Annotated in this window: 51 protein-coding genes (2 of these 51 only partly in view); 21 read left to right on the top strand and 30 right to left on the bottom strand. The window is 68.9% G+C overall.

The genetic code is table 11. The features are described from left to right. Together exaC and FV560_RS04895 are read left to right on the top strand one after the other, a co-directional pair. Positions 1–1,420, top strand: partial view of an acetaldehyde dehydrogenase ExaC gene (gene exaC / locus FV560_RS04900; RefSeq protein ID WP_159619980.1) — the 3' portion only. It extends 104 nt beyond the left edge of the window; only the last 1,420 of its 1,524 coding nucleotides appear in the window; its start codon lies off the left edge, out of view; it ends in the stop codon at positions 1,418–1,420. Positions 1,421–1,487: 67 nt separating this feature from the next. After that, positions 1,488–1,934, top strand: coding sequence for a DUF779 domain-containing protein (locus FV560_RS04895; RefSeq protein ID WP_159619978.1), 447 nt, complete (start codon positions 1,488–1,490; stop codon positions 1,932–1,934). A gap of 40 nt (positions 1,935–1,974) precedes the next feature. Here FV560_RS04895 and FV560_RS04890 read toward each other — a convergent pair whose 3' ends face one another. The 9 genes from FV560_RS04890 to FV560_RS04850 form a co-directional block, all read right to left on the bottom strand. Then, positions 1,975–2,346 (bottom strand): Fic family protein, encoded by a 372-nt coding sequence (locus tag FV560_RS04890; protein WP_159619976.1) that lies wholly within the window; start codon positions 2,344–2,346, stop codon positions 1,975–1,977. 192 nt (positions 2,347–2,538) lie between these two features. Further along, positions 2,539–3,786, bottom strand: a complete 1,248-nt coding sequence (gene lhgO, locus FV560_RS04885; RefSeq protein ID WP_159619974.1) for an L-2-hydroxyglutarate oxidase — start codon at positions 3,784–3,786, stop codon at positions 2,539–2,541. Next, positions 3,783–4,694 carry a carbohydrate ABC transporter permease gene (locus FV560_RS04880; protein ID WP_159619972.1) on the bottom strand — a complete coding sequence of 304 codons (912 nt, stop codon included), beginning with the start codon at positions 4,692–4,694 and terminating at the stop codon, positions 3,783–3,785. Before FV560_RS04880 ends, lhgO begins: the two co-directional genes overlap by 4 nt. 1 nt (position 4,695) lies before the next feature. Further along, entirely contained in the window at positions 4,696–5,607 is a 912-nt protein-coding gene (locus tag FV560_RS04875; RefSeq protein WP_159619970.1) for a carbohydrate ABC transporter permease, read from the bottom strand. A 67-nt stretch (positions 5,608–5,674) separates the two neighbouring features. Further along, complete coding sequence (locus FV560_RS04870; protein WP_159619968.1) at positions 5,675–6,976, bottom strand: ABC transporter substrate-binding protein; 1,302 nt, start codon at positions 6,974–6,976, stop codon at positions 5,675–5,677. 153 nt (positions 6,977–7,129) lie between these two features. Further along, positions 7,130–8,548 carry an FGGY-family carbohydrate kinase gene (locus FV560_RS04865; protein ID WP_159619966.1) on the bottom strand — a complete coding sequence of 473 codons (1,419 nt, stop codon included), beginning with the start codon at positions 8,546–8,548 and terminating at the stop codon, positions 7,130–7,132. Further along, the gene (locus tag FV560_RS04860) at positions 8,545–9,456 is read right to left on the bottom strand and encodes a 2-deoxy-5-keto-D-gluconate 6-phosphate aldolase domain-containing protein (RefSeq protein ID WP_159619964.1); all 912 of its coding nucleotides are present in this window, start codon (positions 9,454–9,456) and stop codon (positions 8,545–8,547) included. The genes FV560_RS04865 and FV560_RS04860 overlap by 4 nt, the downstream gene beginning before the upstream one ends. 22 nt (positions 9,457–9,478) lie before the next feature. Next, complete coding sequence (locus FV560_RS04855; RefSeq protein WP_159619962.1) at positions 9,479–10,945, bottom strand: aldehyde dehydrogenase family protein; 1,467 nt, start codon at positions 10,943–10,945, stop codon at positions 9,479–9,481. After that, positions 10,942–12,090 (bottom strand): mandelate racemase/muconate lactonizing enzyme family protein, encoded by a 1,149-nt coding sequence (locus tag FV560_RS04850; RefSeq protein ID WP_159619960.1) that lies wholly within the window; start codon positions 12,088–12,090, stop codon positions 10,942–10,944. Before FV560_RS04850 ends, FV560_RS04855 begins: the two co-directional genes overlap by 4 nt. A gap of 152 nt (positions 12,091–12,242) precedes the next feature. On the opposite strand from FV560_RS04850, the gene FV560_RS04845 reads away from it, so the two are divergent. Next, positions 12,243–13,190, top strand: a complete 948-nt coding sequence (locus FV560_RS04845; protein WP_159619958.1) for a LysR family transcriptional regulator — start codon at positions 12,243–12,245, stop codon at positions 13,188–13,190. A gap of 175 nt (positions 13,191–13,365) precedes the next feature. Then, positions 13,366–14,616: an ATP-binding protein gene (locus FV560_RS04840; RefSeq protein ID WP_159619956.1), complete on the top strand. Its 1,251-nt coding sequence runs from the start codon at positions 13,366–13,368 to the stop codon at positions 14,614–14,616. 202 nt (positions 14,617–14,818) lie between these two features. On the opposite strand, the gene FV560_RS04835 is transcribed toward FV560_RS04840, so the two are convergent. From FV560_RS04835 to FV560_RS04785, 11 genes are all read right to left on the bottom strand, one after another. After that, positions 14,819–15,721 (bottom strand): hypothetical protein, encoded by a 903-nt coding sequence (locus FV560_RS04835; RefSeq protein WP_159619954.1) that lies wholly within the window; start codon positions 15,719–15,721, stop codon positions 14,819–14,821. After that, positions 15,711–16,658, bottom strand: coding sequence for a 2,3,4,5-tetrahydropyridine-2,6-dicarboxylate N-succinyltransferase (dapD, locus tag FV560_RS04830; protein WP_159619952.1), 948 nt, complete (start codon positions 16,656–16,658; stop codon positions 15,711–15,713). Before dapD ends, FV560_RS04835 begins: the two co-directional genes overlap by 11 nt. Before the next feature lie 46 nt (positions 16,659–16,704). Then, a complete protein-coding gene (locus FV560_RS04825; RefSeq protein ID WP_159619950.1) occupies positions 16,705–17,619 on the bottom strand; it encodes an NUDIX hydrolase in 915 nt (304 codons plus the stop codon). A 111-nt stretch (positions 17,620–17,730) separates the two neighbouring features. Beyond that, a complete protein-coding gene (locus FV560_RS04820; RefSeq protein ID WP_159619948.1) occupies positions 17,731–19,566 on the bottom strand; it encodes an acetyl/propionyl/methylcrotonyl-CoA carboxylase subunit alpha in 1,836 nt (611 codons plus the stop codon). A 323-nt stretch (positions 19,567–19,889) separates the two neighbouring features. Continuing rightward, the gene (locus tag FV560_RS04815; RefSeq protein ID WP_159619946.1) at positions 19,890–20,582 is read right to left on the bottom strand and encodes a Maf family protein; all 693 of its coding nucleotides are present in this window, start codon (positions 20,580–20,582) and stop codon (positions 19,890–19,892) included. 92 nt (positions 20,583–20,674) lie between these two features. Beyond that, a complete protein-coding gene (locus FV560_RS04810) occupies positions 20,675–23,095 on the bottom strand; it encodes a DUF4127 family protein (protein ID WP_159619944.1) in 2,421 nt (806 codons plus the stop codon). Between the two features lie 60 nt (positions 23,096–23,155). Further along, entirely contained in the window at positions 23,156–24,097 is a 942-nt protein-coding gene (locus tag FV560_RS04805) for a carbohydrate ABC transporter permease (RefSeq protein WP_159619942.1), read from the bottom strand. Further along, positions 24,087–25,004, bottom strand: coding sequence for a carbohydrate ABC transporter permease (locus FV560_RS04800; protein ID WP_159619940.1), 918 nt, complete (start codon positions 25,002–25,004; stop codon positions 24,087–24,089). The genes FV560_RS04805 and FV560_RS04800 overlap by 11 nt, the downstream gene beginning before the upstream one ends. 6 nt (positions 25,005–25,010) lie before the next feature. Further along, complete coding sequence (locus tag FV560_RS04795) at positions 25,011–26,303, bottom strand: ABC transporter substrate-binding protein (RefSeq protein WP_159619938.1); 1,293 nt, start codon at positions 26,301–26,303, stop codon at positions 25,011–25,013. A 62-nt stretch (positions 26,304–26,365) separates the two neighbouring features. Then, positions 26,366–27,979, bottom strand: a complete 1,614-nt coding sequence (locus tag FV560_RS04790) for an FAD-dependent oxidoreductase (RefSeq protein WP_159619936.1) — start codon at positions 27,977–27,979, stop codon at positions 26,366–26,368. A 34-nt stretch (positions 27,980–28,013) separates the two neighbouring features. After that, positions 28,014–29,081, bottom strand: coding sequence for a LacI family DNA-binding transcriptional regulator (locus FV560_RS04785; RefSeq protein ID WP_159619934.1), 1,068 nt, complete (start codon positions 29,079–29,081; stop codon positions 28,014–28,016). Positions 29,082–29,371: 290 nt separating this feature from the next. Here FV560_RS04785 and FV560_RS04780 point away from each other — a divergent pair, with 290 nt between their 5' ends. Both FV560_RS04780 and FV560_RS04775 read left to right on the top strand, forming a co-directional pair. Further along, complete coding sequence (locus tag FV560_RS04780) at positions 29,372–31,123, top strand: DUF4127 family protein (RefSeq protein ID WP_159619932.1); 1,752 nt, start codon at positions 29,372–29,374, stop codon at positions 31,121–31,123. Continuing rightward, positions 31,120–32,877 (top strand): hypothetical protein, encoded by a 1,758-nt coding sequence (locus FV560_RS04775; protein WP_159619930.1) that lies wholly within the window; start codon positions 31,120–31,122, stop codon positions 32,875–32,877. The genes FV560_RS04780 and FV560_RS04775 overlap by 4 nt, the downstream gene beginning before the upstream one ends. Before the next feature lie 86 nt (positions 32,878–32,963). Here the strand turns inward: FV560_RS04775 and FV560_RS04770 are convergent, their stop codons facing one another. Beyond that, positions 32,964–34,691 carry a DUF885 domain-containing protein gene (locus FV560_RS04770; RefSeq protein WP_159619928.1) on the bottom strand — a complete coding sequence of 576 codons (1,728 nt, stop codon included), beginning with the start codon at positions 34,689–34,691 and terminating at the stop codon, positions 32,964–32,966. A 213-nt stretch (positions 34,692–34,904) separates the two neighbouring features. Here FV560_RS04770 and FV560_RS04765 point away from each other — a divergent pair, with 213 nt between their 5' ends. After that, on the top strand, positions 34,905–35,777 hold the full coding sequence (locus FV560_RS04765; RefSeq protein WP_159619926.1) for a sugar phosphate isomerase/epimerase family protein: 873 nt from the start codon (positions 34,905–34,907) through the stop codon (positions 35,775–35,777). A 170-nt stretch (positions 35,778–35,947) separates the two neighbouring features. On the opposite strand, the gene FV560_RS04760 is transcribed toward FV560_RS04765, so the two are convergent. The 3 genes from FV560_RS04760 to FV560_RS04750 form a co-directional block, all read right to left on the bottom strand. After that, entirely contained in the window at positions 35,948–36,223 is a 276-nt protein-coding gene (locus tag FV560_RS04760; protein WP_159619924.1) for an acyl-CoA carboxylase subunit epsilon, read from the bottom strand. Next, on the bottom strand, positions 36,220–37,818 hold the full coding sequence (locus FV560_RS04755; protein ID WP_159619922.1) for an acyl-CoA carboxylase subunit beta: 1,599 nt from the start codon (positions 37,816–37,818) through the stop codon (positions 36,220–36,222). Before FV560_RS04755 ends, FV560_RS04760 begins: the two co-directional genes overlap by 4 nt. A gap of 94 nt (positions 37,819–37,912) precedes the next feature. Continuing rightward, entirely contained in the window at positions 37,913–38,476 is a 564-nt protein-coding gene (locus FV560_RS04750; RefSeq protein ID WP_159619920.1) for a TetR/AcrR family transcriptional regulator, read from the bottom strand. An 86-nt stretch (positions 38,477–38,562) separates the two neighbouring features. Between FV560_RS04750 and FV560_RS04745 the strand changes: the two genes are divergently transcribed. Both FV560_RS04745 and FV560_RS04740 read left to right on the top strand, forming a co-directional pair. Then, positions 38,563–39,189, top strand: a complete 627-nt coding sequence (locus FV560_RS04745) for an NAD(P)-dependent oxidoreductase (protein ID WP_159619918.1) — start codon at positions 38,563–38,565, stop codon at positions 39,187–39,189. A gap of 160 nt (positions 39,190–39,349) precedes the next feature. Continuing rightward, positions 39,350–40,135: a biotin--[acetyl-CoA-carboxylase] ligase gene (locus FV560_RS04740; RefSeq protein ID WP_159619916.1), complete on the top strand. Its 786-nt coding sequence runs from the start codon at positions 39,350–39,352 to the stop codon at positions 40,133–40,135. A gap of 177 nt (positions 40,136–40,312) precedes the next feature. On the opposite strand, the gene FV560_RS04735 is transcribed toward FV560_RS04740, so the two are convergent. Next, on the bottom strand, positions 40,313–40,861 hold the full coding sequence (locus FV560_RS04735; protein WP_159619914.1) for a type 1 glutamine amidotransferase domain-containing protein: 549 nt from the start codon (positions 40,859–40,861) through the stop codon (positions 40,313–40,315). A gap of 102 nt (positions 40,862–40,963) precedes the next feature. Then, positions 40,964–42,412 carry an NAD-dependent succinate-semialdehyde dehydrogenase gene (locus tag FV560_RS04730; protein ID WP_159619912.1) on the bottom strand — a complete coding sequence of 483 codons (1,449 nt, stop codon included), beginning with the start codon at positions 42,410–42,412 and terminating at the stop codon, positions 40,964–40,966. A gap of 130 nt (positions 42,413–42,542) precedes the next feature. Here FV560_RS04730 and FV560_RS04725 point away from each other — a divergent pair, with 130 nt between their 5' ends. Next, positions 42,543–43,790 (top strand): aspartate aminotransferase family protein, encoded by a 1,248-nt coding sequence (locus FV560_RS04725; protein WP_159619910.1) that lies wholly within the window; start codon positions 42,543–42,545, stop codon positions 43,788–43,790. Positions 43,791–43,907: 117 nt separating this feature from the next. Then, positions 43,908–44,402, top strand: a complete 495-nt coding sequence (locus tag FV560_RS04720) for a DUF3830 family protein (RefSeq protein ID WP_159619908.1) — start codon at positions 43,908–43,910, stop codon at positions 44,400–44,402. A 117-nt stretch (positions 44,403–44,519) separates the two neighbouring features. Here the strand turns inward: FV560_RS04720 and FV560_RS04715 are convergent, their stop codons facing one another. After that, positions 44,520–45,890 (bottom strand): amidase, encoded by a 1,371-nt coding sequence (locus tag FV560_RS04715; RefSeq protein ID WP_159619906.1) that lies wholly within the window; start codon positions 45,888–45,890, stop codon positions 44,520–44,522. Beyond that, the gene (locus tag FV560_RS04710; protein ID WP_200837531.1) at positions 45,887–46,867 is read right to left on the bottom strand and encodes a D-2-hydroxyacid dehydrogenase; all 981 of its coding nucleotides are present in this window, start codon (positions 46,865–46,867) and stop codon (positions 45,887–45,889) included. The genes FV560_RS04715 and FV560_RS04710 overlap by 4 nt, the downstream gene beginning before the upstream one ends. Positions 46,868–46,945: 78 nt before the next feature. On the opposite strand from FV560_RS04710, the gene FV560_RS04705 reads away from it, so the two are divergent. The 6 genes from FV560_RS04705 to FV560_RS04680 all read left to right on the top strand — a co-directional run bounded on the left by FV560_RS04705 (position 46,946) and on the right by FV560_RS04680 (position 52,438). Next, on the top strand, positions 46,946–47,785 hold the full coding sequence (locus tag FV560_RS04705; protein ID WP_159619904.1) for a maleate cis-trans isomerase family protein: 840 nt from the start codon (positions 46,946–46,948) through the stop codon (positions 47,783–47,785). Continuing rightward, the gene (locus FV560_RS04700; RefSeq protein WP_159619902.1) at positions 47,782–48,501 is read left to right on the top strand and encodes a maleate cis-trans isomerase family protein; all 720 of its coding nucleotides are present in this window, start codon (positions 47,782–47,784) and stop codon (positions 48,499–48,501) included. Before FV560_RS04705 ends, FV560_RS04700 begins: the two co-directional genes overlap by 4 nt. Continuing rightward, positions 48,498–49,220, top strand: coding sequence for a GntR family transcriptional regulator (locus FV560_RS04695; RefSeq protein ID WP_235019931.1), 723 nt, complete (start codon positions 48,498–48,500; stop codon positions 49,218–49,220). The genes FV560_RS04700 and FV560_RS04695 overlap by 4 nt, the downstream gene beginning before the upstream one ends. A 57-nt stretch (positions 49,221–49,277) precedes the next feature. After that, positions 49,278–50,306: an adenylate/guanylate cyclase domain-containing protein gene (locus tag FV560_RS04690; protein ID WP_159619900.1), complete on the top strand. Its 1,029-nt coding sequence runs from the start codon at positions 49,278–49,280 to the stop codon at positions 50,304–50,306. A gap of 112 nt (positions 50,307–50,418) precedes the next feature. Further along, entirely contained in the window at positions 50,419–51,102 is a 684-nt protein-coding gene (locus FV560_RS04685; protein ID WP_159619898.1) for a response regulator transcription factor, read from the top strand. A 28-nt stretch (positions 51,103–51,130) separates the two neighbouring features. Next, complete coding sequence (locus tag FV560_RS04680) at positions 51,131–52,438, top strand: ATP-binding protein (protein ID WP_338049691.1); 1,308 nt, start codon at positions 51,131–51,133, stop codon at positions 52,436–52,438. 165 nt (positions 52,439–52,603) lie between these two features. Here the strand turns inward: FV560_RS04680 and FV560_RS04675 are convergent, their stop codons facing one another. Then, positions 52,604–53,164 carry a GtrA family protein gene (locus FV560_RS04675; RefSeq protein WP_235019930.1) on the bottom strand — a complete coding sequence of 187 codons (561 nt, stop codon included), beginning with the start codon at positions 53,162–53,164 and terminating at the stop codon, positions 52,604–52,606. Between the two features lie 233 nt (positions 53,165–53,397). On the opposite strand from FV560_RS04675, the gene FV560_RS04670 reads away from it, so the two are divergent. Both FV560_RS04670 and purE read left to right on the top strand, forming a co-directional pair. After that, complete coding sequence (locus tag FV560_RS04670) at positions 53,398–54,531, top strand: 5-(carboxyamino)imidazole ribonucleotide synthase (protein ID WP_159619896.1); 1,134 nt, start codon at positions 53,398–53,400, stop codon at positions 54,529–54,531. A gap of 1 nt (position 54,532) precedes the next feature. Continuing rightward, complete coding sequence (purE, locus tag FV560_RS04665; RefSeq protein WP_159619894.1) at positions 54,533–55,060, top strand: 5-(carboxyamino)imidazole ribonucleotide mutase; 528 nt, start codon at positions 54,533–54,535, stop codon at positions 55,058–55,060. Positions 55,061–55,237: 177 nt separating this feature from the next. On the opposite strand, the gene FV560_RS04660 is transcribed toward purE, so the two are convergent. After that, entirely contained in the window at positions 55,238–55,657 is a 420-nt protein-coding gene (locus tag FV560_RS04660) for a hypothetical protein (RefSeq protein WP_159619892.1), read from the bottom strand. 49 nt (positions 55,658–55,706) lie between these two features. Here FV560_RS04660 and FV560_RS04655 point away from each other — a divergent pair, with 49 nt between their 5' ends. Both FV560_RS04655 and FV560_RS04650 read left to right on the top strand, forming a co-directional pair. Next, positions 55,707–56,807, top strand: coding sequence for an acyltransferase family protein (locus FV560_RS04655; protein ID WP_159619890.1), 1,101 nt, complete (start codon positions 55,707–55,709; stop codon positions 56,805–56,807). Positions 56,808–57,017: 210 nt separating this feature from the next. Continuing rightward, on the top strand, positions 57,018–57,671 hold the 5' portion of the coding sequence (locus tag FV560_RS04650; protein WP_159619888.1) for a TIGR00266 family protein. The gene runs 366 nt beyond the window's last position; only the first 654 of its 1,020 coding nucleotides appear in the window; its start codon is at positions 57,018–57,020; its stop codon lies off the right edge, out of view.

The following is a 57,671-nucleotide window of genomic DNA, read 5'->3' as shown; positions in this document are numbered from 1 at the left end:
GTACTTCGAGAATCCCAGCCCCGTCACAGGGCAGACCTTCACCGAGGTGGCCCGTGGCACCGCCGAGGACATCGAGGCTGCACTCGATGCCGCCCACGGTGCCGCACCTGCGTGGGCCCGAACCAGCGTGACCGAGCGGGCGAACATCTTGAACAAGATCGCCGACCGGATGGAGGCGAACCTCGAGAAGATCGCGGTGGCCGAGGCATGGGAGAACGGCAAGCCGGTGCGCGAGACCCTCGCTGCCGACATCCCGCTGGCGATCGATCACTTCCGCTATTTCGCCGGCGCCATCCGTGCCCAGGAGGGCTCGATCTCCGAGATCGACGGCGACACCATCGCGTACCACTTCCACGAGCCACTCGGCGTGGTCGGGCAGATCATCCCGTGGAACTTCCCGATCCTGATGGCCACGTGGAAGCTCGCTCCGGCGCTCGCGGCCGGGAACGCGGTGGTGCTCAAACCGGCCGAGCAGACACCGGCCTCGATCCTGCTGCTGATGGACCTCATCGGTGACCTGCTGCCACCCGGGGTGGTGAACGTCGTCAACGGGTTCGGAGTGGAGGCTGGCAAGCCGCTCGCGAGCTCGCCGCGGATCGCGAAGATCGCGTTCACGGGGGAGACCACCACAGGCCGGCTGATCATGCAGTACGCCAGCCAGAACATCATCCCGGTTACCCTCGAGCTCGGTGGGAAGAGCCCGAACATCTTCTTCTCCGACGTGGCGTCCGCGCAGGACGACTTCTATGACAAGGCGCTCGAGGGCTTCACCATGTTCGCCCTCAACCAGGGCGAGGTGTGCACCTGCCCCTCCCGGGCACTGATCCAGGCCGACATCTATGACCAGTTCCTCGGTGACGCCGTGGAGCGGACCAAGGCCGTGAAGCAGGGCAACCCGCTGGACACCGAGACCATGATCGGCGCCCAGGCCTCCAACGACCAGCTCGAGAAGATCCTCTCCTATATCGACATCGGCAAGCAGGAGGGGGCGCGCGTACTCACCGGCGGCGAGCGTGCCGAGCTCGGCGGTGAGCTCGCCGGCGGCTACTACGTGACCCCGACCATCTTCGAGGGCAACAACGCGATGCGGATCTTCCAGGAGGAGATCTTCGGCCCGGTCGTCTCGGTCACCTCCTTCGACGAGTTCGACGACGCCATGAAGATCGCCAACGACACCCTCTACGGTCTCGGTGCCGGCGTGTGGTCGCGTGAGGCGGGCACGGCCTACCGGGCGGGACGCACCATCCAGGCCGGACGGGTGTGGACGAACTGTTACCACGCCTACCCCGCGGCCGCCGCGTTCGGTGGCTACAAGGGTTCAGGCGTGGGCAGGGAGAACCACAAGATGATGCTCGACCACTACCAGCAGACGAAGAACCTGCTGGTCTCCTACGCCCCGCAGAAGCTGGGCTTCTTCTGATCTGCCGGGTGCGCAGGCGGCCGGGCATGACCCTCGCCTGCGCACCGGTTTCCACGAGAGGCACGCGATGAATCACGACGGCGCAGGTCACCTCCCGCAGGTCGAGGCCCATCGGGTGGATCTCACCCAGGCCGCCGCCGACCTGCTGGTGCGGTTGCGAGAGCGGCATGGGGAGCTGATGTTCCACCAGTCCGGTGGGTGCTGTGACGGGTCGTCGCCCATGTGCTACCCGCAGGGCGACTTCCTCACCTCCGAGGCGGATGTGCACCTGGGTGATCTGGTGGTGCAGGCCGGGGCGGGTGTGGAGTCCGGGGGTGAGCCCACGTTCACCGTGCCAGTGTGGATGAGCCGCACGCAGTTCGAGTACTGGCGGCACACCCATCTGACCATCGACGTGGTGCCCGGCAGGGGTGCCGGGTTCAGCGTCGAAGCACCCGAGGGGGTGCGGTTCCTGATCCGGTCGCGGCTGCTGAGCGATGAGGAGAGTGAGGCGCTCAGTAGTTCGGGACGCTGAGAACCTCGGCGCTGAGCGTCACTCACTCACCGAGCCGGCTTCAGCGGCGGATCAACCTCTGTGCGTACTGGTCGAGGACCGTGATGGCCCGTCCAGTCCGCCCATTGCCGTTGACGAACGGATGGATGTTCTCGAACTGTGCGTGGGCGATTGCCACCTGGACGAGGATGGGGAGATGGTTCCGACGGGTGAACTGCGCCAGGTCGTCCATCGCGGCCGGCACGAGCGGAGCCTGAGGTGCCACATGGCTTGCTCCACGTGGGCCGACGCTGGAGGTACCGATCCATACGAGCTGATCCCTCCACTGTCCGGCGTGGATCTCGGCCCCTGCCTGACCGATCAGCAATGTCCGGTGCATCTGGAGGATCGCGTCAATGTCGAATCGATCGGCGAGTCGGAGCGCGACCTCCATGGTCCGGACGTTGGATACGTGCGGGAACAGTGGAACGATAGGGGCCCGAGGCGGCCGCCATCGCGGATCGACTCCTCATGCCATCAGACTCGGCGACCCAGTGGTCCTCGACGTGATCGAACGGCGGATCGGGAGCATGCACCCGATCTTGCTCAAGCTTTCTCAGAAAACTTGAGCAAGGAGAGGTCCTACTCAAGGTTCGGTCGGCCAGAACCTGTCCGCGATCATCGAGGCGATCGGCATCGCAGCGGTTGCAGCGGGGGAGGGGGCATTGCACACGTGCAGCTGCCGCTCGCTGGAGCGCCACAGGAAGTCGTCGACGAGGGTGCCGTCGGAGCGGACGGCCTGCGCACGGATCCCCGCCGTCGCAGGCTGTAGGTCACGCACCCCAAGATCCGGCAGATACCTGCGGCACTCGCGCAGGTATCCGCGCCGGAAGGTCGAGTTGCGCATCTCCCGTAGACCGGTGCGCACTTTCCCCCTGGCCATTCGCCAACTCCCTGGGAACCCGGCGATGTCCCGCAGGTCGGCCGGCGACAGGGAGTACTTGCGGTACCCCTCGCGCGCCGCACCCAGCACGGCGTTCGGGCCGACAGTCACGAGCCCATCGATCGTCGGGCTGAGGTGGACGCCGAGGAACGGGAGCCCAGGATCGGGCACCGGGTAGATCAGCGAGGACACCACATCGGACCGCTCGGGAGGCAGGTGGAAGTACTCGCCCCGGAAGGGGATGATCGAGAACCCGCCCCCGAGTCCGCCGAGTGCAGCGAGCCGGTCCGACTGCAGTCCCGCGCACACGACCAGGCGATCGGCCACGATGATCTCCTCGTCGTCGGTGACGGCACCCTGGACCCGGAGCCGGACCTCCCTCGGCTTCTCCTCGATCCCGGTCACTCGAGTATTCAGGCGCAGTGACCCGCCCTCGCGCAGGATGTCCTCTGCCAGCGCCTCCGCCACCCGGGAGTAGGAGACGATGCCCGAATCGGGGACCCACAGGGCGCCCAGCCCCCGGACCATCGGTTCCCGCTCCGCCAGCTCCGCCGACCCGAGGCGCTCGACGGTGAGTCCGTTTGCCCGGGAACGCTGCTCCAGGCCGTCCGGACCGTCCAGGCGCGCCAGTTCACGCTCGTTCGTCGCCACGACCAGCTTGCCGGTGGTGCGCAGCGGGATCCGGTGCTCAGCGCAGAACTCCTTCGTCGCCCGCGCCCCGGCCCGGCACAGGCGTGCCTTCAGGGACCCCGGTGCGTAGTACACCCCGGCGTGGATCACGCCCGAGTTGTGACTGGTCTGGTGAGCTGCGATCCGGTCTTCCTTCTCGACCACTAGCACCCGGCCGGCCGGGCGGCGGGCGAGGAGCTCCCGGGCCGTGGCCAGGCCGACGATGCCGGCCCCGACGACTACCGCGTCGTACCGGGTGCTGCTCGCCCCGCCAGCACTCACTTCAGCGCTCCTCCCATCAGGCCGCTGACGATCTTCTTCTCGAACCGGAGGTAGATCAGCAGCACCGGCAGGATCGACATCAGCGAGAACGCCTGGATCACCGGCCAGTCCGGGACCCCGAGCGTGTCCTGGAGCAGGAACAGCTGGTAGGACATGGTGCGCATGCCCTGCTCGCTGGTGAACGCCAGGACGAACGGGAACTCGTTCCATGCCTCGCGGAAGCCGAGTACGGCCACTGTGACGATCGCGGGGATCGAGAGCGGCAGGATGATGCGGACGAACCGGGTGACGATCCCCGCACCGTCGATCGAGGCAGCCTCCTCCAGCTCGACCGGGACGGCCCTGATGAAACCGGCCATGATCCAGGTGGCCAGCGGAACGGCCGTGGCCGTGTAGATCACGATGAGGGCGGTGTAGGTGTTCAGCATCCCGACCCGCTCCAAGATCTGGTAGAGCGGGATGACGAGGCTGACCCGGGGGACCAGGCGGGGCACGAGCACGAGCGCGAGAAGCAGGTGCCGCATCCGGAAGGCGTAGCGGGCGAAGGCGTAGCCGGCCATCGCGGCAACGATCACCGAGAAGAAGGTCGAGGTGACGGCCAGGATCGCGCTGTTGAGGAGGTAGCGCCAGAATCCGTCGAACTCGATCACCGTGCGAAACGCCTCGATGGTCGGGTTGGCCGGGATGAGACCCGGATCGGTGAAGATCTCCAGGCGTGGGGTGAACGCTGCCGAGACGGACCACAGAAATGGTGCCAGGGTCCACACCATCAGCACCACGATGGCGGCGGTGGCGAGCCAGTTGCGCCGGACGGCCACTGCCCAGCGCGGGCGGGCGGCGCGGTGCGTCACCACTGGCGACTGGCGTCGTGGTCCTGACCGGGTGGGTGGCGTCGAGAGAGTCGTCATGTCAGTCGTCCTTCGGGAAGATCTTCAGGTAGAGACCGCTGAGTGCCGTATTGATCACGAGCAGGCACACCATCACCACTGAGGCCTTCGAGTAGTTCAGCTCGGTGAATCCGAGGCTGTACATGTAGATCGCGAGCACATCGGTGGCCCGGTTGGGTCCGCCGCCGGTCAACGGCATGATCAGGTCGAAGATGTTGAAGCTCGCGAAGGTCAGCCACACCAGCGTCAGGGCCACCTGGGGTGCCAGGGACGGCAGGACCACGGCAGTGAAGCTCTGCCAGGAGTTGGCCCCGTCGATCCGCGCGGCCTCGAGCATCTCCTTGTTCATCATCTGCAGCCCGCCGAGCACGATCAGGGTGGCGAACGGTGTGATGTGCCAGATGTTGGCGATGATCACGATGATCATGGCCTGGGCGGGTGAGGCGAGCGAGAGGCTGCTCTCGATCCCGAACACGTCCATCACGTAGGGGACCAGCCCGCCCTCACTGGTGAACAGGAAGCGGAACATCACACCGGAGGCCACACCGGAGACGAGGTAGGGCACGAGCGAGACGGCCCTGAAGGCCCGGGTCCCGAACCCGATGTGATGCAGGGCGAGGGCGAACGCCATCGACATCGCGGTGCCGACAACCACGGTGGCCACCACGAAGACGACCGAGCGCGTGAGGGAGTTGAGGAAGATCGGGTCCCGCAGGACCTCGATGTAGTTCTCCAGCCCGATGAATGGTTCACCGATCTGGTACAGGTCGATCCGGAAGAACGTGTCCCGGATGCCCTTCAGCACGGGATAGGCCAGCACCGCGACGATCAGCACGATCGCCGGCGCCAGGAACAGGTAGGGGTAGAAGCGCTCACCGCGCTCCCGCCGCGATCTGCGGCGGGGAACGGTCTGCCTCGCGTCGATCTGTGTCATGACTTGTCCGTCCGTTGTCGCAGCCGGTGCTGCCGCGGGCATGTCCCGCGGCAGCACCGGCGTCAGGTCACTCGTTGAGCGCGTCGAGCTGCGCCTGATAGGTGGCGGCGACCGCAGCGGCGTCGGCGTCGGGGTTCTGCAGCACTTCCTGGGTGGCGTCGAAGAGGATCTCGTGCACCTCCGGTTGACGCTGGTGCACCGGCAGAGCCTCCATCTCCTCCACAGCGGGCAACAGCTCCTCGAGCCACGGCTGCTGCTCCAGGAAGGCCGGGTCGTGCAGGACCGCAGCCGACGACGGCGACTGGTAACGCAGCCCGATCTCGGACTGGACCTCGGCGCTCGCGAGGTACTGCAGCACAAGCCCCACCTCGTAGGGGTGCTCGGTGGCAGCACTGACGTAGTACGGCCATGCCCGTACGGTTGCCCGGTGCTCGTCCTCGGCGCCGGGCCGGTACGGCATCGGCGCTACGTCCCACTGTTCGCCGTACTCCAGCGCCTGGTCGATCTCCGGCATGATGTTCATGCCGTTGTGGAACATCGCCGAGCTGCTGCCGATGAAGGAGCCACGCTCGTCGGCGTGCCCCCAGGCGAGGGTCTCCGAGCTGACGGCGCCAGATCGCACGAGCTCCTGCAGGAACTCCAGGGCGTAGACCCCGGCCTCGGAGTCCAGCTGCGGAGTGCCGGCGTCGTCGACCTGTCCACCCATCGCGAGGAACGGGCGCATGAAGCGGTCCATGGGCGTGCCGTCCCGCGACCCGGGGTAGGCGAAGCCGTAGCGGCCGTCCTCGGTGAGTTCAGCGGCGGCCGCCAGCACGTCGTCATAGGTCTCAGGGACGTCAAGTCCGGCCTCATCGAGCCAGTCGGAGCGGTAGGTGAGCCAGATCGAACCGATCGACGTTGCGACCCCATGCGGGACGCCGTCCCACTCGGCCACGTCCCACGCCACGTCCAGGAGGGCGTCGTAGTTCTCGGGGTTCTCCTCGGCCCACGCCTCCTTGATCGGGGTGATATCCATCAGCACATCCTGCGCGTAGAGGACTGTGGCCGACTCGAACGGAGCCTGGAGGATGTCGGGGGCGTCGTCGGCGCGATACTGGCGGATGAAGTCGGTCGGCGCCTGCTCCAGCGGGATAACGTCCGCCGTGACGTTGATGTTCGGGTGCTCGGCGTTGAAGGATTCGAAACCGTCGGCCGGCTGGAAGTCTTCCCGGCCGAACCAGATCGTGATGTCGACGGTCTCGTCCTCACCGGCGGGAGTCACCTCGGCGGGTGCGCCGCCGTCGTTGCCTTCGCCGGAGCCGGAGCCACAGGCAGTGAGTCCGAGCCCGACGGCGGTCAGGCCCGCTGCGAGTGCGGTGCCCCTTCTCATGTGTGTCCTCATCGACGTATCCACCTTTCGTTGCGTCGTTGCACAGGTGTGCGTGGTTGGGGTTGGGTGTGGGGATCGGGGTCAGTATTCGGTTGAGGCCGTGTGGCCCGATCCCCGGAGGGCGTCGGGCAGTCGGGAGGCCATCTGGATGCGTCAGTGTGGGGCGGAGAACACGGCGTCGTCCGATTCGGTGCCTGCTTCGACTCCGACCTCGGCACCGGGTGCGGCCCCTGGCGATGGCCGGGGGTTGAGCTCGAACGCAGGCCGCAGGCCCGCTGCCACGGCTGCGAGCTCCGCAGCGCCGCGACTGGTCGCCTCATCCACCTCAGGGATGTGATATGGACCCATGTGGTCCGCGCGCACCTTGCGCATCGTCCGGGTCCGGAGCCCGCCGCCGGTGAGTACCAGCTGGGTCCGCGGGCCGGCCAGAGCGTCCAGTCGGTCGGCGAGCTCGGCCGCGCGGCGCCCGATGCACTCCACGGCAGCTCGCCACACCATCGCAGGGCGAGGTTCGTAGCCGATGTTGGTCAAGGTCGCGCGTTCGAGCCAGATCTCGTCGACGTGCGGGTCGTCCGGGCCGAGCACGAGGTCGAATGCCTCCTCGTCCAGGTGGTCCAGGTCGGACTCGCCCAGGCCGAGCAGCTTCATGAAGCGCCACAGCCCGATCCCCGATCGCAGGCTGCACATCCCCTGTAGGGAGTCCGGGAGGACGTCGCGGCCGATGGCGATCTCCGCGTCCACGGCATCGGCCACCTGCTCACGGGTCAGGTTCCCCGCGCCGAGGCGGCGGATGATGGATTCACCGGTTCCGCACGAATCGATCATGTCACCGGCCCCGGTGGCACCGAGGCCGACGCTGGCGGCGAGGTGGTCCATCCCGGCGATGGTCACCGCGGCGCGATCCAAGGAGGGGTGTGCGCCGGTGACGGTACCCACCCGCTCGCCGGCGTGGACGAGTGGAGCGAGCAGTCCTCGCGGCAGATCCAGGCTGTCGAGCACGTCCTCGGCCTCAGTGGCCTTGAGTACGTCGAACAACCCGGTCCGGCTGGCCAGCGACATCTCGGTCGCCTGCTCACCGGTCAGTGCGTAGGCGATCCACTCCTCGACGCTCAGCCATCGAGCCCAGCGCCGAGGTTCGGCGCAGTTGCGGGCGAACCAGCGGAACTTCATGATGCTGGGCTTGTGGTTGACCGCCAGCCCGGTGACGCCGCTGAATGTACGGTGCCCGATGCCGCCGGCGAGATCGGCGATGATGTCGTCGCCATTGAGGTCGTACCACGGCAGCACGGGCGTGAGCGCGGTTCCGGCGGCGTCGATCATGACCCCGGACTCGGCGAATCCGGTGAGTCCGATCCCGGCGATCCGCCCGCCACCGGCCTGGTCCTTGGCCATCCGCATCTGCCGGAGCACGATCCCGAGCAGAGCGTCCGCCTCGGCATGGCGGGCACCGGCCGGCCCAGTCCACGGGGTGGGTGCAGAGACGAGGGAGCGGCGTACGCCGCCGGCGTCGACGGCCTGCACCTTGATCGAGGTGCTGCCCACATCGACACCCAGCAGGAGCTCACCTCTCATCGCTGCTCCCGGAAGACGGTGACGTACTCGGCGAAGTTGCGTCCGATCTGCTGTGCCGCGCCGGTCCTGTCGAGGTGGCCGTCCATGAACGCGGTCACCGCGTCGCTCCAGGTGGAACGACCGATCGCGAACCCGTCCAACCCCGGGACTGCAGCTCCCATACGCAGCCAGCCGCGTACGGTCTCCTCAGGCGCCCCACGCCCGAGGATGATGGTCTGCGCGTGGGTGCGGCCGCCGTCAGTGGCTTGGGTGACCACCTCACGGTAGGCGGCCTCGGAGTGCAGGCCCTCGACCTTCCAGACATCGGCCTCCACGCCGCCGGCCTGCAACTCGGCGATCGCCTCGCACATCAGCCGCGGCCGGATCTCCTCCTCGAACCGTTCGGTGGACCCGCCCACGGACTCCAGGTGCTCGGCCGTGGGGGTCACGAGAATCTCGACCATGAACTTCTGACGGCGTGGGGCCAGCCAGTCCGAGAGCTCGGCCAGCCGAGTGCGGCTCAGGCGCGCGTCCTCCTCCGGCTGCGAGGTGTCCTTGAACGCCAGGATCTTGACCTGGTCCGGGTCGAACTCCTCGATGTGACTGGCGAACTCGTCGCCGTACTCGAGCTCGAAGATCTTGGCCATGCTCTTCTCCGCCGGCATGGCCAGCAGGACGCCGTCCTGGCGGGCGCGGCGGGCCACGCCGGCGCCGAACTCCTCGTCCACCAGGATTCCCACGTCCGAGGTGGACAGGGATAGGGCCGGGAGGGCGGTGAGGAGGCCGTCGTAGATGATCTCCTTCAGCAGGCTGTAGTCGACGGTGGTGGAGCCGTTCGCACCTGCGTAGGTGCTGCCGTGCGGGCCGAACATCTTGTTCAGGGAGACGCGGTGGTCGAAGGCGAGGATGTACAGGGGCGGGTTGGTCATGGGGGTGGTCCGTTCTGGATCGTCAGTGAGCGATGTTCATGGCGGCGGTCTTGATCCGGCGATAGAAGGCCAGTCCGTCGAGGCCGTGCTCCTTGAACGGTGAGCCGGATTCCTTGAACCCGCCGAACGGTTGGTGCACGTCCCAGCCGCTGGGTGGCAGGTTGATCACCACCTGGCCGGCGTCGACCCGCTCGACGAAGCGGTGGGCGGTGGCGAGGTCCTTCGTGAAGATGCCTGCCGCGAGCCCGTATTCGGTGTCGTTGACCATCTCGATCGCCTGATCGAGCTCGTCGAAGGCGACCACCGCGACGACCGGACCGAAGACCTCCTCGGACCAGATGCGCATCTGAGTGGTCACCGAGGTGAGCACTGTGGGGGTGACGTAGCAACCCATGCCGAGGTCGCCGTCAATGGGACGGTCACCGCCGACGGCTATCGTGGCACCTTCCTGCTCGGCCGTGCCGATCATGCCAAGCACCTTCTGCAGTTGCCGGTCGTTGACCACCGGACCGATCGTGGTGCCCTCGCCCTGATGACCCAGCCCGATGGCGCGGGCGCGCTCGGCCAGCTGAGCCTCGACCTCCGCCACGCGGGAGGAGTGCACCAGCAGCCGGCTGACGGCGGTACACCGTTGCCCGGTCTGGCCGAAGATGGCAGGGATGAGGGCCTCCAGCGAGGCCGTCACATCCGCGTCGGACATGATGACGGCGGAGTTCTTGCCACCCATCTCGGTCTGCAGCCGGGTCGGTCGCCCCGCCACGGCGTGGCTGAGATGGTGACCGGTCGCGGTGGACCCGGTGAACGTGATCCCGGCGATGCGGAGGTCGTTCACGAGGGCGTCCCCCACCTCGGTGACGTCTCCCGTGACGACGTTCACCACGCCGTCGGGAAGGCCCGCGGCGGCGAAGATCTCGGCGAGAACGAGCGCCACGGCCGGTGTGTCCGGGGACGGCTTGAGCACAGCCGTGTTCCCGAGCACCAGGGCGGGCCCGAGCTTGCGGCAGGGCACCATCAGCGGGTCGTTCCACGGCGTGATCGCCAGGACCACGCCGATCGGCTCGTGGGTGGTCCACGCCGACACCTCTGGCCGGCGGTCCGGGATCACGTCACCGTAGGGCAGGCGTGCCAGTCCCGCGTTGAACTCGAGCATCTCCGCGCTGCGCTCGACCTCGATCGTTGCCTCGGCAGGCGACTTGCCCATCTCGCGGACGATCAGATCGCGCAGCTCACCGGCGCGGTCACGGATCCCGGCGGCCGCCGCGAAGAGCACCTTGCCGCGGTCGATGCTGCTCGTGGCCCGCCAGCTGGGCAGGGCGCGGGCTGCTGCGGTCACTGCGGCCGTGGCCTGGGCGGCGCTCAGCGCGGGAACTCGTGCGACGACGTCACGTGCGTCTGCCGGGTTGACCGAGTCGAGGGTGCCGAGATCGCCTGCGACCCAGGTGCCGTCGATCAGGGTCCGGAGTGGGTCCGGGGCGGTGGTGATGCTCATGCGATCAGTGCTCCTTCGCGGGTGAGGCTGTGCCAGCCGTCGACGAGGTACTCGCGCAGTGCCTCGTCGGTGAAGTCGAAGCCGAGGCCGGGCGTCTCGTGCAAGAGGAGTTCGCCACCATCGACCCGGAGCTGGTTGTCGATGAGCCGGGAGAAATTGTGCACCGCATCGCCGGCGAAGTACTCGACGAACCGGGCGCTGCTGTAGGCGCCGACGAGGGGTGCGTGCAGGTCGTGGAACCAGTGCGGCGCCAGGGTCACCCCGGAGGCATCGGCGAGGTGGGCGATCCGGGTGAGCTCGGTGATCCCGCCGCACACGGCCGCATCCTGCTGGAGGATGAGGGCCCCGCCGGCGTCGATGAGCTCCTTGGTGCGCCACCGGCCGGCCTCGATCTCGCCGGTCGCGACGGTGATCGGAGTGCGCTCGGCGAGGCGGGCGTGGTTGGCGATGTCGTCCGGGCCGAATGGTTCCTCGATCCAGTACGGGTCGTAGGTCTCCCAGCGGCGCAGTGCCTGCAGGGCGGTCGGGACGTCACGCCAGGCGTTGTTGGCGTCGAGCATCAGCAACCCGTCCGGCCCGAGCACGTCGCGGGCGGCGGCGAGCCGGTCGGCATCCTCGGCGGGGGAGTGGCGACCGACCTTGATCTTCGCGGCGGTGAACCCGAGGGCGGTGTAGCCGCGGATCTCCTCGGCGAGCCCGTCCGGGCCCTTCCCCTCGACGTAGTAGCCCCCGCTCGCGTAGGCGGGGACGCGGTCGCTGTGGCCACCGAGGTACTTGTGCAGTGGGAGACCCGCGGCGCGGGCGTTGCGGTCCCAGATGGCGATGTCGAGAGCGGAGAGGGCCCGCATCACCGAACCGGTGCGCCCGTGCAGCAGCGACTCCTGGTACATCCGGTCCCACAGGCCGGTCGCGAGGTGGGCGTCCTGGCCCAGCAGTACCGGCCCGAGCAGGTCGCGGACGGCAGCGGTGGCGACTGATGCAGCGGTGTGGCCCGGATAGCAGAAGCCGATACCGGTGACACCGTCGTCCCCGGTCACGCGGACCAGGGTGTACTCGCGCTGGGTCACGGTGCGGCTGGAGAATCCGGTGGCTACGGGCAGCGGCACGATCGCCGTTCCGACGTCGATCCTCGAGATTGTCGTCACGTTGTCCTCTTCGACTCGTTTGGTGCCGGCATCTGGCTTCGTTGCCGACGAGGAGCACGCTACGGACGTTGTACGCGCAAGTCCAAGAGATAGTGTGGATTGCTAGTATCGGAGAAACTGATTGTAGGAACGGCTGACGGGAGGAGGAAACCGTGGAGATCCGGTGGCTGGAGACGTTCGTCGCGGTCGTCGAGAACGGCGGATTCGCCAAAGCGGCGGACGTGCTCTACTGCTCGCAGCCCACTGTCAGTGCTCAGGTCTCAGCGCTGGAACGTGAGCTGGGGGCTGAACTGCTCGATCGCGGCCGCCGACCTGTCGAGCTCACCGAGTCGGGCCGGGCGTTGCTGCACCATGCCCGCGCCGTGCTCGACCAGATCGAATCGGCGCGCGGCAGTGTCTCGGATGTGCTCGGTGCGCGGAGAGGGACGGTTCGGCTCGGCACCTACCCGAGTGCCACGGCCGGGTACATTCCGTCGCTGCTGGAACGGTTCCACCAGAACCACCCGCTGGTACGAGTGCACCTGGTCGAACTCGGTGGTGCCTATCTCGAGCAGGCCGCGCTCAGTGGCGAGGTGAATCTTTTCCTACGGCAGACCACGCCGCCGCTGTCGAGCAGTCAGTTCTTCTCCGAACCGCTCTGGCAGGAGCGACTCAAAGTCATCGCCGACTCCTCCCACCATCTGGGAGCCGTTGACGTGGTGCCGCCGCAGGCGCTGCTCGGGCAACCGCTGATCATGACGGGCCACTACCGGCTCGACAGCCTGCTCTCTCACCCACTCTGGCGCGATCTCGGTGAACCACCGACGCTCGCCTACGAGGTCTCCCACCCGCAGTCGCTGATCGAGCTGGTCCGGGCTGGCCTCGGGATCGGGATCACGACGGCCCTGGCGCTGCACGTCTCCCGCGTGGGCAACCTCGCTGTGAAGGACATCGATCATCCGGGTGCGGTACGAGACGTCTCGGTCTACTGGCCCAGCGGGCGGCGCCTGTCCGCAGCGACCCAGGCGCTGCTCGATTTCATGACCACTACGGCGCCGGTGCCGCCGGTGACCGAGTCGATCCGGACGGTGGGCACCCGCACGAGCGGCGAGGGCGGCTGATTCGACGCTCCGACCCCTCCCAGGGGTCGAACTTTCGACCCATGAAGCGGGTTGACCCTGAGTTTCGGGCCCCTGGGTGAATCGGATTGCGTCGTCTGCGCGTGCTACCGCAAGAGGTAGCGTAGAAGTGCCGCAAAAGGTAGCGTAGAGCTACCGCAAGAGGTAGCGTGAGATCGTGGAGTATCTGCCGCGCACGATCGATCGTGAGCTCGATGAGTTGTTGCCAATCGCGCCAGCCATCGCTCTCGACGGTCCCAAAGGTGTCGGGAAGACTGACACGGCGAGGCGCCGGTCGACTGCCGTCTGGTACTTGGACGACCCAGCTCAACGAGAGGTCGCGCGTGCAGACTTCGAACTTGCGTCGTCGCCGGACGGAACCCTCCTGCTCGACGAGTGGCAGAAGCTTCCGCAGGTGTGGGACTCAGTGAGGCGCCGTGTCGACGCAGGGGACCCGCCGGGCCGGTTCCTCCTGACGGGATCGGCGACCCCTGCGAGCCCGGCGGGGACGCACAGCGGAGCAGGGCGCATCCTGTCGTTGCGGATGCGGCCGATGGGGCTGCACGAACGCGGGCTGGTGACGCCTACGGTGTCGTTGTCGGCCCTTCTAGCCAGCCGGGCAGAGCCGGTTGAAGGCACGACGACGTTCGCACTTGGCGACTACGCAGATGCTGTGGTCGACAGCGGCCTTCCCGGAATCATGACTGCAGCCCCACGGCTGCGTCGCGGCCTCCTCGACGCCTACCTCCACCGCGTCATTGATCGCGACCTGCCCGACCTGGGCTACGAGGTACGGCGGCCGCAGACCCTTCGACGGTGGTTGTCGGCATATGCGGCGGCCTCCTCGACGACGACCGCCTACTCGAAGATCCTTGACGCGACCACCGCGGGTGACGGCACACAGCCGGCCAAGACGACGACGATTGCCTACCGCGACCACCTCAGTCAGCTCTGGCTGCTCGATCCGGTCCCCGGTTGGATCCCCGCCAATAACCCCATCCGGCGGCTGCAGCAGGCGTCCAAGCACCAGCTGGCCGATCCAGCGCTCGCGGCGCGACTGCTCAACCTCTCGGCCACGGCGCTGCTCGGGTCGCCGGGATCGCACATGGCGGGTCCACTCTTCGAATCTCTCGTGACCCTGGGCGTTCGCGTGATCGCCCAAGCAGCCGAGGCGACGGTGAGCCATCTCCGCCTGCGCGGAGGAGAACGTGAGGTCGACCTCGTCCTAGAGGGGGTCGACGGTCAGCTCCTCGGGATCGAGATCAAACTCGCACCGGAGGTGACCGGATCTGATGTGCGGCACCTGACGTGGCTGCGCGACCAGCTTCCCGACCGGGTCGTGGACCTCGTGGTGATCACGACGGGGAAGACCGCCTACCGTCGAGCCGACGGTGTCGCGGTCGTTCCGCTGGCGCTGCTGGGCCCATGATCCGGTTCTCACCCTCCAGGGGCCGATCTTTCGGCCCGTGAAGCGGGTTGACCCCGAGTTTCGGGCCCCGCGCGTTCGTGCTGCGGTGCCTCGTCCGTCGAGGGGTCGATCTTTCGGCCCATGAGCGGTGAAAGGGTCTATCTTTCGGCCCCTGGGCCGTGGGGCCGGGTCCGCACATCTGCCCGCCGGCCGCCCAGCGGCGTCAGCTCACCCGAACGATCCCCACCGGGTCGCCCACCGCCGGGTGCCCCTCCGGCACCGGCTCCCACGCCGCATCCGCGCCGTCTTCACGCAGCCAGCGTTGCCCTGCCACCGACACCTCCGAGGCGCCCGTGACCTGCGCCGTCATCACTGCCCACGACGCCACCGCCCAGCCCAGCCGCTCCGGCTCACCCCCGAGGGCGGTGACGTCGATGAGGAGGTGAGCTGCGCCGTCGTGGTCCTCCTGCGAGGCGGTGAGCGAGGGCAGGTCGAGGGCCAGCCGGGCCTGCAGCACCTCCACGAGTTCCGCCTGCTCCACCGGGCTCGCCGGTGCGAGCCGGCAGATGACCCCACCCGAGGTATACCCGGTCAACGACGAGGCGAACAGCCGCGCCAGCGTCTCGTGCTGGGCGTAGGCGTCCGGGAAGCCCGAGCGCTGTACCTCCTGCGCGGCGACCGTGATCTCCATGTCCTGATAGCCGTCCACCCGCACCAGCGCGTCGTAGAAGGCGTGCGTGGCGTAGTGCGGGTCCTGCACCTGCTCCTCGCTGCCCCAGCCCTGGGAGGGGCGCTGCTGGAACATGCCCAACGAGTCGCGGTCGCCGTAGTCGAGGTTGCGCGCCCGCGACTCCTGCATCACGGTCGCCAACGCGATCGTCAGCGCCCGCGCAGGCAGCTCCCGTTCGAGCGTGATCGCCGCGATCAGCGCCGCATTGCCGGACTGCTCCGGATCGAGGGCTGCGGACCGGTCACCGTCGGAGGCGATGCACCGCTGCACGATCGGTGGGGCGTCGTTCACGCGGTTCAGCACGATCACGCCACCAGCGACCACGAGTCCCAGCGCGGCGAGCAGCACGACCGCCCGCCGCACCACCCGCCGGGTACGCGAGCGTCTACTGGGCATGCAGCGCGGAGTTCAGCTCGATCCCCGCGCCGCTGCGTTCGATCGCCTCCACCGCACCGGTGGTGGAGTTGCGGCGGAACAGCAGGTTGGGGGTGCCGGAGAGATCGCGCGCGGTCACGAGATCCTTGGAACCGGCGAGCGTCACCTTCGTCCCGGCCGTCAGGTAGAGACCTGCCTCCACCACGCAGTCGTCGCCGAGGGAGATCCCCAGACCGGCGTTCGCGCCGAGCAGGCAGCGCCGGCCGATGGCGATCTTGTGGGTGCCGCCACCCGAGAGCGTGCCCATGATCGAGGCGCCGCCGCCGATATCCGACCCGTCACCGACCACCACACCCTGGGATATGCGGCCCTCCACCATCGAGGCGCCGAGCGTACCGGCGTTGAAGTTCACGAACCCTTCGTGCATCACCGTGGTGCCCTCGGCGAGGTGGGCACCCAGCCGGACCCGGTCGGCGTCGGCGATCCGCACCCCGGTCGGCATCACGTAGTCGACCATCCGGGGGAACTTGTCCACCCCGTAGACGGTGATCGGCGCGCCCTTGCGCGCCACGCGCAGCGACAGCCGGGTCTTCTCGAAGTCGGCCACCGCGCACGGCCCGGCGGAGGTCCACACCACGTTCGGCAGCACCCCGAACAGTCCGTCCAGGTTGATCGAGTTCGGCTGCACGAGCCGGTGGGAGAGTAGGTGCAGGCGCAGGTAGGCGTCTGCGGTGTCGGCCGGTGCGGCGTCCAGATCGATGCTGCGGTGCTCGACCACCTGGCGGGTGCCGCGCGCCCGGTCGATCGTCGCGAGCGAGGCCAGATCGGCGGGCACGCCATAGGGCCCGCTGCTCTGCGCGGGTTCGTCCCCCAGCCCAGGGTTCGGGTACCAGACGTCGAGCGTCTGGTCGTCGGTGGTGATGGTGGCGAGTCCGATTCCCCAGGCGGTGCGTGTCATGGGTCCAGACTACCGAGCGCTGCCTGCCTGAGCCGACCGCTGCCCGCTACACGCTGCGCGGGCCCGTGTGCCCGGCGCCCAGCGCGCTCACCCGGGCGATCAACCCTCGGTCCGCCGTGGCCACGACCACCGGATCCGCACCGGCCTCGCGCAGCGCCCGCACCTGGGCGACGATCTCGTCGTCCCCCTCACCGGGCGCCGCCACCACCCGGACCCGATCCCCGGGCCCGGCCGCCCGCGCCGCCCCCTCGGTGACGAGCACGAGCTCCGGCCACCACAGATCACCGGGCAGATCCAGCACGGCTGAAGGGACGCCGTCGTGGGCCAGGGTTTCCAACCGCGCCAGCAGGCGCTCGGTGGCGCCGGCGCGGTCCTTCCACCAGCCGTCCGGCCGGGAGCCGACCACATTGGCCGCATCGACCACCAGCGCTGGCCGGCGCGTGAGCATCTCGCGCAGCGTCGGCCAGGCGTCGGCGAAGGCGGGCAGTAGCGACCGGCCGGTCACGTCCGCCTGGGTGACCCACTGGATGTCGGCGCTCTCGGCGTCGGTGGGGTGCGCCGTCAGCGGGCCTGTGGCCAGGGCCAGGGCGGTGGTGTAGCTCCAGTCGGGGTGGGTGAGGGTGCGGGTGGCGAGCAGCGTCAGCGAGGTGGGGTCGACGCCAGCCTCCTCGACGGCCTCCCGCACCGCACCTGCCCACGGCGTCTCGCCCGGGCGCAGGGCGCCCCCGGGGATGCCCCAGGTGTCGCCGAAGTGCGTCCAGCTGGCGCGGTGCTGCAGGAGAACCCGCCCGACGGCGTCCGTCCAGTTCCCGCGCCCGTCACCTGCGTCCAGGATCAGCAGGCCGGCGGCGCCGCTGTGCCCCCAGTGGCGCGCACCGCAACCGCACTCCACCCAGCCCTCCCACGGGCCCTCGGGGCGCCAGTCGGTTGGGCGGCTGGGGTGGGGGCGCTGGTCGGGCACGTGATCAGGGTACTTGCGTCATCCGGCTCACGAGGGTGGCCTGAGTGTCCTGATCGGCTTCGCGAACGACACTCAGGCCACCCTCGTGGCACCGGTCTCCGCGTGGTCGAGTCAGTCGCCGGACTCGGGCATCTCGTCGATCTGGCAGATCACCGAGCCGGAGCTGACGGTCTGCCCGACCGCGGCACTGAGGCCGTGCACCCGGCCGGCCCGGTGTGCGACCAGCGGTTGCTCCATCTTCATCGCCTCCAGCACGACCACGAGGTCGCCCTCGGCGACGAGCTCACCGTCGGCCACGGCCACCTTCACGATGGTTCCCTGCATGGGGGAAGCGAGTGCGTTGCCCCCGGCGACCGCGGCGGCGGACTTGCCGTTGGAGCGGCGCGCGGGGCGGCGGGCCTGACGTCCCTTGCCGGCGCCGCCGATGCTCAGACCTGCGGGCAGGACCACCTCGAGGCGCTTGCCGCCGACCTCGACGACAACCCGCTCGACGTCACTGTCTGCTTCGGCCGGTGCAGCGGCGGGGACGGGTGTGGCGCCCTCGGCCTGGGCGGCGAGCCGCGCGGCGAACTCGTTCTCGATCCAGGTGGTGTAGACGGAGAAGTCCTCGAGCCGGTCGGCCGCGAACTCCGGGTCGGCGAGCACGGCACGGAAGAAGGGCAGCACGGTGGGGATGCCGGTGACCTCGGTCTCGCTGATCGCGCGACGGGCCCGCTGCAGTGCCTCGGTGCGGGTGGCACCGGTGACGATGACCTTGGCCAGCATCGAGTCGAACGCACCGGAGATGGTGTCACCGGCGACGATGCCCGAATCCACGCGCACACCCGGTCCCGAGGGCCAGCGCAGGGAGCTGATCGTGCCGGGGGAGGGGAGGAAGTTGCCGAACGGGTCCTCACCGTTGATGCGGAACTCCAGCGAGTGCCCGCGGGTGGTGACCTCGGTGTAGCCGAGCTCTTCGCCGTCGGCGATGCGGAACTGCTCACGGACGAGGTCGATCCCCGCGATCTCCTCGCTCACGCAGTGCTCCACCTGCAGGCGGGTGTTGACTTCGAGGAAGGAGATCGTTCCGTCAGTGCCGATGAGGAACTCGCACGTACCGGCGCCGCGGTAACCGGCCTCCTTCAGGATCGCAATCGACGCCTCGCGCAACTGGGCGTCCTGCTCCGGGGAGAGGAACGGTGCGGGCGCCTCCTCCACCAGCTTCTGGTGGCGGCGCTGCAGAGTGCAGTCGCGGGTGGAGACCACGACGACGGTGCCGTGGGCATCCGCGAGGCACTGGGTCTCCACGTGGCGGGGGCGGTCGAGGAAGCGCTCGACGAAGCACTCACCCCGGCCGAACGCGGCGGTGGCTTCCCGGACGGCGGAGTCGAACATGCCGTCGATGTCCTCGGCGGTGCGCGCGACCTTCAGGCCGCGTCCGCCGCCTCCGAAGGCCGCCTTGATCGCGATCGGCAGACCGTGCTCGGTCGCAAAGGCATGCACCTCGCCGGCATCGGACACCGGATCCGGGGTTCCGGCGACCAGTGGGGCACCGGCGCGCTGGGCGATGTGCCGCGCGCTGACCTTGTCGCCGAGGGCGTCGATGGCGGCCGGCGGCGGTCCGATCCAGATGAGACCGGCGTTGATCACCGCGCGGGCGAAATCGGCGTTCTCGGAGAGGAAGCCGTAACCCGGGTGCACGGAGTCCGCGCCGGATCGTCGGGCGACGTCGAGGATCTTGTCGATGTCCAGGTAGGTCTCGGCGGCCCGGGAGCCGTGGAGCGCGAACGCCTCGTCGACCAGTTGCACATGCTGGGCGTCACGGTCGGAGTCGGCGTAGACACCGACGGAGGCGAGGCCCGCGTCGCGGCAGGCGCGCGCAACCCGGACGGCGATCTCGCCGCGGTTGGCGATGAGCACTTTGCCGCATCGGGCCTTCGATGCTTCCGGCGCTGCGCTCGTCGACATGCATTCTCCTCGTGTTCATCGGTCAGGCAGCTGGGCCGGGCGTTGCGGGCACCGACGATCCAGCGACGCGATGGGCGTCAGCCCACGCTAGTACTCGAAGGTTCGTCCTACCCAACCACGGCGCCCGGGCAGCGGAAGTCTGTTCGCGCGCTCAAGTGGGTCCTCGCGATTTTGTAGGTTACCGACAAATGTGTCGGCGCTTCGCCCGGTGTCCGGGAGGAACTGTAGTCCGGGTGACACAAAGGCGACGTGTGTCGCCGGTCATGCGTTGGTCACGTCGGCTCAGTTGTGACGGGGGTGGGGTGGTGGTGCCTCGTCTTCGGTCAGGTGACTCTCCAGAAGTCTGTCCATGCCAATCCCAGATCCGCCAGCAGCACCCGCACCAGCGGCAGGCTCAGCCCGACCACGCCGTGCGGGTCGCCCTCGACGCCCGTCACGAACGCGCCGCCGAAGCCGTCGAGTGTGAACGCCCCGGCGACCGACAGGGGTTCTCCGGTGGCCACGTAGGCGTCGATCTCGGCGTCGGTGAGCTCGGCGAAGTGCACCACGGTGCTGGAGACCGCGTGAACGTGGTCAACTCCGCGGATCAGGTGGTGCCCGGTGTGCAGGGTTCCTGAACGTCCACGCATCTGGCGCCAGCGCGCGCGTGCGCGCTCGGGTTCGTACGGTTTGCCCAGGGCCTCACCGTCCAGCTCGAGTAGCGAGTCACAACCGATCACGACGGCGTCCCCCTCCTCGAGTTCGCCGGCTGGGTCCGTGCGGTGGGTCAGGTCAGCAGGGGCCGCAGCGTCGGTAGTTGCGAGCAGACTGGCCACCGCCTCGGCCTTCGCGCGGGCGAGCAGGGCCACGGCTTCACGGACGGGGACGGCATGTCCTCCCGACTCGCGGGCTGCGGCAGCGAGAAGCGCCTCCTCGTCGACGTCAGCCGGCTGGATGTCGGGCTCGATGCCGGCCGTCCGCAGCAGGGCTGCCCGGGCTGGGGAGGCAGAGGCGAGGATGAGGGTGGGAGCGCTCACATGGGTGACCTTACGCCGTCGGCGGTGTGCGCGAGTTGCCAGTCGTGGTCCGTGCAGACCTCCACACGGACCACGACTGGCAACTCGTGCGATCAACAGCTCCGGCAGGTGACCTCGAGCTCATACAGCCGCACGCGACCGTCCCGGGTTGCCGTGATATCCAGCCGCACGGCCGTGGCTTCGACCGGATCGAACTGGTGCAACGGGGTGACCTCGGAGTTCGCCGTCACCTCCCTGACCACCTGCCACTGACCATCCACTTCGGCGGAGATCGCGTAGTCCTCCAGCAGGTAGCCGCCGTACTGGTGCAACTGCACCGAGTCGATCGTCTCCGGTGCTGCGAAGGTCACCTCGAGCCAGTGCGGCGGCGTGGCCTCGGTGAGCCACCTACTTCCGGTGCTGGTGGTGTTGCCGTCGATCGCCCGTTCCGGCGCGTACTGGCTCCACCAGCCCGAGGCGTCCACGGTGGCGCCGCTGGATGCCAGGGCCACGTTGCGCCAGACGGCGGTGATCGTGCTTGTGGCGCTGGCGCTCTCGCCGTGGTCAGCCGGGGTGACCACGATCTCCACGGTGGCTGGCTGCTCCGGGGCGAGTGGCGCCGTCGTGACCTCGACGGCCAGCTCGCGGACCTCGAACGGTTCGAGCGAGACCGTGGTGGCCTCCGCCGTCGTCCAGCCTTGCGGTGCATTGACGGCGACCTCGACCTCGCGTACAGACGCGGTGTCGTTGCGCAGGACGGCGGTCAGGTCGAGCGCGACCTCGGTCTCCGGGCGGATCTCGCTGGAGGCGGGGAGCATCGCGACCGCGACCGGCGCGGCTGCCTCACCCTCAGTGAGGGTGATCTGAGGGAAGACGTCGAGCTCCTGGTACCGCGGCCAGCCCAGGTGCAGGTCGAGGGAGTCCAACGAACCCACGACGGCGGTCCGTTCGGTGGTGCCGTCGCTGCCCAGTCGCACGGGGGTACCGGTGAATTCCTCGGCGAACCATGGTGTGGCCAGTTCCGCCGTGCGGTCGGTGGCGAGGGCGTTCGCACCCTCAAACGCGGTGGTGATGTGCTGTGGGTCATCCCCCTCGGCCACGGCGTAGTTGCGGACGGCGGTCCGCACGTGGTTGCGGTACAGGTCGGTGTGCACGAGTTCTTCGACGAGCAGCCGTTGGTGCGCGGTGGCCGACTCCAGCAGCAGTGCCTGCCGTGCTCGCAGCACCGGAGCCCCCTGGGTGTGGGCGCTCCCGGCGAGCAGCGGAGACTGGCGGCTCGCCTCCAGGAACGCCGCCCGCACGACCGCCTGGGAGAGGGAGATGCCAACGTTCCAGCCGGACCAGCCGCCGAGTTGGGCCAGATCGATGCGAGGGGCAAGCAGGTTCCGCAGCTCCGGATCGACCACACCGGCCACCGCGTCGTCTCCCACGGCCACGAGCCGTCCGCGGGCCACCTCCTCATGGATCCGGTCGACGAACGGGTCGAGAGAACCGGCACCGGCGGTGTTGGCCATCAGCAGCACGTCGGACTCGGCAGCCTCGGCGCGCTCAGCGCCGAGAGTGGCGATGTACTCGTCCACCAGATCGGCATAGGGCACATCCTGGTACGGCGCCACCCAGTCCTCACCGGGGGTCCGCGACCACTCCACCGCGACGCTGGGCTGAACGCCCAGGCGCTCCACCACCAGCTTGGCGGTGAGCAGGGCGCCGAGCACGTCGGCGCCCGGGTAGATCTTCACCCGGTCCTCGATACCGAGCTCGGCGATCAGGGCCGCCAGCGCGGCCTTCTCAGCGCGATGCGGCCCGAACTCGCTCGCGTCGTCCTGCCCCAGCACGAGGACGTCGATGGTGCCCTCGGCGGCGAGGTGGATCATGTCCCGGTTGATCTGGTGGTTGCGGGAGCGGGCGCACAGGTAGTCGCTCTTGATCTCCTCCGGGATCTCAGCTGCGAGTTCCTCGTACTCGGCCCGCAGGTCCTCGCGACCGAGGTTCTCCACCTGGTCCATCAGTTCCGCCCACTGGCGCACCGGCCCCGAGTACATCCCTGGGTACCCGGAGGTGGGGGCGATGGTCAGGCGCTGGATCACGTCGAAGGCGTAGATGGGCTGCTCCGGGTTCGCGGCTGCGACCTCCTCGACGACCTGCAGACGCTCCCGCGCGGTCTCCAGATCCGTGGCACAGGTCCGGGAGGCAACCAGGCCGCCGTAGGCCAGCATCGGCAGGGCGAGTACGGAGGCATCCGCGTCCGGTGCCGCGCTCTCCCACCAGTTGCCGACGGCGTCTGCATCCCCGTGGTCGAAGAACTCACCCAGGAGGTCGGTCTCCGGGGTGAGGGCGGTGTGGCCGCCGATGGCGGCCATCTCCACGGGGGTCACAGCGGGGAAGGGGCGGTCGTCGAGCGGGACGACGGCGATATCACCGAGGGACGGTGGCGGTCCGGCATGTTCGGGTGGACCGGCGTGGGCCGGGCTCACGGCGACCAGCGAGGTGGCGAGCAGGCCGGCGGTGGTCAGGAGGGCGGTGAGGTTGCGCATGGTGTCCTTTCCCGGGCGGCAACGGTGCCGTCCGGCTCTCGGCAGGCAGGAGGCGGTGCCTCAGCCCTTGAGCCCGGTGTTGGCCAGGCCCTGAATGAACTGGCGCTGCGCGATCACGAACACGATCAGCACCGGGATCACAGTGAGGGTGGTGGCGGCGAGCTGGACGTTCCAGATCGGTCCGCCGTAGGCGTCCACGTACTGGGTGAGCGCTTGTGGAAGGGTGAAGTTCTCCTTCGAGGACAGGTAGACGATCGGTTCGAGGTAGAGGTTCCAGGACTTCAGGAAGGTGAAGATCGCGACCGCAGCCACGGCCGAGCGGGCGAGTGGGAACGCGATCCGGGCGAAGATGCCGAATCGGGTCAGGCCGTCCATCCGGCCCGCCTCCTCGAGCTCGCCCGGGAAGGTGATGAAGAACTGCCGCATGATGAACGTCGCGAGTACGCTTGGTGCACCCAGCACCGGGATCACGATGAGCGGCCAGTGCGTGTCGATCAGACCGAGGGTGTTCACCATCCGGAACAGCGGGACGATCGTCACCTCCGAGGGCACCAGCATCCCGATCAGCACGATCACGAAGAGGGCGTTCGCCCCGGGGAAGCGGATCCGGGCGAAGGCGTAGCCGGCGAGCGCGGCCACCGCGATCGTGCCGATCGTGACGGCCACGGCGATGTACAGGCTGTTCATGTACTGCTGGGCGAACGGCTGCAGTGTGAACACGTCGCGGTAAGGCGCCAGGGTCGGTGACTCGGCCCAGACCGTCGGCGGGATCCGCAGGATCTCGCTGGTGGTCTTCAGACTGGACGATGCCATCCACCAGGTCGGGAACACGAACGGCACGGCCAGCAGGACCATCAGGAACACCAGCGCCGCACGGCCGAGGTGCTCGGCGCGTGGCGGGCGCTTCCCGCGGCGTGGCCTGGGGGAGTGGCGCCCGACGGGACGGCGTGCACCTGGGGAGGGCTGCGCCGTCGGCGGCTTCGTGAGCTGGTCAGGACTCATGGAACACCCACTTCTTGCGCGTCTGCCACTGCAGCAGGGTCAGGGCCAGGACGATGACGAACAGCAGCACGGCGATCGCGCTGGCGTAGCCGAACTGGTTGAACTCGAAGGCCTGCCGGTACAGGTAGAAGACCAGCACGGTGGTGGAGGTGCCCGGACCGCCGTCGGTGAGCACGTCGATCAGAGCGAACGTCTCGAGCGAACCGACGAGGGTCAGGATCCCCACCAGCAGCATCGTGGGGCTGATCATCGGCAGCGTGATCGAGGTGAACCGCCGCCACGCGCCAGCGCCGTCGAGCCGTGCCGCCTCACCGATGTCCTCCGGAACCCCTTGCAGGGCGGCCAGGAACAGCACCATGTTCAATCCGACGTTCTTGAACACCTGCACCACGACCACGGCGATCATCGCCGTGACGCTCCCGCGCAGCCAGTTCGGGCCGGTCACCCCGAGTGCGGCGAGGAAGGCGTTCACCCCGTTGTCGGCCTGCAGCAGGAACCCCCACACGATCGTCCATGCCACCAGCGAGACCACCACCGGGGAGAAGAACAGCACCCGGAACAGGGTGGTCCCCGGCAGGTGCTGGTTCAGCAGCACGGCCAGCGCGAGCGCAAGCGTCATGTTCAGCACGAGCACCCCGAGGGAGAACCACAGACTCGCCCAGAGCGAGTCGTGCAGGGCCGCGTCGGTGAGCATCCGCGTGTAGTTCTCACCGCCGATGAAGGTGAACGTGTTCGCGAGCACGTTCCACTCGTGCAGCGAGTACCACACGACGGCGATCAGCGGCGCGATCACGAAGGCGAGGCTGCCGAGCACCGCTGGTGCGCTGAACAGGTAGCCGTAGAGGGCGTCCCGGTCCCGCCAGCGCATGGTGCGCCGGCGGGCCGGGAGGGTGGGGACAGATGTCATGTCAGGTCAGTCCTGCAGCAGCGGGTCGATCGCGGCGCACACCTCGGTCGCCACCGCTGCGGCATCACCGGTCTCGGTCCACAGCGCGTCCAGCGCGCTGCGAGTGGCCGTGTCGACCTGTGCGTAGTTCACGTGCGAGGGCTTGGTGGCCGCGCCGTCGATCGCCTCGACGACGATCTCCAGCTGCCGCTCGTCGAACGCGGGGTTCCCCTCGGCGAGGCTCTCGGTGGTCAGCAGCGAGGTCCGCGGCGGCGGGAAGTACTGGGAGAGCTGACTGGCGTTCTCCGGGTTCGTGAAGTGAGCGAGGAAGTTCGCGGCCGCCCCGGGGTTCTCGCCATTGGCGAGCACGCCGATCCCGGCTTGGCCGATCACGCCGGGCTGTCCGGCCGGTCCCGTGGGCAGCGGCACGATGTCCCACTCGAAAGACCCGTCCAGGGCGGACGCACGAGAGATCTGTGTGATCGTCATCGTCGTGTCGCCGGAGAAGAAGTCAGCAGCGGTACCGGGCCCGGGGATCGCGCCCTGGGTGTACACGGCGTCGTGGAACCAGGAAAGGGCGTCGACCATCTCCGGGGAGTCGAACTCGCAGGTGGTGCCGTCGGCGCTCCATGGCTGCGCGCCCCAGGCGCCCCAGACCGAGGCCAGGTTGGACCACGCGGTGTAGTCGAAGTCGCGGACGACCAGGCCGGCGCCGCCCAGGTCCTCGACGGTTGCCGCGGAGATGTCCCGTGCGCTGTCGTAGGTCCACTCACCGCCGGCATGCAGTTCCGACGGCTGCGTTTGCCCAGCCTCGGCGATCCGGTCGGTGTTCACGAACATCACGAACGGCGAGTTGGAGAAGGGGTAGGCGTAGAGGCCGTCATCGTTGCTCCACAGGTCGAGTGCCGAACCGAGAAGGTCCTCGTACTCGTAGCCGTCAGTAGCCTCCAGTGTGCCGCCGATCTCCGCGAGGGCGCCGCTGGAGACGAACTCGGGGGCGTTGCTCTCGAAGACCCACGCCAGGTCGGGCGTGTTGCCGCCGGCCAGCTGCGTAGTGAGGGTGGTCGTGTAGTCCTCGAACGGGATCGTTTCGAAGGTCACCGACGAGACCTCGTCAGGGTGGTCGGCGACATAAGCATCGGCGATCTCCTGGAACAGGCCCAGATGCCCCTCGTCGGCTGTCCAGACGGTCATGCGGAGATCGACAGGACCGTCGGGTGTGGCGTCCTCGGACGTGTCGCTGGTACCACTGCCGCACGCGGCCAGGGTGCCGGCGAGCACGAGCGAGGCGAGGGCTGAGACGGATCTGCGGTGAACCATGGTGACTCCTCTTTGGGGATGACCGCTGCGGATGCAGACGGCCGGGTCGGGTATGGCGGGGCTCAGTAGCCCTGGACGCCGTCGGGCCAGTGCAGCTCAACACCGTCGGCGATCAGTGCGGATTGCAGGTCTGCGGTGAGCGGTGCACTGCCGTGCACCTGGTGGGGGGTGGTGCCCTGCTTCAGGCACTCCGCGGCAAGCAGGCCGGCCGCCTCGCCGATGTTCCACTCCACGGGGTGCAGGCGATAGCAACCGTTGGTGATGTGTGTGGTGCCGATGTTCTTGCATCCAGCAAGCAGGTTCGTGGTCTGCTGCGGGATCAGTGCGCCGAGCGGGATCTCGAAGGGCTCTGCACCGACGTCGATGTAGTTGTCTCCGCCGGTGGAGGGGTGCAGGTCGATGCGATACATGCCGATCCCTACGCTGTCGGGGTAGCGGCGGGCGCCCCGATCACCCCGGACAGCGAGGGAGACGTCCTGTTCGCGGATGGTCTCGAGCGCCCGGATGCGCCGGCTCTCCCGGTGGTAGGGCGCCATCGCGAGGCCGTCGTCGGTGCCGACGACGTCACCGCGCAGCCGCAGACCCGGCCAGCCGGCGCCGCCGTCGGGGCGTGGCGCCTCGGTCTGCATCCAGTACAGCATCGACAGGCTCAGCTGCTTGGCGTCGTGCAGGCGCTGGGCCGCGACATCGGCGGGGACGTCGATGAGCGGTCCGTCGAAGTAGTCGATACTCGGCCAGTTCACGAGCGTGATGTCGCTGTCGTAGGCGCCGGGTGCGAACATGTCCCGGGCGAGGATCCGGCGGAACGTCCACAGGTTCCCGTCTCCGGCATTGACGGCCTGGTCAGCGGCGACCGTGAGCGGGTCATCACCCGGGTTCGGGGAGAAGTGACGGTGCACGATCTCCAGGGTGCGCGGATGAGGGGCGCTCCAGCTGAGCAGGTTCGCACCCCAGTAGTCGGTGGTGTAGGCGCGCCAGTAGTCGTACTGCTCCGGGCGCTCGATGGTGTGATCGCCATCGACGTGGTCGACCGCGAAGCAGACGCTCATCGCCTGCACGTTCTCCGGCTGGGACTCGTCCGGAGCACTTGGTTCGCCGGTCTCGCCGCGGGATTCGAAACCGAGGACGTAGTCGGTACCGGTCAGGGGCAGCAGCTCTCCGGTCTCGGTGGCGTCGACGACATAGTCCGCGGCCACTGTGGTGCGGGCTCCGGTTCGGACGTCCTCCAACTCGACGGTGCGCACCTGCGCGCCGTCCATGGTGGCGGCAATCGGCCGTACCGGCTGGATCACCTGGATCTTGCCTGTGGCGCGATGCGCGGCGAGCATCTCATCGATCACAGCGACGGCGACGCGCGGTTCGTGGCAGAGCTTGGAGACCCAGCCTGCACCGGGATTGAGGTCGGGGCGTGCTCGGGCGGCGGCAGTGAGTGGGTAGTGCTCGCGGTAGTGGTCCCGGATCCCGTCCCGGAAGCGGCGGTAGCGCGCCGTGCAGCCGAAGCTCTCGATCCATGAGTGCTCGTCGGGGGGGACGGCTTGTGAGGTGGACTGGCCGCCGAGCCAGTCGTACTCCTCGGTGAGGATCACGTCGGCGCCGTGGTCTGCGGCGGCCAGTGCTGCTGCGACACCGCCGAGTCCACCTCCGACGACGAGAACCTGTGTCTGCGCTTCGCGCACGTGTGTGCCCTTTCGTAGTGCTGGTGTGTGGCCGTCAAGCCAGGGGAGCGAGGGGCCCCGCGGTGGTGCCGTCGACGACGGTGCACGAGATGAATCTCTGTGCGTCGGCGTCCTCGTCGCCGGCCAGCCGCTGGGCGACGATGCGCAGCGCTTCGGCGCCCATCTGCATACGTGGGATGAGGAACCCGGTCCAGTCAACGTCCGCTTCTTCGCCGACCTCGGGATCACCGAGCCGGACGAGGGAGAGGTCGCCGGGGACGCTGAGCCCGCGGTCGAGCGCGGTGCGCCGCAGTGCACCCGAGATGTCGGAGGCGACCGCAGCCGCGGTCATGCCGCTCGAGGTGAGGGCGTTGAGCAGGTCGCCCGCGTCGCGATCGCCTTGGTCGAATGTCACCGGCTGGAGCCCGGCCGCTGACATCGCGCGCCGGTACCCGCGGGCACGGTCCTCCACTGACTCGTGACCGGTGTAGCCGTTCACGAGCGCGATGCGACGGTGTCCCAGCTCCAGCAGATGGTCGACGATGCTCGCCGTGGCATCCTCGTAGGCCGCTCCCGCGAACGGTACCTCTCCGGCGGGCGTCTCACGGCGCCCGACGAAGGCGAACGGGAAGTCCAGGCGGACGAGTTCGGCGAGGTCGTCTGGTGAGCTGTGGCGACCGAGCAGGACGCAGCCGTCGGCTACTCGCAGTCGGCGGATCCCGGCCCCGCCGATCAGAGCCCGGTTCGACGGAGCCATCGAGGTGAACAGCAGCAGGTCCACGCCGAGCCGCTGTGCCTCGTCCTCCATTCCCTCCAGGAAGGGGTAGTAGAAGTTGCCCGCATCGTGCGGGAACACCGGCTCGTAGGTGTAGACGCCGATGATCGAGGTACGTCCGCCCGCGAGTGACTGTGCCACTGGGTTCGCGACGTATCCGGTGAGTTCGATCGCTCGGAGTACTCGCTCGCGGACCGTCTCGCCGACGCGGTGCTGGGCTGCACCGGATCCGCTGAGCACCAGGGAGACCGTCGTCTGGCTGACGCCGGCTAGGCGCGCCACGTCGGCCTGCGTGGGCCGACGAGACGTGCCTGAGCGGCGGCCGTTCTCGTGGCTTGTGGTCGTCATGGTCGCCCACTGAATACCGTTTTGCGTAAAACTGCAAGACGTATCTGCGGAGATCTTTAGTGAGTCTGCGATGTGTCACCGGTCACTTCTGGCGCAAAGTGTGCCGATAACCGTCGCTGACGGTGAGGTATCGCCGGGCCGGTCCGCTCGAGGGGGCGAGAGCAACCTCTTGCAGTTTTACGGATGACGCTGTTCCATGCGAATGGTCGTCGCAGGCGGTGTTTCACCACCAGGATTGCTCCCTGCGGCGTTGCCCGTACAGACACTGCCGTCCTATGCGAGGAGCGCACATGTTCGTTCGATCGAAACGCCCCGTCCCGATGCTCGCCGGCCGCGCTATCGCCATGGCGCTCGCCGCCGCTCTTGCGGCTGTCGCCGTGCCCGCGGCGGCAACACCCGTTCCGGACTCGCGAACGGTCTGGGAGGGAGACGGGCTCCCGCCTGGCAACAACAGTCTCGGTGAGGTTGCGCTGCTTCCTCTCGACGACCGGCCCTACACCTGGTATGCCCCGTTGAAACTGGGTGGTGGCGCTGGTTACGAGGTCCTCACGCCCGAGTCGGATGTGCTTGGACGCCACTTCACTCCGGGTGACGGAGCACAAGCCGGCGAGTGGCTGACTCGCGCGGCCGACCAGGCCGACGACGCGATCATCGCACTGCCGATGCTCGCCTACGGGGGCCTGCTGCACTCCCGTGACAGCGCCGTCAGCGAAGACCAGGCGATGGCGAACCTGGAGGCGGTACGCCAGGTCCGCGAGGAGAACCCGGGCGAGCGACTCTACGCCTTCGACACGATCATGCGGCTCACCCCGGAGGGGCCGTGGCGCACCGAGATACGGCTCTGGGCGACAGTGCTCGACGAGGTGGAGAACCTCGGCCAGGAGGAGAAGCGACCCCGGCTGGAGGAGCTGGAGGCACAGATCCCTGAGGAGGTCCGCACCGCCTACCTGGAGACCCGGGCGCGCAACCACCGGATCAACCTGCGGATGATCGAGTGGGCGGCCGAGGGCATCTTCGACTATCTGATCATCGGCCAGGACGACGCCTCCGGCACCGGACTACACCGCCCCGAGGCCGAGGCCCTCGCGGCGCGCATCGCCGAGCTAGGTGTTCAGGACCGGGTGGTGCTCTACCCCGGGGCCGACGTCGTCGCCTCTCTGCTGCTGGCGAAGATCGCCGTCGAGGAGGCCGGGACAGAGCCCGCCGTCTATGTGGAGTACTCCCGCGTCCATGGCGCCGAGTGGACCGCTCCGTACCAGAACATTCGCTACCAGGACCTCATTCACGGATACGTGCACACCATCGGTGGCCGGATCACCGAGGATGTCGACGACGCCGATGTGGTGCTGATGGCCAACACAGGAGGCAATCAGGACTCCGTCGAACCGTTCGCCGATCGGATCGTCCACTACCTCGACGACGGGCACACGGTCGCACTCGGCGATGACGCCATCGCGGGCCACACCGACCGGCGCCTGATGAACCTCCTGGACGAGGAGATCCAGCGCGGAAGTCTCGACTCCTACTCCGGATGGAACATCGGCATCCCGATCTCCCAGTCACTGAGCCGCCACGCGCTGCTGCAGCGTGCCGAGGCGGGCGATGTCGGTCCGGGTGGTGCGCAGTCGTCGGCGAGCCCCATCCTCGCCTGGCGTACCGAGCTGCTGCGTGAGGCGGCAGAGCACACGGTCGAGCTCACTCTCTCCGAATGGGTGCAGACGAACGCCTACCGGAACTACGTGCGGGCCGACACCACCGCCTACGCCTCGGCGCTCGGGGAGCCCAACCCGCAGATCATCGCGACCTATTACGACGAGATCGACGCCTACGCACGCGAGCACACCACGCCGCAGGCGCAAGGGATCTTCGACGAGCACTTTGCCGACGTGCCACGCCCGGTGGGCACAGTCGACGGTCAGTCCCTCACTCTCAGCGCCCGTGAGGTGGCCGAGTGGAACATCTTCCTGCCCTGGCTGCGTACCGGTGAGCTCGCGGCAGAGCCGGAGCTGACAACGGAGCTGGTCACGGAGGCCCGGCGATGAGCCGCCGGCGCTGGCACGGACTGGTAGCTACCGGGTTGCTCGCGGCACTGCTGGGTGTCGCGGGCGGCCTGCCCGCGGGCGGGCCTGGGACTGCCACCGCGGCATCGGTGCCCGAGCCCGGGTTCGCCACCACGATGTCCGCAACCGCCTGGCTCACGACCACTTCTGCGAGCGGACCGGCGCTGGATACCTACGCCAGCTGGATCCTGCGCAGGGACGACGGTGAACACCGCAACGGTCTGATGCGCAAGCTGAGGTACGTGTACGGCTCATCCATCGGCTCCTGCACCGAGACCGACCCGTGCCTGGAGGTGGACGTGCAGCAGAGCACGGCGGCTTGCTCGTCGCTGGAGTTCCTCTCCCGGTACTTCCCGGCACGCGCCGCGTGGCAGGGCAGGAGCTCGCTGTACCTGGACGAGCGCAACGCGATCGCCGAGTTCGCCGACGCCGTGCTGGCCTACCAAGCCGATCCGAACCCGGACCGAGACGACCTGTTCGACGGTGCCGTGGCCAGCTCGCTCGGCGGCAGCCAGCTGTACTACACCACCTTCGGCAACGCGTCCTGCGGCCGTGCCCTGCTCGCGGCCTACGAACTGACCGCGGAACCCGCCTACGCCAGTGCCGCCGTCGACATCGGTGAGTTCCTGCTGCGGATGCAGGATCCCCGGGACTACTACGAGTCCTACGGTGCGGAGCCGTTCCTGGACAACACCGGGCAGCCCACCGCACCTCCGGGCGGCTTCTTCGACCAGGTCTCCAGCTGGAACAACCTGTTCGCCACCATGTCGCTGTGGAACATGACCGCCGTGGAGTTCCTCTCCGAGCTCGAGCACGCCCTCGGCAGCACCGATGGCCGTTACGCAGCTGCCGCTGCGGACGGTCGGGCGTTCCTGGAGGAAGGTCTGGACCTCGGCACCGACTGGTACACGGCAGACTTCGACTCACCCGCCACCGCGCAGAACCGGATCGTGGCGATGTCCGCGAACAGCGCCAACTGTAAGGACAACCGCTGGCACCGGAAGGGCGCGTGCGACTACGTCGATGGCCTCCCATCCGGAGGATCTCTCGGTACGGACATGATTGAGTACGCCATGGCCTCCCTGTACCGGTACGAGCGGGAAGTCAACGGGCAGGCATCGGCGACGGCCGCCGTCGGGGATCACTACGAGCGCTACACGAGCATCCCCGGAACGCACACGGCGTCCAGCACCGACCCGCTGAACTGCGTGGACGACACCCACGCCGGCGCTGTGGACCCGTACTACCCGCCCGACAACCAGGGCACCACCGGCACCGGCGACCCGTGGGACTACGACCCGCATCTCTCGTTCGGCGGCTACGTGCGCTCCTCCGGTACCGATCTCACGACGGCGGAGGCCAAGTACTACGACATCGTCGGATTCGGCATCCTCGCCGACGTGCGCGCCGACCTCGTCCCGGACAAGTTCGCCCACGGCTACGAACGACTGGTCGCGGCCGAGGACTATGCGCTCGTCGCGATCCAGGACCGATCGTTGATGCCGATGGCCCTGCCTGGACGCGACGGGGACGACGTCGACGGTGACGGTGACACGACCGAGCACATGTGCATCCTCACCGAAGGCACCCTCCCCATCGCCCACAACGGTCTGGGACTGCTCGCCACCGTGGGATACGCCCACGACGGGCCGGGCCCGGTGACCGCCGGGGCGCACCCGCAGGTACCCCCGGACTGGCGAGAGGCGGCAGGTCGGAGACCCGGGGCACGCCCGTGATGGGAGTGCTCGGGAGGTCGTGAGCGGCGACGACCGTGGTCGCGCTACGAGGGCCGGGGCACCAGGCGCGGTGCCCCGGCCGCAACTCAGCCGAGCAGCGCCATCCGCAAGGTGTCCAGTCCCACCGACCCCACATCCAGGGCGCGCCGGTGGAAGCGTGCCAGGTCGAATTCGGCTCCCTCCTGGGTGCGGGTCTCCTCGCGCAGCTGCTCCCACAGCCGCTGGCCCACCTTGTACGACGGCGCCTGCCCGGGCCAACCGAGGTAGCGGTTCAGCTCGAACCGCTTGAACCCCTCGGGCATGTTCACGTTGGCGTCCAGGAACGGCCAGGCCTTCTCGGCATCCCAGGTCCCGCCGCCCCACTGCGGCGGGCACGGCTTTCCCAGGTGCACGCCGATATCGATGACCACGCGGGCGGCGCGCAGCCGCTGCCCGTCCAGCATCCCGATCGCATCGGCCGGGTCGTCCAGGAAGCCGAGGTCCTGCATGAGCCGTTCCGCGTAGAGCGCCCATCCCTCGCCGTGGCCGCTCACCCAGCAGGCCATCCGCCGCCAGTCGTTGAGGGTCTCCGCGCGATAGATGGTCTGCCCGACCTGCAGGTGATGGCCGGGTACCCCCTCGTGATAAACGGTCGTCTTCTCCCGCCAGGTGGCGAACTCCGTTACTCCCGACGGCACCGCCCACCACATCCGCCCCGGGCGGGAGAAGTCGCTGCTCGGTGGCGTGTAGTAGATGCCGCCGCTCTCGGTGGGTGCGATGCAGCATTCGATGGTGCGCACCGGGTCCGGGATGTCGAACTGGGTTCCGGCCAGGGCGGCCACTGCCTCGTCGGCGGTGGTCTGCATCCACTCCCGCAGCGCCTCGGTGCCGTGCAGGGTGCGATCCGGATCAGCGTCCAGCTCGGCCATGGCCTGCTCGATACTCGCTCCCGGCCCGCTGATCTTCTCCGCGAGCACCTGCTGCTCGGCGACGATCGACTCCAGCTCAGCCAGGCCCCATTCATAGGTCTCGTCGAGGTCCACCTCGGCGCCCACGAACGTCCGGGAGAACCGCTCGTACCGCTCCCTCCCGACGGCGTCCCTCACCGGGGCAAGCGGAGCCAGCTCCCGGAGGGCATCCGCCAAGGCGGCGTAGCCTGCGCGAGCTGCCGCGGCTCCTTGCGCCAGGGCGGCCACGACCTCATCGGGAGGTGCTTGGCCATCGATGCGTGCGCCGTCGGCCAGCTGTTGCCAGAACCCCTCCGCCCCGGCGAGCCCGTCGGCCTCGGTGATACACGCTTCCACCTGGCGGATCGCAGCCACCCGGCCCTGGGAAGCGCCGTGGCGAAGGGACTCCACATAGCCGTCGATCGCGCCTGGCACCGCCTGCATCCGGGCGGCGATCGTTGCCCACGCCTCGGCGGAGTCGGTGGGCATGAGGTCGAAGACCTCGCGGATCGTCTGCACCGGGGAGGCGATCACGTTCAGGTCCGCGAAGTCCTCACCCGCTTCGGCCAGCTCGATCTCCAGTCCCAGCCGCTCCCGCATCGCGTGCTGGGTCACCCGGTCCACCTCGTCAGCGGGGGTGGCTGCGTCCAGGGCAGTGAGCGTCTCGCGTGCAGCCTGGGTGAATGCGGCGAGGCCTTCGGGGGAGTGGTCGTCGAGAGCGTCCTCGCGGCCGGGGAGGCCGGCCTCGGTGGCGAACATCGGACTGAGGTCGGCGAGCGTGCGGACGTAGGCGTCGGCGACATCGTCGGTCGCGGTGCGCGGGCGGGCCGCGGTGCCTGGGTGGGCCGCGGTGTCTGGGTGGGACTCGGGGGCGGGGGTGCCGGTCATGCGGGCACGCTACCGGTCGGACGCTGGCCGGATCGACCGGAATACGTCGGTCTGCGGCAGCATGGTGCGGGAGCTCACACGCCTGTGTCGATCCGGTCAGTGCGGTCAGTGCGGTGGCTGGGCCGGTGGTGAAGCGGGGGCGGTGGTGCTCGGCCGTCGGCAACAGAGGGCAACCACTTCCCCCAGTACCTCGCCACCGGTAGAGATGGGCGTATGACTGCTCACACTCCAGCCAGGATCGGCGTTCAGCTCATGACCGTGCGGCAGGAGGTGGACGAGCTCGGCTTGCCTGCGGTGTTGCAACGGCTCAGCGAGATCGGGCTGCCGAACATCGAGGTCTCCCAGGTGCCGCTCACCAGCGAGAACCTGGACAGTTTCGCCCGCGGTCGGGACGAGCTCGGCCTGAGCTATGCGGCGCTGTCGGGCACCATGGAGGCCGGCGGCGGTGCCAACCCGTCCCTGCTGAGCGACTACGACCACCTCGTGGCCTCAGCCCGGCGCCTCGGATGCGAACGGATCCGGATCGGGATGATGCCGTTTCCTGCGTTGCGTGATGAGCAGGCACTCCTCAGCTTCTGCCGCGACGCCGACGAGATGGCCCGCCGGCTCGCCGATGACGGCATCCGGCTGTCCTACCACAACCACCACATCGAGTTCGCTCGGCTCGGTCACCGGGAGGTGCTGGAGACCATCCGCACCGAGGCACCGAACCTGTGGCTCGAGGTCGACGTCTATTGGGTGCAGCGCGGCGGGCACGACCCCGTTCGCACGCTCGAGCGGCTCGCGGGGTCGGTCGACCTGGTGCACCTGAAGGACTTCCGGGTGAGCCTTCCCCCGGCCGAGGCGTTCGAGGCGCTCGCAGACGGTGACCGTTCGGCTGTGCAACAGCACCTCACACAGCCCGTGCAGTTCGCCGAGGTCGGGCAGGGGACACTCGACTGGGCAGCGATCGTGCGGGCAGGAATCGATGCCGGTGCGGCGCATCTGCTCATCGAGCAGGACGCCACCTACGGCCGGGACCCGTTCGACTCGCTGACCATGTCCCGCGAGCGGCTCGTCGAACTCGGGTTCGCCGAGATGTTCTGAGCCGGTAGATGCCTGCTGGGTAGGTGCCAGGCGTCGTCGGTATCGCGGAGTTGTCGCGACGATTGATGGCGCCTACCGGGGTGGCGGGTGTCGGTGGGTGCCAGTTGTTGTCGGTGTAGCGGCGTGAGTGCGACGACGGGTGGCGCCTACCGGTGTGGGTCGGCGGCGGGTCAGCGAGGCAGGGCGCTCCAGCGCCACGAGCCACGCCCCGGGCGGGCCGGGTGGCCGAGCTGATGGGCCCGGTCGCTCCACAGCGAGGTGTGGGCGCCGTCGTCGATCTCCTCGTGCGCGGCGGCTGCCGCCCGGGCTGCCACGATCCCGGCGACCAGTGCCGCGAGCTCGGCCTCGTCCGGATCGCCCTTGATCACGCGCACCAGGTCTGAGGGAATCTCCCCGATCCCGGCGTAGTGACCGTTGCCGTTGCTCCGTCCGTTCTGCCCGGTCATAGCGGGATGTTCCCGTGCTTCTTCACCGGCAGCGACGCCCGCTTGGTGCGCAGCGCCCGCAGCCCCTTGACGATCTGCGCGCGCGTCTCCGAGGGGCGGATGACGCCATCGACGTACCCTCGTTGGGCAGCGTCCCACGGGTTGACGATGGCATCGGTGTACTCGTCGATCAGGCGGGTGCGCTCGGCCTCGACGTCGCCACCGTTCTCGGCGACCTCCTTGAGCGTGCGCCGCTGCAGGATGTTCACCGCCCCGCTGGCCCCCATGACGGCGATCTGTGCGGTTGGCCAGGCGAGGTTCAGGTCGGCGCCGAGCTGCTTGGATGCCATCACGATATAGGCACCGCCATAGGCCTTGCGGGTGATCACGGTGATGAGTGGCACGGTGGCCTCGGCGTAGGCGTAGATCAGCTTGGCGCCGCGGCGGATGATGCCGTTCCACTCCTGGTCGGTGCCGGGCAGGAAGCCGGGCACGTCCACGAACGTCAGCACTGGGATGTTGAAGGCGTCGCAGGTGCGCACGAACCGGGCCGCCTTCTCGGCGGCGGCGATGTCCAGCGTGCCTGCCATCGCGAGCGGCTGGTTGGCCACCACACCCACCGGGTGGCCTTCGACGTGCCCGAATCCGACCACCACGTTCTTCGCGAAGAGTGCCTGCACCTCGAGGAACTCGCCGTCGTCGAGCACGGTCTCGATGACGGTGTGCATGTCGTAGGGCTGGTTGTCCGAGTCCGGGACGAGGGTGTCGAGTGCCTCGTCCTCCTCGGTGGGTTCGAGGTCGGCCGGTGCGTCGAAGGTCTCGGGGTCGGTGAGGTTGTTCGTGGGCAGGTAGTGCAGGAGTGCCTTGGCGTAGTCGAAGGCGTCGTCCTCGTCCGCGGCCAGGTAGTGCGCCACGCCGGAACGCTCGTTGTGGGTGCGCCCCCCGCCCAGTTCCTCGAAGCCGACGTCTTCGCCCGTCACCGAGCGGATCACGTCCGGGCCGGTGATGAACATGTTGGAGGTCTGGTCGGCCATGATGATGAAGTCGGTGAGCGCGGGGGAGTACACCGCACCACCGGCGCTCGGCCCGAGGATCAGGGAGATCTGTGGGATCACCCCGGAGGCGGCCACGTTGCGGCGGAAGATCTCGGCGAACTGCGTCAGTGCTGCCACGCCTTCCTGGATGCGGGCGCCGCCACCGTCGCTGATGCCGATCAGCGGCACGCCGGTGCGCATCGCCAGGTCCATCACCTTGGTGATCTTCTCGCCGTGCACCTCACCGAGCGATCCCCCGAAGACGGTGAAGTCCTGGGCGTACACGCACACCTGTCGTCCGTCGATCGTGCCGTAGCCAACCACCACGCCGTCACCGGAGATCTTCTTCGCCTCGAGGCCGAAGTTGGTGGAGCGGTGGGTGGCGAAGGCGTCCAGCTCGGTGAAGCTGTCCTCGTCCAGCAGGGCGTCGATGCGGTCGCGCGCGGACTTCTTCCCGCGGGCGCCCTGCTTCTCGACGGCGATCTCGGCCAGGCGCTGCGGGCCCTCGGCCCGGCGGCGGTCCAGGTCGGCGAGTTTGCCGGCCGTGGTGGACGTGTCGACGGAAGTCTCGGATGTGCTCACCCCAGCACTCTAGTTGTGCCTCGTCGCCAAGTGGGTGACGCCAGGGTCCCGCGTGGGCGTGTCAGATTTGTAGGGGATACACAACCCGGATCCATCAGAGCCGGATGGATGCCACCGCCGCCCGGGCGTGCTCGGCGGTGTCCGGCACCTCGTCCCGGCCCTCGTACACCGCGAGAAAGGCCTCGAAGAGTGCAGCGCCGGTGAGAGTGCGCGCCATGGCGGTGGTGTCGGCATCGGGACCCACGCGCCCCAGTGCTGCCTCGGCGTCGAGGTAGGACTGCACCTGATGGGCCGGGGCAGCGGGGCCCGCACCGAGACGACGCAGGCCTTGGCGATGCGCTGCGAGCAGCTCGGGTGCGCCGAGGATCGACGCCGACATCGGGAAGGACTGGACGTAGAACTCCATGAGCCTGGCCACGAGCGTCGCCAGGTTCTCCGGCACTGTGCGTGTGCCGACGAGCTCGTCGGGCCGAGCCAGTCGCGGCGAGCGCTCGGACAGGACCCCGAGGAACAGTTCGTGCTTGCCGGCGAAGTGCTTGTAGAGCAGGGCCTCGGAGCACCCCGCGGCGCGGGCGATCTCTTTGGTGGTGGCGTGAGCGATGCCCTGTTCGCGCAGCACGGTCGCGGCTGCATCGAGGATCCGATCTCGTGCGCTCATGGGTGCCGCTCCTCACTCTTGACTTCCGCTGTGCGTCGCCCCAGTCTAGGGGTGAGTGAATACTTACTAACCCCAAGGAGGGCACAATGAGAGTCGCCGTCGTCGGAGCCAGTGGTCGCACGGGAACGGAAGTGGTGCGCGAGGCGCAGGAACGAGGGCATCGCGTGACCGCCGTCGTGCGTGACCGCGAACGTCTCGGTGATCTGCGACCGGATCAGGTGGCGGTTACGGACGGGCGCGACGCAGAGGCGCTCGCGGCCGCATTCGCCGGCGTGGAGGCCGTCATCTCGTGTGTGGGCCCGGTCAAGGGCGAGGACGTCCAGGTGCAGTCGGCGATCACCGAGGCGGTGCTCCACGCAGCCGCCAGTGCTGGCGTTCACCGATGCGTGGTCGTCTCCGCGAGCGGATGGCTCGTGGACGGCGACGACCCGCTCGGCCGGTACCTCGCCAAGCCGATCCTCGCTCGGGTGCTGCGGGAGGAGAACGCGGCGTTCGCTGAGACCGAGCGACTCGTGCGGGAGGCCGGCCTCGCCTGGACCATCGTGCGGCCACCGATGTTGCGCGACGGTACGGCGCGCGGGTCCTATCACCAGCGGCGCGACGGCAACGTGCGGTGGCGCTACTCGATCCGGCGCAGCGATCTTGCCGTGGCGCTCTGCGATCTGCTGGTGGACCAGACGGCGGTGCGCAAGGTCGTGTCCGTCGCGGCCTGAACTAGCGAGTAGCTCGCCCCGCCCATCTGCCGCGCACCGCTCCCAGGGGCCGATTGTTCGCCCCCTGGAGCGTTCAGGGGTCGAATAATCGGCCCCTGGGGGCCTGGTGCAGCCGTGAGACCGGCGAGCGGGCGAGCAGGGCTGGTGGCAGTCTGGGTGCATGCACGTCCAGCCCCGATGGGAGAGCCTCGACGAGGTCGGCTCGACCAGTACCGAGCTCTTGGCCCGCGTGGCCGCCGATCCGGACGACTGGCCCGACCGGTCGGTTCTGCTCGCCCGCCGGCAGGTGTCCGGCCGCGGGCGTGCAGGGCGCGCATGGACGACCGATGCCCACGCGGCCCTGACCTTCTCCGTCCTGCTTCGCCCGGCTGTGCCCACCGAACGCTGGGGTTGGCTGCCGCTGCTGGCGGGGGTCGCCGTGGTCCAGGCCTTGCACGAGCTCCAGCCCGACGGCGCAGCTCCCCCGCACGAGGTGGCCTGCGGTCTGAAGTGGCCCAACGACGTCGTTCACCTCGGCGGTACCGAGGTGCTCCCCGAATGGGGGTGCCTGCGCAAGGTTGGCGGTCTGCTTGCCGAGATCCTGCCGGATCGGTCGGGGGTGGTGGTCGGGATCGGGATCAACCTGGACGGTGACGAGTTGCCCGTGCCATGGGCAGGTTCGGTCGCCGAGCTCGGCGTGCGGACCACACCAGAGGACCTGGCGCGGGCCATCCACAGCCGTCTCTCGGACTTGATCGCGGCGTGGGAAGCAGGCGAGGACCCGACGTCGATCGTGGCGCCGGCCTGCCTCACCCTCGGTACCCACGTGCGGGTCACCCTGCCCGGGGGTGAGGTGATCGAGGGTGAAGCTGTCGATCTGGCCGGCGACGGTGCGTTGCGTGTGCGTACCGGCAGTGAGGAGAGTGTGGTGCACGCCGGGGATGTGGCTCACGTACGCCCAGCGTGAGTGATGTCCGGGTCCAGCATGAGCGACGCATGAGCGCGAGCGACATGGCGCTCGCCTCGCCGCCGGCTCCCGCACGTGACCCGGGGCTCTCACGTGGCACGGAGCTCCCCGCACGGTGGCACGGAGCTCCCCGCACGTGAGACGGGGTTGGGAGTGCGCCGGATCTGGGCAGAGGCGTCAGCCCGTCTGACCCGCGTGCTTGCCCTCCATGACCTCCTCGACGAACGTGTCGTTGAATGCCGGCAGGTCTGCAGGTGTCCTGCTTGAGACCAGGCCCTCGTCGACGACGACCTCCTCGTCCACCCAGGTGGCACCGGCGTTGCGCAGGTCGGTGCGCAGGCTCGGGAACGAGGTGAGGGTGCGTCCCGAGAGCACATCGGCATCGGCCAGGATCCAGGCGCCATGACAGATCACGCCGACCGGCTTGTGCTCGGTGAAGAAGCTCCGGGTGAAGGCCACGGCATCGCCGTTCATCCTCAGCGCGTCGGCGTTGGCGGTGCCGCCGGGCAGCATCAGCGCGTCATAGGCGGAGACGTCCGCCTCGGCCACGGGGACGTCCACGGCTTGTGAGTGTCCCTTCTTCCCGCCGACCCGCCCCGCTCGGGGCGACACGAGCACAGCCTTCGCCCCTGCGCGGGTGACCGCCTGCCACGGGCTGGTCAGTTCGCTGTCCTCGTATCCGTCGGTGAGCAGGAAGGCGACGGTCTTGCCGGTCAGGTCAGCCATGATGGTGCTCCTTCTTCACATCGGAAGTGGTGCACTCCTACCGTAAACACACCCGTACCCCGGGCGCCTGCCGGCCAGGCGCCGGGTGAGATAGTCGACAGATCAGTCGGCGATTCCGATGTACTTGGTGTCCAGGAACTCCTCGATCCCCGTGAGTCCACCCTCGCGGCCCAGCCCGGACTCCTTCATCCCGCCGAACGGGGCAGCCGGATTGGATACCACACCCTGGTTGAGACCGACCATGCCGGTCTCCAACGCATCGCAGACCCGCAGCCCACGTCGCAGCGACTCGGTGAACACGTAGGAGACCAGCCCGTGAGGGGTGTTGTTCGCACGCGCGATGACGTCGTCCTCGTCAGTGAACGTGCTGATCGCGGCGACAGGTCCGAAGATCTCGGTGCTGCCCAGCTCGGACCCCTCCGGGACGTCCGTGACGACGGTGGCCGGGAAGAAGTGACCCGGCCCCGGCTCGGGGACGCCTCCGAGCAGGACCCGAGCTCCGCCGTCGGCGGCTGATCGTACGAGACCGCTGACCTTCTCGACGGCCTTATCGTCGATGAGGGGGCCGATCGTCACCCCTTCCTCCAGCCCGGAGCCCATCTGACGCGAGGCCATCTCCTCGGTGATGCGCCGGGTGAACTCCTCCGCCACCGAGGCGTGCACGAAGATCCGGTTGGCGGCCGTGCACGCCTGACCGATGTTGCGCAGCTTCGCGGCGATCGTTCCTGCCACGGCGGTGTCCATGTCGGCGTCGTCGAAGACGATCAGCGGAGCATTTCCGCCGAGCTCCATGGAGGTGCGCATCACCGTCTGCGCTGCCAACTGCAGCAGGTGCTTGCCCACACCGGTCGATCCCGTGAAGGAGAGCTTGCGCGAGCGCGGGTCGAGGATCAGCGGGCTCATCGCATCGTCCGCCCGGGAGGTGGTGACGACGTTCACCACGCCGTCGGGCAGTCCGGCTCGCTGCAGGATCTCGGCGAGCGCGAGCGTGCTGAGCGGCGTGGCCTCGGCCGGCTTGATCACGCTTGTGCAGCCGGCCGCGATCGCCGGGCCGATCTTGCGCGTGCCCATCGCCATCGGGAAGTTCCACGGTGTGATCAGCACGCACGGACCCACCGGCTGCTTGCTGACGAGGAAGCGAGCGCCGCCGGCAGGAGCGCGCATGTGCCCGCCGTCGATGCGCACCGCCTCCTCGGCGAACCAGCGGAAGAACTCAGCGGCGTAGGCGATCTCCCCCTTCGACTCGGCGAGCGGCTTGCCCATCTCCAGCGTCATGATCAGTGCGAGCCGGTCGACCTCGGCGTGCAGCAGTTCGAACGCCCGGTAGAGGATCTCGCTGCGGGCGCGGGCCGGGGTGCGCGCCCAGTCCGCCTGCGCCGCGGCTGCGGCGTCCAGCGCAGCCATCGCTTCGTCCGGATCGGCGTCGGCCACCTGGGTGAGCACCTCCCCGGTGGCGGGGTTCTCCACCGCCATGGTGCGCCCGGCGGTGCGCCAGGAGCCGGCGATGAACAGGTCGGTGGGGACGGAGGCGATCGCTTCGGTGGGTGTCATCGCTGCGGCTCTCGATCGGCGTCGTCGGACTCGTTCGGTCCGAGGGGTAGGAATCCTGACTCACAGATGCTATCAATTGTAGACAATCCGACAATGCCGATCGGGTGCTCGACCGCCCCGAGGAGGACCTGTGACTCACCAGACCCAGCTTTCCCCCCTGCTCAAGCAGGCCACCCCGGTGCTCGTCGACCACGGCGAGGGCTCCTACCTCTACGACACCGACGGCCGCCGCTTCCTCGACTTCACCGCCGGGATCGGCGTCACCAGCACCGGCCACTGCCACCCGCACGTGGTCGCCGCCGCGCAGGCGCAAGTCGGCTCGCTCATCCACGGCCAGTACACGACCGTGATGCATAAGCCGATGCTCGCGCTCACCGAGAAGCTCGGGACCGTGCTGCCGGAGGGGCTGGACTCGGTCTTCTACGCAAACTCCGGCAGCGAAGCGGTCGAGGCCTCGCTCCGGCTGGCGCGTCAGGCCACCGGCCGGCCGAACGTGATCGTCTTCCACGGCGGCTTCCATGGCCGGACCGTGGCCACCGCCACCATGACCACCTCGGGCACCCGGTTCTCCGCCGGAATCTCCCCGCTCATGGGTGGCGTGCACGTCGCTCCCTTCCCGACCGCCTACCGGTACGGCTGGAGCGAGGAGGAGGCCACCGATTTCGCCCTGCAGGAGCTGGACTACATCTTCGCTACGCTCACCTCGCCGGCCGAGACGGCAGCGTTCATCGTGGAGCCGGTGCTCGGCGAGGGGGGCTACATCCCCGGCAACACCCGGTTCTTCGCCGGGCTGCGCGAGCGGGCCGACGAGCACGGCATCCTGCTGGTGATGGATGAGATCCAGACCGGCTTCGGACGTACTGGGAAGTACTTCGGTCACCAGCACTTCGACGTGGTCCCGGACGTGATCACCATGGCGAAGGGACTGGCGAGTGGCTTCCCGATCTCGGGGATCGCGGCGTCGCGGGAGCTGATGGCCAAGGCGTGGCCGGGCTCCCAGGGTGGCACCTACGGTGGTAATGCCGTGGCCTGTGCCGCCGCGGTGGCCACGTTGGAAGTGATCGAGAACGAGAACCTCGTGGGCAATGCGGCCGAGCGGGGCACCCAGTTGCTGCAGGGTGCACGCGCGGCGGCGACCTCCGCCGTCGGGGATGTGCGTGGGCTCGGCCTGCTGGTCGGCTCGGAGTTCACCACCGATGGCAAGCCTGACACCGCGCGTGCGTCGGCGGCGCAGAAGCTCGCGGCCGAGAAGGGGCTGCTGCTGCTCACCTGCGGGGCGCACATGAACGTGGTGCGGATGATCCCGCCGCTGGTGGTCACCGCCGAGCAGGTGGAGGACGCGCTGGCCATCTGGCGCGAGGTGCTCGCCGCCGTGTAGCTCTACGAGGATGAAATCGACGGACATACTGCCAACGAGGGCCCTATAGCCACGCTGTGGCAGTATGACCGTCGATTTCGTCCAGCGTCCGATCCGGCTGACTGCGAAGGAATCGCCATGGCTCGCTACATCACCATCACCCTCGACTCCCGCGGGGTCACCTGCCGCGCGCGGCTCCTCGAGGACGAAGCGCCCGGCTCGTGCGCTGCCGTGTGGGAGGCGCTGCCGCAATCCGGTGCAGCACTGCACGCCAAGTACGCCCGCAACGAGGTGTACACGCTCGTCCCTCGTCTGACGGCGGCTCCGCACCGGGAGAACCCGACCGTCACCCCGATTCCCGGGGACGTCTGCCTCTTCGACTTCGAACCCTGGGAGATCGGCAACCCCGCCTATGGGTACGAGACCGGGTCCGCCGCGCACGCCGAGCAGGGGGCCACCGACCTCGCCATCTTCTACGGTCGCAACAACCTGCTCATCAACGGCGACATGGGGTGGGTGCCCGGCAACGTCTTCGCCACCATCACCGACGGCCTGGAGGAGATCGCCGCCGCCTGTAACGACCTATGGTTGCGCGGGGTCGAGGGCGAGAGTCTCAGCTTCGCCCGGGAGTGAGTGCCGAACGCTGAGTTGTTCGGCGTCGAGCGCATCAACGCCGAACAACTCAGCGTTCGGCGCTCTGGGTGGGGTGGCTCGGCGTTATGGGCCGGTTAGCCCTGGGTGGGCTGGCGCTCAGCCCGCCAGCACCCGCTCCGCGAATCTCGCCACTGCGAGCACCAGATCATCGGAGTGGCGCGGTCCGACGATCTGGAGTCCCACCGGCAGCCCGGCCGACGTCGTCCCGCACGGGATGGAGATCGCCGGTTGCTGAGTCATGTTGAACGGGTACGTGAACGGCGTCCATTGCGGCCAGCTGGTCAGGTCGCTACCCGGGGGAACGTTGTGCCCGGCCTCGAACGCCGCGATGGGCATGGTGGGGGTGATCAGCACGTTGTGGGTGCGGTGGAAGGCGCCCATCCGGATCCCCAGCTCGGCCGCCACTGCCCGCGCCTGCAGGAACTGCACCGCGGTGGCGTCGAGGCCCGCGTCCCAGACCTTCCCCAGTCCCGGGTCGATACCCTCCCGCGCTCCGGGCATGGTGTTCAGCAGCGTCGCCGCGCCTGCCGCCCACAGCAACTCGAAGGCCTCGATCGGGTCCTCGATGTCCGGGTCGGCCTCGGTCACCACCAGCCCTGCGCCGGCGAGTGCTTGCACGGCCCGGTCCACCACGGCCGCCACCTCGGGATCCACCTGCGCGAATCCGAGGTCCTTCGAGTACGCCACCCCGAGCCCGGCCACGTCCCGGTTCACCTCACCGCGATACGTCGACCGTGGCGGAGCGAGCGCGGTCGGGTCGCGGTGATCAGGAAGCACCAGGATGTCCATTAACAGCGCAGCGTCGTCCACGGTGCGGGTCATCGGTCCCGCGTGCGCCAACGGCCCGAACGGACTTGCCGGGTACAGCGGAATCCGCCCATGCGTGGGTTTGAGGGCCACGATCCCGCAGAACGAGGCTGGGATGCGGACGGAACCTCCGCCGTCGGTCCCCACGGAGACCGGCCCCATGCCCGCCGCCACGGCCGCGGCTGAGCCGCCGGACGATCCTCCTGCGGTCAACGCCGGGTCCACCGGGTTGCGCGTGATGCCGAACGCGGGGGAGTCGGTAGTGGCCTTCCACGCCAACTCGGGCGTGGTGGTCTTGCCGAGGAAGACCATGCCGTCCTCCCGCAACCGTGCGGCCACGGGGGAGTCGACCTCCCACGGCTGGTCCGGTGAGACGGCGGCCGACCCGCGCAGCGTGGGCCACCCCTTCGTGAGGAAGATGTCCTTGATGGAGATCGGGACGCCGTCGAGGAGCCCCTGCACATGGCCGGAGTGCCACCGCTGCTCGGACTCGCGCGCTTGCGCCAGGGCGTTCTCGGCATCGACCAGGCAGTATGCGTTCAGCTGGTCGTTGCGTGCCTCGATCGCTTCCAGGCACGCCTCGGTGGCCTCCACCGGGCTGAGGGTGCCGCTGCCGTAGGCGGTCACCAGCTCGACGGCGGTCATCTCGTTCGGGTTCACGTCTGGCTCCTCGTGGTGGGCACGTAACCGAGCTCGGTATCGACGACGTTGCGCAACTCTTCCCCCCGCTGCCACCTGCCGAGGTTGTCGGCGAACAGGGCGTCGAGCTCGTCCCGCCAGCCTCGCACGTCTCCAGACTGGTGGGCGCTGATGCTCACGCCAGGCAGGCTCCACAGTGGATGGTCGGCGGGTAGCGGCTCGGGGTCGGTCACATCGAGGACTGCCCCGGCGATGGCGCCCTCCTCCAGGGCGCGCACCAGGTCACCGGTGCGGACCAGCTCCCCGCGGCCGACGTTGATCAGCCGCGCATGCTCGCCCATCGCGGCGAACGCCTGCGCGTCGAACATCCCGCGGGTGCTCTCGGTCAGCGGTGCCACGGCCACCACCCAGTCGAACTCGGGCAGGGCGCCGAGCAGATCGTCGGTGACGTGCCCGAAGTCCGGATCGTCGGTGATCACGCGCCGCCCGGCCCCGCGCACCTCGATCCCCACCGCGCGCAGCAGTCGCGCGATGGAGCGCCCGATGGCACCGGTGCCCACCACCAGCACGCGCTGCCCGGCCACCCGGTCGGACTCGCGATGCTGCCACCGGTGCTCACGCTGGGCGTCCCACGAGTGCCGGAACCCCTTGGCGCCGGAGATGATCTGCCCGAGCACATACTCGGCGATCGCGTCGTCGAACACGCCGCGTGAGTTGGTCACCCTCACGTCGCTGGCGATCAGGTCCTCGAAGAGCACCGGGTCCACGCCCGCGGCTGCCACGTGCACCCACCGCAGCGCATCGGCCGCCGGCCAGGCCCCGCGGAGCGCATGGCTGAGGAAATGGTGCAGGTACAGCACCTCCGCCCCGGGCAGGGCATCGGCGAGGTGGGCCTCGTCGGCGAAGGAGACGTCGGCCAGGCCGGAGACCGTATCCAGGCCGGGGGAGCGGGGCTGGGATCCCTCGTGCAGGACGAGGACGCGGGCTGGCTCAGACACATTGACAACGTATGAGCGGGTCGTACTATTGTCAACAATCCGAATCCGGCGTGGGTTCGTGTTCTCGGGAGGCCGGTATTGGAACTGGACGGCGCGGAGTTCGAAGGACCGCTGGCTCAACGTGGCATCGGGATCATCGCGCCGTTCGACCTGGCGCTGGAACGGGAACTGTGGCGGTGGTGCCCGCTCGAGGTGAGCCTGCACCTGGCGCGCACCCCGTTCGAGCCGGTCCCGGTGAGCCTGGAGATGGCCGAGCGGGTCTCCGATCGCACTCACCTGCGGCGCGCCACCCAGGACGTACTGGGCACCGAGCCCGAAGTCGTGGCCTACCTGTGCAACTCCGGCAGCTTCATCCACGGCCTCGGCTACGAGCGCAGCCTGGTCGAGGCGATCCTGGAGGCGGGTGCTCCCGCCGCGCTCACCACCTCCGGCGCACTAGCCGAGGCGATCCGGGCGCTGGACCTGAGCCGGATCAGCGTCATCACCCCCTACGACGAGCCCCTCACTCTGCGACTGCACGCCTACCTGGCCGAGCTCGGTGTGGACGTCATCCGCTCCAACCACCTGGGCCTGGGTGGCGGGATCTGGAAGGTCAACTACCGCACGGTGGCCGAGCGGATCATGGCCGCCGATGCGCCCGAGTCGCAGGCAGTGTTCGTCTCCTGCACCAACCTGCCCACCTACGATGTGATCGACCCGCTGGAACGGCGCCTCGGCAAGCCCGTGCTCACCGCGAACCAGCTGACCATCTGGGCCTGCCTGGCCCGGATGGGACTGCCGATGATGGGGCCAGGGCAATGGCTCAGCTCCGTCTTCGCGCCTTCACCAGAAAACACGACCCCCGACGACGGCCTCTCACCCGAGGATGTCCCTCGCCCCGACCACATGGCACCACCCGTACAGGAACCCCGCCCATGACCACCACCATCGGGTTCATCTACCCCGACCATGCCGCCGAGGACGACTACCCCTACGCCGCCGGGCTGCTCGGGGTACACCTGGCCGTGACCCACATCTACGGCACCGACCTGCACGCCGTCCCCGAACTGCTCGACCTGGGCAGCCCGCAGCGGCTGGCCGCCGGCGCCCACCAACTCGCGGCCGATCACCCGCAGGCCGTGGTGTGGGCCTGCACCTCCGGCAGCTTCGTCTACCGCCCCGACGGCGCAGCTCACCAGGTCCGTCAGCTCGCCGAGGCAGCGGGCGTCCCCGCCTCCAGCACCAGCTTCGCCTTCACCCACGCCTGCCACGCCCTGGGCGTGAGGAAGGTGGCCGTGGCGGCCAGCTACCCCGACGACGTCGCGTCCCTGTTCGTCGATTTCCTCGCCTCTGCCGGGGTTGAGGTGGTCAGCACCAGCAGCGCCGGGATCGACACGGCTGCCGAGGTGGGGCGCTTGAGCGGTGAGCGGGTGCTCGCACTCGCCGAGGTGAACGACCACCCCGACGCCGAGGCATTGCTGATCCCGGACACCGCGATGCACACCCTGCGTGAGTTGCCGATGCTGGAGGAACGGTTGGGTAAACCGGTGCTCACCGCGAACCAAGTGACGGTATGGGAAGGGCTGCGACTGGTGGGCCAGCGGGCTCAGCACCCGGCGCTCGGGGCGCTCTTCGGAGGCGACCATGCTGCGTGAGCGCTGCCCGGGCTCGACCACTGGCCGCCGGGACGACGCCGGCCGAGGTGACCATGCTCCCTGAACCCTCACCTGCGCACCGGATGTCGACCGCCGAGCTGATCGCCGAACAGCTGCGATCGGCGATCCTCGCCGGCACCCTCGCCCCGGGCGAGCAGCTCGGCGAGGCCGAGATCGCGACCCGCTTCGAGGTCTCCCGCGGACCCGTGCGAGAGGCGTTGCAGCGACTGGTCTCCGAGGGGATCGCGCACAGCGTCCGCCATCGCGGGATCTTCGTACCCGAGCTGACCCTGACCGACATGGTGGACGTGTACCGCACCAGGGCCGCGATCGAACGCGGAGCCGGCCGGTTGATCCTCGCCGGTGACCGGGACGCGGCATGGCGGGCTCTGGGTCGCCCGCTGCAGACGATGGCCCGTGCTGCTGATCGCGGGGACGCCACCGCCGTGTCCAACGCCGACCAGATCTTCCACGAGGTGTTCGTCGACGCCGCGGACAGCCCGAGGCTGGCCCGGGCGATGCGCACCCTGCTGGTCGAGACCCGGATCTGCCTCGGCGAGCTGCAGACCACCTATCCGGATCTGGCCGAACAGGTACGCGAGCACGAGGAGTGGCGCGAGACCATCCGCACCGGAACACCCGAGGCGATGGACGCCGTCATCAGCCATCACCTGGACGACGCCGTGCAGCGCCTGCAGGAGAAGCTGGCCGGCTCCTGAGCGCTGCGGGACTCAGGTCCCAGCTGAACTCCAGCCCGACCGGCTACCCTCGGCGGTGTGAACGAGGAGACCGACCCGAGCCCCGAGGCCGCGCCGTCGACCCTCCGTCGTCACGAGGAACGCTTGCTCGGTGGGCCCGGAACGATGACTGTGGCGGAGTTCGCCGCGGCCGCCGAAGTACCCCAGCACCTCGTGCACAACTACTGGCGTGCCCTCGGGTTCGCCGACGTGCCCGCTGACGCGCACCCGTTCACCGACGCCGACGTGACCGCATTGCGCGACCTCGTGGACGTCGTCACCGAGGGCGGGATGAGCCTGACCACAGCGCAGGACCTCGTGCGTGCGCTCGGGCACTCCATGGACAGGCTCGTGCTGTGGCAGGTCGAGGCGCTCGTGCAGGACGCCACCGTGCGCTACTCCCTGGACGACGTCAGTGCTCGGCTGGTGGTGCTGGACCGGCTGGTCGAACTGAGTCCGATGCTGCGCGACCAGCTCGACTACGCCTGGCGGCGCCAGCTCGTGGCGCTGCTCGGGCGGATCGACAAGGACGTCGCGCTGCTCGGCAACGAGGCGCCCGATCCGGGGCAGCTTCCGCTGGAACGGGCTGTCGGTTTCATCGATATCGTCTCCTACACCACGCGTGCGGCCGATATGGACCGGGCCGCGTTGACGACACTGGTCCAGGACTTCGAGACCGTGGCGCGTGATGTCGTCGCGCAGCACGGCGGGCGGGTGGTCAAGACCATCGGTGATGCGGTGTTGTTCGTGGCCGACGACCTGCTCACCGGTGTGCGCACCGCGACGGGGCTGGTGGGTGCGATGGCCGAACGGGACCTGCCGGTGCGCGGGTCGGTGGTGTGGGGGCGCGTCCTGTCACGCTCGGGTGACATCTTCGGACCGGTGGTGAATCTCGCCTCTCGGCTGACCGATATCGCCGATCCGGGCTGCGTCCTGATGGACGACGTCTCTGCGGCATTGCTGGAAGGTGACTCCACCGCCCAGGGCGTGGTGCTGGAACCCTTGGCCGGCCGCGCCGTTCCGGGACTCGGAGAGGTGCACCCGGTCCTCGTGCGCCGTCGGGAGTGAACGACCGGTGAGTTCTGGTCCGCCCTCCGGGGCGGCCTCTGACCTGGCGAAAGGGAGAAGTCGGCCGGGTCGATCTGGCACGACGGGCAGGCCATGGCATTAGCATGGCACTGTGACCCGAGTTCTATTAGCAGAAGATGACCCGGCCATTGCCGAGCCGCTGGCCCGGGCGCTGACGCGTGAGGGGTATGACGTGTCGGTGCACGGCACGGGCCGTGGGGCGATCGATGAAGCCAGCCACGCGGACCTGTTCGTCCTCGATCTGGGCCTGCCCGACATGGATGGCCTCGACGTGGCCCGGTGGATCCGGAACCAGGGAATGACCACCCCGATCCTGGTCCTGACCGCGCGCGCCGACGAGGTCGACCTGGTGGTCGGGCTCGACGCCGGCGCCGACGACTACGTGACCAAGCCGTTCCGGCTGGCTGAACTGCTCGCACGGGTGCGGGCGCTGCTGCGGCGCGCGGGAGCGGACGGGGTGGAGTCGGAGGAGATCGGCGCCCAGGACGTCCGGGTGGATGCGGCCGCCCACCGCGCGTTCCAGGGTGAGCGCGAGCTGCAGCTGACGGCCAAGGAGTTCGAGCTGCTGCGGGTGCTGGTGCGTGAGGCCGGTTCGGTCGTCTCGCGGGACACGCTGATGCGGGAGGTGTGGGCCTCCGATCCCAACGGGTCGACCAAGACCCTCGACATGCACGTCTCGTGGCTGCGCCGCAAGCTCGGCGACGATGCGAACGCGCCCCGCTACATCTCCACCATCCGTGGCATGGGATTCCGGTTTGAGGACGGGGTGAGCTGACCTGCGCCGACGCGTCCTGACGGTCGCGATGGCGGCTGTGACCGTCGCCGTCATGTTCCTCGGACTTCCGATGGGGATTTTCGGGGCGCTCAAGGAGCAGGAGAGCATCCGTCAGAATCTGCAGGTGCGGACCGAGTCGGTGACGCGATCGGTCGAGGGACGCATCGGGCTGAACGCGCCGGTGGACCAGGACTACCTGGACCGGTGGGTGGACGAGGACTCGGGCACCCCTGCCCGGATCACGATCGAGATGCCCAACGGCGAAGTGGTCATCGCCGGTCCGGACGTGGGGCCCTCGGACGAGACGTTCGCCGCCTCCAGCACCTCACCCTCGGGTGCGCTGGTCGTCTTGGAGGTCAGTGGGTCCTTGCTGTTCTGGCGGGGAGCGCAGGTCGTGTTCCTCGTCACCGGACTGAGTGTGCTGGCCTTCGCGGGGGCAGCCATGGTGGCGTTGCGCCTGGCCCGGCGGCTGGCGGCACCGCTGATCTACCTGGCCGCCAGTGCCGAGCAGATCGGTTCCGGGCAGGTCCGGCCGCGCCTGGAACCGTCTGGGGTGGAGGAGATCGATCTCGTCGCCGCTGAGCTGGCGCGGACCTCGGACCGGTTGGCTGGCCGGATCGCTGCCGAGCGTCAGTTCGCCGCGAACGTCTCCCACCAGCTGCGCACCCCGTTGACGGCGCTGTCGATGCGGTTGGAGGAGATCCAACTACTCAGCGACGACGAGGAGGTCAGGGAGGAGGCGCGCATCTCCCTGGAGCAGGTGGAACGGCTGGTCCATGTGGTCGGCGACCTGCTGAAAGCCTCCCGAAAGGCTGACGGCGGCACCACCGAGGCGCTGCACCTGGACGAGGTCTTCGACCAGCAGCGTGACGAATGGGTGCCCACCTACGCCCGAGTCGGTCGGACCCTTGAATTCGGTGACGCCAAGGACATCTCGGTGCTGGCGACCCCGGGTGCGCTGGCGCAGGTGCTGGCGACGCTGCTGGAGAACTCCCTCAAGTACGGCGAGGGCACCACCTCGGTGCGGGTGCGGCCCTCGAAGTCGGGTGCCGACACGGGAGTGGTGATCGAGGTTGCCGACGAGGGACCCGGCGTGGCCGACGACCTCGCACCGCGGATCTTCGAACGGCACGTCACCTCCGGCAAGGGCACCGGGCTCGGACTCGGGCTCGCGCGCGACCTCGTCACTGCCGACGGAGGCCGGCTCGAGCTGGCCCAGCGCCGCCCCCCGGTGTTCGCGATCTTCCTCAACGCCGTGCCGAAACGACTGGACCCGGACAAGGTCCTGCCGCCCGGGTCGCTGGTGGTGGTGGGGCGCCGGCGCAGGCGTCGCTGATCGGTTCTCGTCCCGCACTGCTCCACGCGCTGTCCGGGCATCGGCCGCCACCGTCCGCAGCACCCGCGCACCGGCCACCGGCGTATTGGAATCCCGGTGCGGTGCTCGAATCCCGATGCGCCTCCCTACACCGGGATTCCGATGCCGTACTGGGATTCGAACGCGCTACTGGCGCACGACGCTACGCGCACGTCCCCGCTCCGCCGCGCTCCTGCTGGCCGCCGACGATCCCGTGAACACCCAGTACCGGTAGGCGACATAGCGGAACGCGGTGCCCAGCACCAGGCCGACCCCGTTGGCCGAGATGTTGTCCGCGAGGGGTGAGGTGAAGCCCAGCAGGTAGTGCGAGACCGCCAGGCAGCCGACGGCGATCGCCATCCCGATCACGTTGACCACCGCGAACTGCACGAGCTCCTTGCTGCGTGCTGCCGGGGTTTCCTCGCTGCGCTTGGCGGCGAAGGCCCAGTACCGGTTGCCCAACCATGCGACCAGCACGGCCACGCTGACCGAGATCACTTTGGCGGTGAGTGGCTTGTGCGCGAGGATCTCGCCCGGTCCGAACCGCAGGAGGTTCATCAGCCCGGTGTCGACCACGAAGGCGATGAGCCCGACGGTCCCGAATCGGAACAGCTCCCCGATCCAGGTACGCAGCCGGCGCCACGTCAGGGCCTTCTGGGCCGTCCGGGCGCGAGCGGAGACGCCATCGGGTGAGTTCATGGCGCCCATCCAGCCAGGATAACCGCCCGGTCCACCCCGAACGGATGACCGGAACGACGCGGCTTCGGCGTCCTGCGGTGCGATGCTGCCGCAGACGACGCATCCATGTCGCTCCGGTCAAGGACGCCCCGCGCCGGCGCGCGCTGTGAACGCCACCGCAGCCAACCGGCCGGTGCAGCGGGGAGCCGCACGTGAGCTCTGCGTCGCTGGGTGAGCCGCCCGAGTCGGTAGGCTGAGCCCCCATGGGACCAGTCGTAGCCGTGGTAGGGGGCGGACAGCTCGCCCGAATGATGGCCGAGCCCGCCGGGGCGCTGCAGATTCGGCTCCAGGCGCTGGTGGAGGCTGATGATGGTGCCACCGCGCAGGTCGTCCCATACTCCCAAGTCGGGCGCGCCGATGATGCTGCTGCAGTGGCGCAGATCGTCGAGGGTGCCGACGTGCTTACGTTCGAGCACGAACACGTCCCACAGCCGGTGCTGGCCGACCTCATCTCCCGTGGGGTGAACGTCCAGCCCGGCCCCGAGGCCCTGCGCCACGCCCAGGACAAGATCATCATGCGCCGCCGGATGACCGAGCTGGGAGTGCCATGCCCGCGGTGGACCGCCGTCTCCTCGGTGGCTGAGCTGCGCGAGCAGGACGCTGTGCGCTGGCCCCTGGTGGCCAAGACCCCCGTCGGTGGCTACGACGGCAAGGGTGTGCAGGTGCTCGACTCATCCGACGATGCCGAACGGGTTGCCACCTGGTTCGATCACCCGCGCGGTGAGGTGCTGCTCGAGGAGCGCGTGGAGTTCCGCCGCGAGCTTGCCGTGCTCGTCGCCCGTCGCCCCACCGGTGAGATGCGCTCCTGGCCGGTGGTCGAGACGATCCAGACCGGTGGTGTGTGCGCCGAGGTGGTCGCTCCCGCGCCCGACATCCCGGACCACGTCGCCCAGGACGCCGTCGACGTCGCTGAGAAGATCGCCGAGGGGCTTGGTGTCACCGGCGTGCTGGCGGTGGAGATGTTCGAAGCCTCCGACGGCGTGATCCTCGTCAACGAGCTGGCGATGCGCCCCCACAACAGCGGTCATTTCACCATCGACGCCGCGGTGACGAGCCAGTTCGAGCAGCACCTGCGCGCGGTGCTCGACCTGCCATTGGGGGAGACCGCCATGACTGCCGAAGTGGCCGTCATGGTGAACCTGCTCGGCTCCGATCTCGAGGACCCGTCGAGCGCCTACCCCCGCCTGATGGCCGAGTACCCCGAGGCCAAGGTGCACCTGTACGGCAAGTCGGTGCGCCCCGGACGCAAGCTCGGCCACGTCACGGTGACCGGGACGGACCTGCCCACGGTGCGCCGTCGGGCCCGAGAGGCAGCAGCGCTGCTGGGAGGACGTTGACATGAGCGCGATCGTCGGTGTGGTGATGGGCTCGGACTCGGATTGGCCGGTGATGTCTGACGCGGTGGAGGCGCTCGCCGAGTTCGACGTCGAGGTGGAGGTGGATGTCGTCTCCGCGCATCGGATGCCGCAGGAGATGATCTCCTACGGTGAGCAGGCTGCCGAACGCGGGCTGCGGGTGATCATCGCCGGCGCCGGGGGTGCCGCGCATCTGCCGGGCATGCTGGCCGCGGTCACGCCGCTGCCGGTGATCGGGGTGCCGGTGCCGTTGCGGCACCTGGATGGGATGGATTCGCTACTCTCGATCGTGCAGATGCCCGCAGGAGTGCCGGTCGCCACTGTCTCGGTAGGCGGCGCCCGCAATGCCGGCCTGCTGGCCGCCCGCATCCTCGGCGCAGGAGCCGATGACGGCGCAGCCCGGCTCCGGGAGAAGATGGGTCAGTTCCAGCAGGGGTTGCGAGAGACGGCACAGGCGAAGGGCGCCAAGCTGCGTGCTTCCCGCACGCACCGCACCGGTTTCGGCACCTGAGGGCGGCAGCCGCCGGACACAAAAGACGGTTGGGGACGGATCCGTGCCTGTAGTGGCACGGCGCCGCTGAGCGCTGTCAGTTCTGGACTGGGTCGACGGCGACAGTGTGCTCCGGGTCGACGGCGACAGCGTGCTCCGCGCGCTGGCCCGGCCCGGTAACAGGCCTCCCGAACGTGCTCAGGCCTCCCGCACCACGTACACCACCTGCGTGGCGGAGGCGATCAGCGTGACGTGATGGTCGTCGTCGGAGTACTCGGCCAGCACCCCGGACTGGGTGGAGACAGCGTGCTGCTCCTCGAACCCTGCCTCCGTGATCGCCTCCTGCGCGGCGCTGCCCTGATCCTCGGCCGCTACCAGGGCCACCCACTCGCTCCCGTCGGCAGTCGTGCGAGTGGCTCCGCGGGTCTGGCCGTCGACCACAGGCACGCTCGCGGGGAAGGTCTCCGGCAGGCCGTCGGTGAGGTCGAGCCCCTCGACGGCCTCCTCGATGGCATGCTCGACGACGTCACCTGCCTGCTCCTCGATGAACTGGCAACCCGAGATCGGGAGCGCCAGCGCAACGAGAGCCACGAGGAAGAGTCGGATGCGTGCCGTCATCTGCTCAGGATACGTCGCGTTCCCAGGTGGTCCGGCTAGGGTGCCGCGCGTGAGTGAGCAGCAGGGGATGGCGGCGGTTCCGCGTGGGCGATTGCGTCTGCTGGACGGCCTGCGCTTCTTCGCGGCGGTGGCTGTGCTGGGGTATCACTACGCCGCATTCGACCAGGTGGAGGGGCCCGTCTGGGGTGAGCCGGTGGAGGCCGCCACTGCTCGCGTGGGCGTGTGGTTCGGATACGGGGCGCTCGCGCCGTACCTGTTCTTCGTGATCAGTGGGTTCGTGATCCTCATGACGGCGGAGGGCCGGGGTTGGCGCTACTTCGTCGCCTCCCGCATCTCTCGCCTGTACCCGGCGTACTGGACGGCGGTGCTCGCCACGAGTGCGTTGCTGATCCTGATGTGGAATCCGGGTCGTGCCCCGAGTCTGGGGCAGGTGGCTGTGAACCTGACCATGTGGCAGGCCGCGTTCGAGGTGCCGCACGTGGACGGGGTCTACTGGACACTGTGGGTGGAGCTGAAGTTCTACCTGATCATGGGGCTGCTCGTGGCCCTGGGAGTCACGACCCGGCGGGTGATGTGGTTGGCGGCGCTGTGGCCGCTCGTCGCGTGGGGCTGCGCCGAGTCCGGGATGCCGTGGTTGTGGGACTGGCTGATCTACCGGCATGCGCCGTTCTTCGCCGGCGGGATGGTGCTGTACCTGCTCTACTCGCGTGGTCACACACCGTGGCGCTGGCTGGTGCTGCTGGGGAATGTGGCGCTCGCGGTGTGGCACACGGTGCCGGGACTCAGCGATCAGGTGGAGCAGAACACGCCCTATGCCCTGGATCCGTGGGTGCTGGGATCGCTGGTGGTGGGGTGCTTCCTGGCGGTCGGGCTGATCTCACTGACGGCGGCAGCACGGGTGGACTGGCGCTGGCTGACCACGGTCGGAGTGCTGACCTATCCGGTGTACCTGCTGCACCAGTATTGGGGGTGGTGGGCCATCGCGGGGCTGCGGGAGACGGTGGGCCCGGTGGTCAGCGTGGTGGCAGCCACGGCATTGTCGTTGCTGCTCGCATGGCTGGTGCACCGGTTCGTGGAGCGGCCGGTGGGGCCGCGGATCAAGCGCGGGGTGCTGCGGCTGCTGGGGGAGAGGCCGGCGCGGCGGGCGTGAAGGTGGGGCCGCTCAGGTGCTGTGGTTGGGGCCGCCTGGCCGGGCCCTGCCACGTTCAGACCGGCGGCGGCATCACCCGGGGTGACCTTGCCGTCGACGCCTGGCCGATCATCGACGGCAAGGTCACCCCGGGGGATGTGGTTGCCGGTATCGATAGGCTTCGCGCGGAGCGCTCGACGCGGGCGCCGCAGACCGATCAGGAGGGTATCGATGAGTCAGTGGTACTTCAGCTACCAGGGGGAGCGCACCGGGCCGTTCGAGGACGAGCAGGCGCGTGCGCAGGCGGCCTCCAACCCGAACGGTCACGTGTGGCGGGACGGGTTCGCGGAGTGGTTGCCGATTCACTCGGTGCCGGAGCTGGGTGCCGCAGCGACGCCGCCACCGCCGCCGGCCCCGAACTCGAGTTCTGCCCCAGGGCTTCGCCGCTCGGACGAGATCGACTTCCGCATCCTCGGTGAGGACATGCAGTTCGTCGAGATCGAGCTCGACCCGGGCGAGACGGCGATCGCCGAGGCCGGTGCCCTCATGATGAAGGATGCCTCCGTGCGGATGGACACCGTCTTCGGCGACGGGTCCGCGGCCGAGGGAGCCGGCGGCGGATTCATGGACAAGGTGCTCTCGGCCGGAAAGCGCGTCGTCACCGGGGAGTCACTGTTCACCACCATGTTCACCCACGAGGGTCAGGGAAAGGCGCACGTCTCGTTCGCGGCTCCATTCCCTGGCACCGTGCTGCCGATCAAACTCTCCGACCACGGCGGCCGGCTCATCTGCCAGAAGGACAGCTTCCTCGCCGGTGCGCGCGGAGTGTCCGTGGGCATCCACTTCCAGCGCAAGGTGATGACTGGCCTGTTCGGTGGCGAGGGT

This window comes from Ruania rhizosphaerae, from assembly GCF_009805705.1.
In the GTDB taxonomy this organism is placed as follows: domain Bacteria; phylum Actinomycetota; class Actinomycetes; order Actinomycetales; family Beutenbergiaceae; genus Ruania; species Ruania rhizosphaerae.
The sequence above is the reverse complement of the archived record's forward strand: the minus strand, read 5'-3'. Positions and strand labels throughout refer to the sequence as shown.

Bases quoted from the DNA above. Each gene is read 5' to 3' on its own strand.
- FV560_RS04895 (WP_159619978.1), top strand. From the start codon at position 1,488: ATGAATCACGACGGCGCAGGTCACCTCCCGCAGGTCGAGGCCCATCGG.
- FV560_RS04890 (WP_159619976.1), bottom strand. From the start codon at position 2,346: ATGGAGGTCGCGCTCCGACTCGCCGATCGATTCGACATTGACGCGATC.
- FV560_RS04880 (WP_159619972.1), bottom strand. From the start codon at position 4,694: ATGACGACTCTCTCGACGCCACCCACCCGGTCAGGACCACGACGCCAG.
- FV560_RS04875 (WP_159619970.1), bottom strand. From the start codon at position 5,607: ATGACACAGATCGACGCGAGGCAGACCGTTCCCCGCCGCAGATCGCGG.
- FV560_RS04870 (WP_159619968.1), bottom strand. From the start codon at position 6,976: ATGAGAAGGGGCACCGCACTCGCAGCGGGCCTGACCGCCGTCGGGCTC.
- FV560_RS04865 (WP_159619966.1), bottom strand. From the start codon at position 8,548: ATGAGAGGTGAGCTCCTGCTGGGTGTCGATGTGGGCAGCACCTCGATC.
- FV560_RS04860 (WP_159619964.1), bottom strand. From the start codon at position 9,456: ATGACCAACCCGCCCCTGTACATCCTCGCCTTCGACCACCGCGTCTCC.
- FV560_RS04855 (WP_159619962.1), bottom strand. From the start codon at position 10,945: ATGAGCATCACCACCGCCCCGGACCCACTCCGGACCCTGATCGACGGC.
- FV560_RS04835 (WP_159619954.1), bottom strand. From the start codon at position 15,721: ATGCCCAGTAGACGCTCGCGTACCCGGCGGGTGGTGCGGCGGGCGGTC.
- dapD (WP_159619952.1), bottom strand. From the start codon at position 16,658: ATGACACGCACCGCCTGGGGAATCGGACTCGCCACCATCACCACCGAC.
- FV560_RS04820 (WP_159619948.1), bottom strand. From the start codon at position 19,566: ATGTCGACGAGCGCAGCGCCGGAAGCATCGAAGGCCCGATGCGGCAAA.
- FV560_RS04810 (WP_159619944.1), bottom strand. From the start codon at position 23,095: ATGCGCAACCTCACCGCCCTCCTGACCACCGCCGGCCTGCTCGCCACC.
- FV560_RS04805 (WP_159619942.1), bottom strand. From the start codon at position 24,097: ATGAGTCCTGACCAGCTCACGAAGCCGCCGACGGCGCAGCCCTCCCCA.
- FV560_RS04800 (WP_159619940.1), bottom strand. From the start codon at position 25,004: ATGACATCTGTCCCCACCCTCCCGGCCCGCCGGCGCACCATGCGCTGG.
- FV560_RS04795 (WP_159619938.1), bottom strand. From the start codon at position 26,303: ATGGTTCACCGCAGATCCGTCTCAGCCCTCGCCTCGCTCGTGCTCGCC.
- FV560_RS04785 (WP_159619934.1), bottom strand. From the start codon at position 29,081: ATGACGACCACAAGCCACGAGAACGGCCGCCGCTCAGGCACGTCTCGT.
- FV560_RS04780 (WP_159619932.1), top strand. From the start codon at position 29,372: ATGTTCGTTCGATCGAAACGCCCCGTCCCGATGCTCGCCGGCCGCGCT.
- FV560_RS04775 (WP_159619930.1), top strand. From the start codon at position 31,120: ATGAGCCGCCGGCGCTGGCACGGACTGGTAGCTACCGGGTTGCTCGCG.
- FV560_RS04770 (WP_159619928.1), bottom strand. From the start codon at position 34,691: ATGACCGGCACCCCCGCCCCCGAGTCCCACCCAGACACCGCGGCCCAC.
- FV560_RS04765 (WP_159619926.1), top strand. From the start codon at position 34,905: ATGACTGCTCACACTCCAGCCAGGATCGGCGTTCAGCTCATGACCGTG.
- FV560_RS04760 (WP_159619924.1), bottom strand. From the start codon at position 36,223: ATGACCGGGCAGAACGGACGGAGCAACGGCAACGGTCACTACGCCGGG.
- FV560_RS04750 (WP_159619920.1), bottom strand. From the start codon at position 38,476: ATGAGCGCACGAGATCGGATCCTCGATGCAGCCGCGACCGTGCTGCGC.
- FV560_RS04745 (WP_159619918.1), top strand. From the start codon at position 38,563: ATGAGAGTCGCCGTCGTCGGAGCCAGTGGTCGCACGGGAACGGAAGTG.
- FV560_RS04740 (WP_159619916.1), top strand. From the start codon at position 39,350: ATGCACGTCCAGCCCCGATGGGAGAGCCTCGACGAGGTCGGCTCGACC.
- FV560_RS04735 (WP_159619914.1), bottom strand. From the start codon at position 40,861: ATGGCTGACCTGACCGGCAAGACCGTCGCCTTCCTGCTCACCGACGGA.
- FV560_RS04730 (WP_159619912.1), bottom strand. From the start codon at position 42,412: ATGACACCCACCGAAGCGATCGCCTCCGTCCCCACCGACCTGTTCATC.
- FV560_RS04720 (WP_159619908.1), top strand. From the start codon at position 43,908: ATGGCTCGCTACATCACCATCACCCTCGACTCCCGCGGGGTCACCTGC.
- FV560_RS04700 (WP_159619902.1), top strand. From the start codon at position 47,782: ATGACCACCACCATCGGGTTCATCTACCCCGACCATGCCGCCGAGGAC.
- FV560_RS04680 (WP_338049691.1), top strand. From the start codon at position 51,131: ATGGCGGCTGTGACCGTCGCCGTCATGTTCCTCGGACTTCCGATGGGG.
- FV560_RS04675 (WP_235019930.1), bottom strand. From the start codon at position 53,164: ATGGGCGCCATGAACTCACCCGATGGCGTCTCCGCTCGCGCCCGGACG.
- FV560_RS04670 (WP_159619896.1), top strand. From the start codon at position 53,398: ATGGGACCAGTCGTAGCCGTGGTAGGGGGCGGACAGCTCGCCCGAATG.
- purE (WP_159619894.1), top strand. From the start codon at position 54,533: ATGAGCGCGATCGTCGGTGTGGTGATGGGCTCGGACTCGGATTGGCCG.
- FV560_RS04660 (WP_159619892.1), bottom strand. From the start codon at position 55,657: ATGACGGCACGCATCCGACTCTTCCTCGTGGCTCTCGTTGCGCTGGCG.